At 69.7% G+C, this 55,871-nt stretch carries 56 protein-coding genes (1 of these 56 running past the window's edge); 38 read left to right on the forward strand and 18 right to left on the reverse strand.

Annotated elements, in window-relative coordinates; all coding sequences use genetic code 11:
• The 6 genes from ACWGSM_RS11850 to ACWGSM_RS11875 form a co-directional block, all read left to right on the forward strand.
• Positions 1-965, forward strand: a 965-nt coding sequence (locus tag ACWGSM_RS11850) for a carbohydrate ABC transporter permease (protein WP_452323121.1), incomplete at its 5' end; no start/stop codon positions are given.
• A gap of 8 nt (positions 966-973) precedes the next feature.
• Entirely contained in the window at positions 974-1,903 is a 930-nt protein-coding gene (locus ACWGSM_RS11855) for a carbohydrate ABC transporter permease (protein WP_452323122.1), read from the forward strand.
• Complete coding sequence (locus ACWGSM_RS11860; protein ID WP_452323123.1) at positions 1,903-3,570, forward strand: amylo-alpha-1,6-glucosidase; 1,668 nt, start codon at positions 1,903-1,905, stop codon at positions 3,568-3,570. Before ACWGSM_RS11855 ends, ACWGSM_RS11860 begins: the two co-directional genes overlap by 1 nt.
• A gap of 86 nt (positions 3,571-3,656) precedes the next feature.
• Positions 3,657-4,976 (forward strand): ABC transporter substrate-binding protein, encoded by a 1,320-nt coding sequence (locus ACWGSM_RS11865; protein WP_452323124.1) that lies wholly within the window; start codon positions 3,657-3,659, stop codon positions 4,974-4,976.
• On the forward strand, positions 4,976-5,920 hold the full coding sequence (locus ACWGSM_RS11870; RefSeq protein ID WP_452323125.1) for a carbohydrate ABC transporter permease: 945 nt from the start codon (positions 4,976-4,978) through the stop codon (positions 5,918-5,920). The genes ACWGSM_RS11865 and ACWGSM_RS11870 overlap by 1 nt, the downstream gene beginning before the upstream one ends.
• Positions 5,917-6,810, forward strand: coding sequence for a carbohydrate ABC transporter permease (locus ACWGSM_RS11875; protein WP_452323126.1), 894 nt, complete (start codon positions 5,917-5,919; stop codon positions 6,808-6,810). The genes ACWGSM_RS11870 and ACWGSM_RS11875 overlap by 4 nt, the downstream gene beginning before the upstream one ends.
• A gap of 52 nt (positions 6,811-6,862) precedes the next feature.
• On the opposite strand, the gene ACWGSM_RS11880 is transcribed toward ACWGSM_RS11875, so the two are convergent.
• Positions 6,863-7,519: a GntR family transcriptional regulator gene (locus ACWGSM_RS11880; protein ID WP_452323127.1), complete on the reverse strand. Its 657-nt coding sequence runs from the start codon at positions 7,517-7,519 to the stop codon at positions 6,863-6,865.
• Between the two features lie 117 nt (positions 7,520-7,636).
• On the opposite strand from ACWGSM_RS11880, the gene ACWGSM_RS11885 reads away from it, so the two are divergent.
• The 11 genes from ACWGSM_RS11885 (at position 7,637) to ACWGSM_RS11935 (ending at position 20,224) form a co-directional block, all read left to right on the forward strand.
• Positions 7,637-9,739 carry a beta-galactosidase gene (locus ACWGSM_RS11885; RefSeq protein WP_452323128.1) on the forward strand — a complete coding sequence of 701 codons (2,103 nt, stop codon included), beginning with the start codon at positions 7,637-7,639 and terminating at the stop codon, positions 9,737-9,739.
• Positions 9,736-11,115, forward strand: coding sequence for an aminomethyl-transferring glycine dehydrogenase subunit GcvPA (gcvPA, locus tag ACWGSM_RS11890; RefSeq protein ID WP_452323129.1), 1,380 nt, complete (start codon positions 9,736-9,738; stop codon positions 11,113-11,115). The genes ACWGSM_RS11885 and gcvPA overlap by 4 nt, the downstream gene beginning before the upstream one ends.
• Positions 11,112-12,713 (forward strand): aminomethyl-transferring glycine dehydrogenase subunit GcvPB, encoded by a 1,602-nt coding sequence (gene gcvPB, locus ACWGSM_RS11895; RefSeq protein WP_452323130.1) that lies wholly within the window; start codon positions 11,112-11,114, stop codon positions 12,711-12,713. Before gcvPA ends, gcvPB begins: the two co-directional genes overlap by 4 nt.
• 4 nt (positions 12,714-12,717) lie before the next feature.
• Positions 12,718-13,857, forward strand: a complete 1,140-nt coding sequence (locus tag ACWGSM_RS11900; protein ID WP_452323131.1) for an ATP-NAD kinase family protein — start codon at positions 12,718-12,720, stop codon at positions 13,855-13,857.
• A 40-nt stretch (positions 13,858-13,897) separates the two neighbouring features.
• Positions 13,898-14,656 carry an SDR family NAD(P)-dependent oxidoreductase gene (locus tag ACWGSM_RS11905; protein WP_452323132.1) on the forward strand — a complete coding sequence of 253 codons (759 nt, stop codon included), beginning with the start codon at positions 13,898-13,900 and terminating at the stop codon, positions 14,654-14,656.
• Positions 14,657-14,776: 120 nt separating this feature from the next.
• Positions 14,777-15,802 carry an iron-siderophore ABC transporter substrate-binding protein gene (locus ACWGSM_RS11910; RefSeq protein WP_452323133.1) on the forward strand — a complete coding sequence of 342 codons (1,026 nt, stop codon included), beginning with the start codon at positions 14,777-14,779 and terminating at the stop codon, positions 15,800-15,802.
• A gap of 30 nt (positions 15,803-15,832) precedes the next feature.
• Positions 15,833-16,876 carry a FecCD family ABC transporter permease gene (locus tag ACWGSM_RS11915; protein ID WP_452323134.1) on the forward strand — a complete coding sequence of 348 codons (1,044 nt, stop codon included), beginning with the start codon at positions 15,833-15,835 and terminating at the stop codon, positions 16,874-16,876.
• Between the two features lie 47 nt (positions 16,877-16,923).
• Complete coding sequence (locus ACWGSM_RS11920) at positions 16,924-17,994, forward strand: FecCD family ABC transporter permease (protein WP_452323196.1); 1,071 nt, start codon at positions 16,924-16,926, stop codon at positions 17,992-17,994.
• Entirely contained in the window at positions 17,991-18,791 is an 801-nt protein-coding gene (locus ACWGSM_RS11925) for an ABC transporter ATP-binding protein (protein WP_452323135.1), read from the forward strand. The genes ACWGSM_RS11920 and ACWGSM_RS11925 overlap by 4 nt, the downstream gene beginning before the upstream one ends.
• The gene (locus ACWGSM_RS11930) at positions 18,781-19,734 is read left to right on the forward strand and encodes a siderophore-interacting protein (protein ID WP_452323136.1); all 954 of its coding nucleotides are present in this window, start codon (positions 18,781-18,783) and stop codon (positions 19,732-19,734) included. Before ACWGSM_RS11925 ends, ACWGSM_RS11930 begins: the two co-directional genes overlap by 11 nt.
• A 58-nt stretch (positions 19,735-19,792) precedes the next feature.
• Complete coding sequence (locus tag ACWGSM_RS11935; protein WP_452323137.1) at positions 19,793-20,224, forward strand: DUF1761 domain-containing protein; 432 nt, start codon at positions 19,793-19,795, stop codon at positions 20,222-20,224.
• 26 nt (positions 20,225-20,250) lie between these two features.
• Here ACWGSM_RS11935 and purQ read toward each other — a convergent pair whose 3' ends face one another.
• Both purQ and purS read right to left on the reverse strand, forming a co-directional pair.
• Positions 20,251-20,958, reverse strand: coding sequence for a phosphoribosylformylglycinamidine synthase subunit PurQ (purQ, locus tag ACWGSM_RS11940; RefSeq protein WP_452323138.1), 708 nt, complete (start codon positions 20,956-20,958; stop codon positions 20,251-20,253).
• Complete coding sequence (purS, locus tag ACWGSM_RS11945; RefSeq protein WP_452323139.1) at positions 20,955-21,203, reverse strand: phosphoribosylformylglycinamidine synthase subunit PurS; 249 nt, start codon at positions 21,201-21,203, stop codon at positions 20,955-20,957. Before purS ends, purQ begins: the two co-directional genes overlap by 4 nt.
• Before the next feature lie 131 nt (positions 21,204-21,334).
• On the opposite strand from purS, the gene ACWGSM_RS11950 reads away from it, so the two are divergent.
• Together ACWGSM_RS11950 and ACWGSM_RS11955 are read left to right on the forward strand one after the other, a co-directional pair.
• Positions 21,335-21,811, forward strand: a complete 477-nt coding sequence (locus tag ACWGSM_RS11950) for a transporter substrate-binding domain-containing protein (protein WP_452323140.1) — start codon at positions 21,335-21,337, stop codon at positions 21,809-21,811.
• Positions 21,808-22,803, forward strand: coding sequence for a cation diffusion facilitator family transporter (locus tag ACWGSM_RS11955; RefSeq protein ID WP_452323141.1), 996 nt, complete (start codon positions 21,808-21,810; stop codon positions 22,801-22,803). The genes ACWGSM_RS11950 and ACWGSM_RS11955 overlap by 4 nt, the downstream gene beginning before the upstream one ends.
• A 52-nt stretch (positions 22,804-22,855) precedes the next feature.
• Here the strand turns inward: ACWGSM_RS11955 and ACWGSM_RS11960 are convergent, their stop codons facing one another.
• Complete coding sequence (locus tag ACWGSM_RS11960) at positions 22,856-23,374, reverse strand: adenine phosphoribosyltransferase (protein WP_452323142.1); 519 nt, start codon at positions 23,372-23,374, stop codon at positions 22,856-22,858.
• Between the two features lie 75 nt (positions 23,375-23,449).
• Here ACWGSM_RS11960 and ACWGSM_RS11965 point away from each other — a divergent pair, with 75 nt between their 5' ends.
• Positions 23,450-24,868 (forward strand): GH1 family beta-glucosidase, encoded by a 1,419-nt coding sequence (locus tag ACWGSM_RS11965; protein WP_452323143.1) that lies wholly within the window; start codon positions 23,450-23,452, stop codon positions 24,866-24,868.
• 39 nt (positions 24,869-24,907) lie between these two features.
• The gene (locus tag ACWGSM_RS11970; RefSeq protein WP_452323144.1) at positions 24,908-25,906 is read left to right on the forward strand and encodes a LacI family DNA-binding transcriptional regulator; all 999 of its coding nucleotides are present in this window, start codon (positions 24,908-24,910) and stop codon (positions 25,904-25,906) included.
• A 163-nt stretch (positions 25,907-26,069) separates the two neighbouring features.
• On the opposite strand, the gene ACWGSM_RS11975 is transcribed toward ACWGSM_RS11970, so the two are convergent.
• Positions 26,070-27,689, reverse strand: coding sequence for a hypothetical protein (locus ACWGSM_RS11975; protein WP_452323145.1), 1,620 nt, complete (start codon positions 27,687-27,689; stop codon positions 26,070-26,072).
• Positions 27,690-27,786: 97 nt separating this feature from the next.
• Positions 27,787-28,425, reverse strand: coding sequence for a GntR family transcriptional regulator (locus tag ACWGSM_RS11980; protein ID WP_452323146.1), 639 nt, complete (start codon positions 28,423-28,425; stop codon positions 27,787-27,789).
• A gap of 136 nt (positions 28,426-28,561) precedes the next feature.
• On the opposite strand from ACWGSM_RS11980, the gene ACWGSM_RS11985 reads away from it, so the two are divergent.
• From ACWGSM_RS11985 to ACWGSM_RS12005, 5 genes are read left to right on the forward strand one after another with little or no spacing between them, the layout of a single operon-like run.
• Complete coding sequence (locus tag ACWGSM_RS11985) at positions 28,562-29,836, forward strand: NRAMP family divalent metal transporter (RefSeq protein ID WP_452323197.1); 1,275 nt, start codon at positions 28,562-28,564, stop codon at positions 29,834-29,836.
• A 41-nt stretch (positions 29,837-29,877) separates the two neighbouring features.
• Positions 29,878-30,660, forward strand: coding sequence for a LamB/YcsF family protein (locus ACWGSM_RS11990; protein ID WP_452323147.1), 783 nt, complete (start codon positions 29,878-29,880; stop codon positions 30,658-30,660).
• Position 30,661: 1 nt separating this feature from the next.
• Positions 30,662-31,462 (forward strand): putative hydro-lyase, encoded by an 801-nt coding sequence (locus ACWGSM_RS11995; protein ID WP_452323148.1) that lies wholly within the window; start codon positions 30,662-30,664, stop codon positions 31,460-31,462.
• A complete protein-coding gene (locus ACWGSM_RS12000) occupies positions 31,462-33,105 on the forward strand; it encodes a 5-oxoprolinase subunit B/C family protein (protein WP_452323149.1) in 1,644 nt (547 codons plus the stop codon). Before ACWGSM_RS11995 ends, ACWGSM_RS12000 begins: the two co-directional genes overlap by 1 nt.
• Positions 33,102-34,823: an acetyl/propionyl/methylcrotonyl-CoA carboxylase subunit alpha gene (locus ACWGSM_RS12005; RefSeq protein ID WP_452323150.1), complete on the forward strand. Its 1,722-nt coding sequence runs from the start codon at positions 33,102-33,104 to the stop codon at positions 34,821-34,823. Before ACWGSM_RS12000 ends, ACWGSM_RS12005 begins: the two co-directional genes overlap by 4 nt.
• A gap of 106 nt (positions 34,824-34,929) precedes the next feature.
• Here ACWGSM_RS12005 and ACWGSM_RS12010 read toward each other — a convergent pair whose 3' ends face one another.
• From ACWGSM_RS12010 to ACWGSM_RS12020, 3 genes are all read right to left on the reverse strand, one after another.
• Positions 34,930-35,397 (reverse strand): CinA family protein, encoded by a 468-nt coding sequence (locus tag ACWGSM_RS12010; protein WP_452323151.1) that lies wholly within the window; start codon positions 35,395-35,397, stop codon positions 34,930-34,932.
• A 181-nt stretch (positions 35,398-35,578) separates the two neighbouring features.
• On the reverse strand, positions 35,579-36,907 hold the full coding sequence (locus ACWGSM_RS12015; RefSeq protein WP_452323152.1) for a uracil-xanthine permease family protein: 1,329 nt from the start codon (positions 36,905-36,907) through the stop codon (positions 35,579-35,581).
• 208 nt (positions 36,908-37,115) lie between these two features.
• Positions 37,116-37,979 (reverse strand): phosphoribosylaminoimidazolesuccinocarboxamide synthase, encoded by an 864-nt coding sequence (locus tag ACWGSM_RS12020; protein WP_452323153.1) that lies wholly within the window; start codon positions 37,977-37,979, stop codon positions 37,116-37,118.
• Between the two features lie 75 nt (positions 37,980-38,054).
• Here ACWGSM_RS12020 and ACWGSM_RS12025 point away from each other — a divergent pair, with 75 nt between their 5' ends.
• The gene (locus ACWGSM_RS12025) at positions 38,055-39,548 is read left to right on the forward strand and encodes a DHA2 family efflux MFS transporter permease subunit (protein ID WP_452323154.1); all 1,494 of its coding nucleotides are present in this window, start codon (positions 38,055-38,057) and stop codon (positions 39,546-39,548) included.
• A 21-nt stretch (positions 39,549-39,569) separates the two neighbouring features.
• Here the strand turns inward: ACWGSM_RS12025 and ACWGSM_RS12030 are convergent, their stop codons facing one another.
• Complete coding sequence (locus ACWGSM_RS12030) at positions 39,570-40,055, reverse strand: hypothetical protein (protein WP_452323155.1); 486 nt, start codon at positions 40,053-40,055, stop codon at positions 39,570-39,572.
• A 110-nt stretch (positions 40,056-40,165) separates the two neighbouring features.
• Between ACWGSM_RS12030 and ACWGSM_RS12035 the strand changes: the two genes are divergently transcribed.
• From ACWGSM_RS12035 to ACWGSM_RS12050, 4 genes are all read left to right on the forward strand, one after another.
• Positions 40,166-40,360, forward strand: a complete 195-nt coding sequence (locus ACWGSM_RS12035) for a helix-turn-helix transcriptional regulator (RefSeq protein WP_101187959.1) — start codon at positions 40,166-40,168, stop codon at positions 40,358-40,360.
• Positions 40,347-40,781 (forward strand): hypothetical protein, encoded by a 435-nt coding sequence (locus ACWGSM_RS12040; RefSeq protein WP_452323156.1) that lies wholly within the window; start codon positions 40,347-40,349, stop codon positions 40,779-40,781. Before ACWGSM_RS12035 ends, ACWGSM_RS12040 begins: the two co-directional genes overlap by 14 nt.
• A gap of 180 nt (positions 40,782-40,961) precedes the next feature.
• The gene (locus tag ACWGSM_RS12045) at positions 40,962-41,498 is read left to right on the forward strand and encodes a GNAT family N-acetyltransferase (protein ID WP_452323157.1); all 537 of its coding nucleotides are present in this window, start codon (positions 40,962-40,964) and stop codon (positions 41,496-41,498) included.
• Positions 41,499-41,690: 192 nt separating this feature from the next.
• Complete coding sequence (locus ACWGSM_RS12050) at positions 41,691-43,529, forward strand: heavy metal translocating P-type ATPase (RefSeq protein ID WP_452323158.1); 1,839 nt, start codon at positions 41,691-41,693, stop codon at positions 43,527-43,529.
• Positions 43,530-43,652: 123 nt separating this feature from the next.
• Here ACWGSM_RS12050 and purD read toward each other — a convergent pair whose 3' ends face one another.
• Together purD and ACWGSM_RS12060 are read right to left on the reverse strand one after the other, a co-directional pair.
• Positions 43,653-44,930, reverse strand: a complete 1,278-nt coding sequence (purD, locus tag ACWGSM_RS12055; RefSeq protein WP_452323159.1) for a phosphoribosylamine--glycine ligase — start codon at positions 44,928-44,930, stop codon at positions 43,653-43,655.
• A gap of 94 nt (positions 44,931-45,024) precedes the next feature.
• Positions 45,025-45,705: an NUDIX hydrolase gene (locus tag ACWGSM_RS12060; RefSeq protein WP_452323160.1), complete on the reverse strand. Its 681-nt coding sequence runs from the start codon at positions 45,703-45,705 to the stop codon at positions 45,025-45,027.
• Positions 45,706-45,743: 38 nt separating this feature from the next.
• Between ACWGSM_RS12060 and ACWGSM_RS12065 the strand changes: the two genes are divergently transcribed.
• Together ACWGSM_RS12065 and ACWGSM_RS12070 are read left to right on the forward strand one after the other, a co-directional pair.
• Positions 45,744-46,100: a sterol carrier family protein gene (locus ACWGSM_RS12065; protein WP_452323161.1), complete on the forward strand. Its 357-nt coding sequence runs from the start codon at positions 45,744-45,746 to the stop codon at positions 46,098-46,100.
• A gap of 51 nt (positions 46,101-46,151) precedes the next feature.
• Complete coding sequence (locus tag ACWGSM_RS12070; protein WP_452323162.1) at positions 46,152-46,475, forward strand: potassium transporter Trk; 324 nt, start codon at positions 46,152-46,154, stop codon at positions 46,473-46,475.
• Here ACWGSM_RS12070 and ACWGSM_RS12075 read toward each other — a convergent pair.
• Positions 46,472-47,071, reverse strand: a complete 600-nt coding sequence (locus ACWGSM_RS12075; RefSeq protein WP_452323163.1) for a zinc-binding alcohol dehydrogenase — start codon at positions 47,069-47,071, stop codon at positions 46,472-46,474. The genes ACWGSM_RS12070 and ACWGSM_RS12075 overlap by 4 nt on opposite strands.
• Before the next feature lie 112 nt (positions 47,072-47,183).
• Positions 47,184-47,489: a hypothetical protein gene (locus ACWGSM_RS12080; protein ID WP_452323164.1), complete on the reverse strand. Its 306-nt coding sequence runs from the start codon at positions 47,487-47,489 to the stop codon at positions 47,184-47,186.
• Between the two features lie 230 nt (positions 47,490-47,719).
• Here ACWGSM_RS12080 and purM point away from each other — a divergent pair, with 230 nt between their 5' ends.
• The 3 genes from purM to ACWGSM_RS12095 are packed head-to-tail and all read left to right on the forward strand — an operon-like array spanning position 47,720 to position 51,676.
• Complete coding sequence (gene purM, locus ACWGSM_RS12085; protein WP_452323165.1) at positions 47,720-48,835, forward strand: phosphoribosylformylglycinamidine cyclo-ligase; 1,116 nt, start codon at positions 47,720-47,722, stop codon at positions 48,833-48,835.
• Positions 48,836-48,840: 5 nt separating this feature from the next.
• Positions 48,841-50,355, forward strand: a complete 1,515-nt coding sequence (locus ACWGSM_RS12090) for an amidophosphoribosyltransferase (RefSeq protein WP_452323166.1) — start codon at positions 48,841-48,843, stop codon at positions 50,353-50,355.
• 4 nt (positions 50,356-50,359) lie between these two features.
• A complete protein-coding gene (locus ACWGSM_RS12095) occupies positions 50,360-51,676 on the forward strand; it encodes an MFS transporter (protein ID WP_452323167.1) in 1,317 nt (438 codons plus the stop codon).
• Between the two features lie 54 nt (positions 51,677-51,730).
• On the opposite strand, the gene ACWGSM_RS12100 is transcribed toward ACWGSM_RS12095, so the two are convergent.
• Positions 51,731-52,555, reverse strand: coding sequence for an MOSC domain-containing protein (locus ACWGSM_RS12100; protein WP_452323168.1), 825 nt, complete (start codon positions 52,553-52,555; stop codon positions 51,731-51,733).
• A gap of 125 nt (positions 52,556-52,680) precedes the next feature.
• The gene (locus tag ACWGSM_RS12105) at positions 52,681-52,866 is read right to left on the reverse strand and encodes a DUF3073 domain-containing protein (protein WP_313356787.1); all 186 of its coding nucleotides are present in this window, start codon (positions 52,864-52,866) and stop codon (positions 52,681-52,683) included.
• A 153-nt stretch (positions 52,867-53,019) separates the two neighbouring features.
• Between ACWGSM_RS12105 and ACWGSM_RS12110 the strand changes: the two genes are divergently transcribed.
• Together ACWGSM_RS12110 and ACWGSM_RS12115 are read left to right on the forward strand one after the other, a co-directional pair.
• Complete coding sequence (locus tag ACWGSM_RS12110) at positions 53,020-53,562, forward strand: universal stress protein (RefSeq protein WP_452323169.1); 543 nt, start codon at positions 53,020-53,022, stop codon at positions 53,560-53,562.
• 67 nt (positions 53,563-53,629) lie between these two features.
• The gene (locus ACWGSM_RS12115; RefSeq protein WP_452323170.1) at positions 53,630-54,811 is read left to right on the forward strand and encodes an MFS transporter; all 1,182 of its coding nucleotides are present in this window, start codon (positions 53,630-53,632) and stop codon (positions 54,809-54,811) included.
• 46 nt (positions 54,812-54,857) lie between these two features.
• On the opposite strand, the gene ACWGSM_RS12120 is transcribed toward ACWGSM_RS12115, so the two are convergent.
• A complete protein-coding gene (locus tag ACWGSM_RS12120; protein WP_452323171.1) occupies positions 54,858-55,493 on the reverse strand; it encodes a PadR family transcriptional regulator in 636 nt (211 codons plus the stop codon).
• Positions 55,490-55,871: the 3' end of a DUF4097 family beta strand repeat-containing protein gene (locus tag ACWGSM_RS12125; RefSeq protein ID WP_452323172.1), read on the reverse strand. It continues 458 nt past the right edge of the window; the window shows 382 of its 840 coding nt (coding positions 459-840); the start codon falls outside the window, past its right edge — the gene reads right to left on this strand; it ends in the stop codon at positions 55,490-55,492. Before ACWGSM_RS12125 ends, ACWGSM_RS12120 begins: the two co-directional genes overlap by 4 nt.

The raw sequence follows: 55,871 nt of genomic DNA on the forward strand, positions 1-55,871 counted from the left end.
CAGCAGTTGGGCCAGGGCGTCGGGTTCGGGGGCGCAGTCGTCGTGCTGCGGCACCCGCCCAGCCGATGCGCAAAGAGGCGGCGTGGCGGCGTCGCGACCGACTCTGGGGCTATGTGTTCGTCGGCCCGCAGCTGATCGGCATGGGGCTGTTCGTCGTCCTGCCGTTCGTCGCGAGCCTCGTGCTCGCGTTCGCGGACTGGGACGGCCTCGGTGAGCTGACGTGGGTCGGCGTCGACAACTTCGTCGACCAGCTGCAGGACCCGCTGCTGGGGCGCTCGATCCTCAACACCCTGATCATCGCGATCGTCACCGTGCCGATCGGCCTGGGCCTCGCCGTGGTCGTCGCCGTCGCCCTCGAACGGCTGAAGACGCGCGCCCTGTACCTCGTGCTGTTCTTCTCGCCGGTGGTCACGGCCACCGTCGCCATCGCCATGATCTGGCAGCAGATGTTCCGCGTCGACGGCGTGCTCTCGACCACCATCGCGAAGGTGTTCGGCGTCGACCCGCCGAACTGGCTGCAGGATCCCCGGCTGGCCCTGCTTGCGGTCTGCATCGTGACCATCTGGTCGTCGCTCGGCCTCAACGTCGTGATCTTCCTCGCGGGCCTGCAGAACATCTCGCCCTCGGTCATCGAGGCCGCCCGCATCGACGGCGCCGGCGCCGTGCGGCTGCTGCTCAGCATCCGCCTGCCGCTGCTCTCACCGATCGTCTTCTTCTCGTCGGTGATCGCGTTCATCTCCTCGCTGCAGACGTTCGACATCGTCTACGTGCTCGTCTCGGGTGGCGGACCCGACAACGCCACCAGGACCATCGTGTACCACATCTACGACCTCGGCTTCGCGCGGTTCGAGTTCGGCCCGTCGAGCGCGGCGAGCATCATCCTGCTCGTGCTCACGCTGGTCATCACGGCGATCCAGTTCGCCGCACAGAAGAAGTTCGTGCACTACGAGGACGATCCGGAATGAGCGGCATCATGACACCCCCGCTGACCGAGGGCCGCCAGAGCCCGTCCACCGACTCGACGGTCGCGATCGTCGCCCCCGGCACCAAGCGACGCCGTCCGGGCGGGACCGCGAGACGCCGCACCGGGCCGGTGCTGCTGCACATCGTGCTGATCCTCGCAGGCATCTCGATGGTCTTCCCGTTCATCTGGATGCTGCTGACCTCCCTCAAGACGCTGCCGCAGCTGCTGCAGAACCCGCTCGAGTTCCTGCCGGACCCGTGGACCGTCGACAACTACAGCGAGGCGTGGAACGCGGTGCCCTTCGGGCAGGCGTACCTGAACAGCCTCTACATCACGCTGCTCGTCGTCGCCGGCACGCTGGTCACGGCGTCGATGGCCGGCTACGCGTTCGCCCGCATCCGCTTCAAGGGCAGCAAGGTGCTGTTCATCGTCTTCCTCGCGACGCAGATGATCCCCGCGCAGGTGACGCTGATCCCCTTCTACCTCCTCATGTCCAACCTGGGCTGGGTCGACTCGCACCTCGCGCTGATCGTGCCCGGCATGATCGCCAACCCGTTCGCGGTGTTCCTCATGCGGCAGTTCGTGCTCTCGCTGCCGAAGGAGCTCGAGGAGGCGGCGCTCGTCGACGGGGCGGGACGGCTGCGCACGTTCTTCAGCATCGTGCTGCCCAACCTGCGTCCCGGCCTCGCGGCGCTCGCGATCATCACCGCGCTCGGCGTGTGGAATGCGTTCCTCTTCCCGCTCGTGCTGCTGAACTCGCCCGACCTGTTCACCGTGCCGCTGCTGCTCACCTCGTTCCAGGGCCAGCACGGATCGATCAACTACGGACTCGTGATGGCCGCCTCGGCGATCGCCACCGTGCCGATGCTCGTCGTCTTCGTCATCGGTCAGCGCAAGATCCTCAACAGCATGGCAGCGTCCGGACTGGGAGGGCGATGATGACGGATGCCGTGGCGGCCGACGCGGCGACGCTCTCGGCCCTCGCCGGGCGGCACCTCGACCTCGTCACCGCGCCGTTCACCCTGCCGCGCTCGCGTGTGCTGGTGTTCCGCGCCGACGAGGGTGGGGGAGTACGGGTGCACACCTCCGAATACGAGAAGCGGCTCAGTGACTGCCGGGTGCTCGACGCCGTGCGGGTGACGGATGCCGAGGGCCGGGTGCTTCCCGTCTCCGACGTGCAGCCCCATCGGATAGCGTTCGGCGCGGGCGCCGACACTGCGTCGCTCACCTTCGACGGACCGGGCGCGCTGAGCATCGCGGGCGGCGACGGCGCGCAGGCGACGCTCGTGCATCCCGACGGATGCGAAGAGCAGCATGCGCTCTCGCCCGCGGGCATCCGAATCCGCATCGCCGCGGATCGCGGCGTCGAGATTGAACCAGGCGACCACGCCGTCGCGCTCGCCGTGTGCGAGCGGCAGTGGCTCGACTGGTTCGCGAGGTGCCCGCGGGTGCGTGACGACCTGCAGGCGATGGCCGCCTTCTGCTGGTGGGTGCTCGGCGCGAACATCGTCGAGCTGCCCGCGCTCGGCGATGCGCGCGCCGTGGTGCCGTCGAAGATCGGCTACGTCGGGCTGTGGCAGTGGGACGCCTACTTCATCGCCGTCGGTCTGCGCCACGGCGACCCCGAGCTCGCCCGCGAGCAGCTCGACATCGCGTTCCGGTTCCCGGGCGACGACGGCCAGCTGCCCGATGTCGTGCACGAGCAGGGCATCCTCGCCAGCAGCGACGACCTGCCCGAGAGCGACCGCGCGACCCTACGTCGCGCGGGTTCGCAGATCGCCGACCCGTCGAAACCGGTGCCGCTGACCAAGCCGCCGCTTGCGGCGTGGGCGCTGCGCAAGGTGCTCGAGGTGCAGGACGACCCGGCGTGGGCGCGCGAGCAGCTCGGCCGGGTGATCCGATCGCAGGACTGGTGGTTCGCGAGCTCCGATCTCGACGGCGACCAGATGCCCGAGTACGGGCATCCGTACTCGTCGGGCCTCGACGACAGCCCGATCTTCGACGGTCCGATCCCCACCGCGGCGCCGGACCTGGGCGCGTACCTGGTCTGTCAGGACCGCGAGATCGCCGGTCTGCTCGGCCGATATCAGCCGGATGCCGAGACAGGGCGCTTCCTCGCGCGCGCGGAGCGCACGCAGACGCTGCTCGACGGGATGTGGGACGACGAGGCGGGACGCTTCCTCGCGCGCGGCGCGGGAGAGGGCATCCGCTCCGACACCGTCGTGGGCCTGATGCCGCTGCGCACCGGCTCGCTGCCGGACGGTATCCGCGACGCGCTACGCGCGGCGATCGACGACCCGGCGCGGTTCGCGCTCGAGTGGGGTCTGCCGACCGTGGCAGCCTCCGACCCGGACTTCGCGCCCGAGCGCATGTGGCGCGGACCGATCTGGATCAACACCAGCGCGCTCGTGGCCGAAGGCCTCGAAACCTCGGGATACCCCGAGCGGGCTCGGGAGCTGCGCGAGCAGACCGTGCGCCTCGTCGTGCACGGCGGCGGACCGCACGAGTACTACAACCCGCGCACCGGGCTGAAGGCCGAGCGCGCGACGACCGCGTTCGGCTGGTCGGCGGCGCTGTTCATCGACCTCGCCGTTGCGCTCAGCTGAGGTCCTCCTAGGGCCTCACCGCGAGTGGTGTGATCGTCACCCCGCGTGTACTGTATTCAATATCCAATAGACGTGACGAGGAGGTCATGATGAAACGAAGCGGCATGCTGGGGGTTGCACTCACCGCGACGGCGGCGATCGCCCTGACGGGATGCGCATTCGGAGGCGGAGCCCCCTCATCCGACGGTGCGGATCTCAAGAAGGGCGCCGCGGCCTCCGGAGAGATCACCATCTGGTCGTGGGATGTGGCCGCCACCGCACTCAAGCGCCTGGGCGGCGACTACGAGAAGAAGCACGACGGCGTGACGATCAACGTCGTCGACATCGGCTACGACAACGCCTACGACAAGATCTCCGTCGGCCTGCAGGCCGGCACCGGCCTGCCCGACATCATCACTCTCGAGACCGACAAGAACCAGAGCTACCTGAGTCAGTTCCCCAAGGGGTTCACCGATCTCAGCCCCGTGTTGGGCGATGCGAAGGACGACTTCGACCCGTTCAAGTGGGACACGGGGACCGATGCCGAGGGCAAGCTGCGGGTGGCCCCGTGGGACTCCGGCACCGTCGGCCTGTTCTACCGCACAGACTACTTCGATGCGGCCGGCATCGACCCGGCATCCATCGCCACCTGGGACGACCTCGTGACTGCCGGAGAGGCGATCAATGCGAAGACTGGCAAGACGCTGCTCACCGCCGACCTGTCGGATGGCGGGCCCTTCTTCATGATGCAGCAGCAGCAGGGTCAGGGCCTGTTCGACGAGAACGGCGACATCACCGTGAACAGCCCCGAGGCCGTGCAGACGCTCACCCTGCTGCAGTCCATGCAGCAGAAGGGGCTGATCAAGAACGCCAAGGGCTGGGACGCGAGCGTCACCAGCGCCAAGGACGGCGACTCCGCCGTCACCCCCGAGGCGGTCTGGTGGATCGGCACCCTCGAGGGCGAGGCGCCCGAGCTCTCGGGCGTGTACGGCGTGCGCGATCTTCCCGTCTTCAAGAAGGGAGGCGCGGCGACGTCGAACAACGGCGGCTCCGGGCTCGCCATCCCCACACAGGCGAAGAACCCGCAGCTTGCCGCCGATTTCATGGAGTTCGTGCTCGCCGACGCCGACAACCAGTCGAGCATGATGCAGCAGGAGGGTCTGTTCCCGTCGTACCTGCCGGCGCTGGAGTCGGACTACTTCCAGAAGCCCAGCGAGTACTTCGACGGCGAGAAGGTCTTCCAGATCTTCGGCGAGCTGACGAAGCAGATCCCCTCGATCACCTTCACCTCCGATCAGTCGGTGGCGGCCGATGCCGTCTCGAACGCCGTGGCGGCGGCGGTGCTCAACGGCGAGGACCCGAAGAAGGTGCTCGACGACGCCGCGTCGCAGATCGCCAACTCGACAGGCCGGAAGATCGCGGACTGATGTCTGTCATCAGTCCCACCCGGGGTGACGCCGCCACGCGGCGCACCCCGGGGGATGCCGACGAGCCGCGACGCAGGCGAGGGTTCGGGGCCCGGATGCAACGACCGGGAATGTGGTTCGTGCTGCCGGCCGCCGCCCTGCTGCTCGTCTTCTTCGCCTATCCGCTCGCGGTGTCGCTCATGCAGAGCTTCTTCCGCACCGAGGGAGGCGTGTCGACGTTCGTCGGGATCGACCAGTACGCCCGCATGCTGCGCGATCCGCTCATCGCGAAGAGCCTCGGCAACGCGCTGCTGATCCTCGTGGTGCAGGTGCCGCTGATGATCGCCCTCGCGGTCGGCCTGGCGTACCTGCTCAATCAGTCGTGGCTGCGCTTCCGCTCCGGCTTCCGGCTGATCACCTTTCTGCCCGCGATCACCACGCTCGTCGCCTACTCCGTGGTGTTCCGGGTGATCATGACGACTGACGGCGGCCTGCTGAACCAGGCGCTCGGGCTGCTGGGAGTCGCGCCGATCGATTGGCTGAACAACGAGTTCTGGGCCCGCGTCGCACTGATCGCGTCGATCACGTGGCGCTGGACCGGCTACAACATGGTGATCATCCTCGCCGGCCTTCAGGCCATTCCGCCGGAGCTGTACGAGGCTGCGCGGATCGACGGCGCAGGCCGCTGGCAGACCTTCTGGCATGTCGTCGTCCCGCAGCTTCGGCCGGTGCTGATCTTCACCAGCGTGACCTCCACCATCGGCGCGCTCCAGCTCTTCGATGAGAATTTCATCCTCACCGGCGGAGGGCCCAACAACGCCACACTCACACCGGTGCTGTACCTGTACAAGATCGGCTTCCAGCAGTTCGACTTCGGCTACGCCAGCGCCATCGCCTGGATGCTCGTCGTCCTCACCGCGATCATCGCGATCGTGCAGTTCCGCGTCATGAGGGAGAAGCCGTGACCACTCAGCTGATCACGACCGGAAGGTCCCGACGCACGGGCGTTCCGGAGCGCCGAGGAGAGCCGCTCGTGCGCAGACTGGTGCTCCGCGGGCCAATCTATGTGCTGCTGGTCTTCGCCGGCATCCTGGCGCTCGTGCCGTTCCTGTGGATGGTCATCGCTTCCACGCACCGCACATCCGATCTGTTCGTCACGCCCCTGCCGCTGCTGCCCGGTGGGGAGTTCTGGCAGAACCTGGGCAGGCTGCAGGAGAGCATCGGCTTCGGGCAGGTGATGCTCAACAGCGTGCTCGTGGCGGTGATCTACACCGCGTTCAGCGTCGTGGTCAGCGTGATGTGCGGCTACGGCCTCGCCACGTACCGGTTCCGCGGGCGCGGGGTGCTGCTGGGCGCGATCCTGGTGACGATGATGATCCCGATGCAGGTGCTGCTGGTGCCGCTGTTTCAGATGATGGCGAGCCTGGGCTGGATCGACAGCTATCAGGCGCTGATCGTGCCCTTTCTCGCCAACGCGTTCGGCATCTTCCTCATGCGCCAAGGATTTCTCGACTTCCCGGTCACCCTCATCGAGGCGGCGCGCATCGACGGGGCGTCCGAGCTGCGCACGTTCTACCGGATCGTGATCCCGGTGGCCAGGCCGCAGATCGCGGCGCTGATCATCTACACGTTCATCAGCCAATGGAACTCGTTCATCTGGCCGCTGCTCATGCTGAACACCGAGGCCAACTACACGATCCCCGTGGCGCTGAACACCATGATCGGGCTCAGCCGGGTCGACTATTCCGGGCTGATGCTCGGCTCGTTGCTCGCGACGCTACCGCTGTTCATCCTGTTCCTGGTGTTCCAGAAGCAGTTCGTCGCGGGACTTCTCGGCGGTGCGGTCAAGGGCTGACACCGGGCGCTCCGCCCCCGCCCCCGATGAGGAGGGCAGTGGGGTGGTTGCGTCAAGCGGTGAAGTAGGCGCTGGAGGCGTTGTCGAGGATGCGGCGCATGCCCTGCATCCAGTTGACCTTCAACGCCTCCACGGCCGCGGGCACATCACCGTCGGCCAGCGCGCGTGCGATTGCCGCATGCTCGGCGGCGACGCGCTCGACCTTGACGTCTTCGGCCACGAGCAGCGATTCGTACCGGTGGAACGAGCCGCGCACGCTCTCGATGACGTCGAGCAGGCGCTTGTTGGGGCACACCGAGAGCATGAGCGTGTGCCACTCGTCATCGCGGCTGATCACGAGCTTGTGCTCGACCAGTTCGTCGCTGAACGCATCTGCCAGTTCGACCAGGCGCGCCCCGACCGCCTTCAGCTCGTCGATGGGAGACAGCTCGAGGGCCAGGCTCTCGAGCGCGGCCATGACGGGGGCGAGGTCTTCGAACTCGCCCGCGCTGAGGGGCACGAACCGGAAGCCCTTGCCGTTCTCGCTGGTGATCTGCCCTTCGGACTCGAGGGCGATCAACGCCTCGCGCAGCGGCGTGCGGCTCACGCCGAGCTCGGCGGCGAGCTGCACCTCGTTGATGCTCTCTCCGGGCTTCGCCAGCCCGGTGCGCATGCGTTCGAGCAGTTCGCCGCGCACCTGCGAGCGGAGGTTCTTTCGTTCGATCGCCATGTGGTTGCCTCCCGAGCGTCAGCCTAGAGCTTGACCGGTTCCCGGATTCGCCATAGGGTGTTGTATACAGAATACATTGAACAGTGTGTTTCGTCCATCTCTCAGTGAGGAGCCTTCGTGACCGAGCACCGCGACGATGAGCGCATCCGGGAGGTCCGGATCGACGCTCTCGCCTACGGCGGCGACTACAACCCCGACCAGTGGTCGGAGGAGACCTGGCACGAGGACATCCGCCTCATGAAGGCGGCCGGCGTCACGATGGTGAGCCTGCCGATCTTCAGCTGGCCACAGCTCGAGCCGGAGCCGGGCGTGTACGACTGGGCCTGGCTCGACCGCATCCTGGACCTGCTGCACGAGGCCGGCATCCGCATCGACCTCGCCACCGCGACCGCCACCCCACCGTCATGGCTGCTGCGCGCGCACCCCGAGATGGCGCCCTGGGACTCCGAAGGGCACCGGCTCGAGTTCGGCTCGCGGCAGACCTACTGCCCGTCGTCGCCGATCTGGCGTGAGAACGTCGCGCGCATGGCGCGCGCGATGGCCGAGCGCTACGGCGATCATCCGGGTCTTGCGATGTGGCACATCTCGAACGAGTACGGCGATCACATCTCGCGCTGCTGGTGCCCCGAGTCGGCCCGGCACTTCCGCCGCTGGCTGCAGAATCGCTACGGCGACCTCGACGGCCTCAACGAGGCGTGGGGCGTGAACGTGTGGGGTCAGCGATACACCTCATGGGATCACATCGAGACGCCCAAGAAGGCGCCCGGTCCGATCAACCCCACGAAGCTGCTCGACTTCGAGCGGTTCTCGTCGGATGCGATGCTCGAGCTCTTCGAGGTCGAGATCGACGTGCTGCGCGAGGTCACGCCTGACATCGCGGTCACCACGAACTTCATGAGCATGTTCCGCGACCTCGACTACTGGGACTTCGCCGCCGTCGAGGACGTCGTCACCGACGACGCCTACCCCGAGCCCGCCGATCCGGCCTCGCACGTCGGCGCCGCACTGAACTACGGTCTGATGCGCTCGCTGAAGGGTGGTCGGCCCTGGCTGCTGCTGGAGTCGTCGGCCAGCGCGACCAGCTGGCGTGACATCAACGTGCCGAAGGTGCCGGGCAGGGTCCGGGTCGAGAGCCTGCAGGCCGTCGCGCACGGATCGGACGCGGTGATGTTCTTCCAGTGGCGTCAGGCCAAGTACGGGCAGGAGAAGTTCCACTCGTCGATGCTCGGCCACCGCGGCGAGAAGTCCCGCAGCTACCAGGAGACCAAGGCGCTCGGTCTCGAGCTCAGGAAACTCGAGCCGGTGCGCGGCACTCGGGTGCGCTCTCGCGTGGCGCTCGTCGTCGACTGGGACTCCTGGTGGGGATCGAGCGCCATCGAGTCGCTGCCCTCGCAGCGTCTGCAGTGGGCACAGCAGGCGCGCGCCTGGCATCGCGCGCTGCACACGCTCGGTCACCCCGTCGACACCGTCCGCGCCACGGGTCCGTTCGAGATGTACGACGTGGTGGTGGTGCCCAACCTCTACATCGCCGAGCAGCCGCAGGCCGACGCGCTGCGCGCCTTCGTCCAGCGGGGCGGACACCTGATCGTCGGACCGTTCTCGGGTGTGGTGGATGCCACCGAGAAGGTGCACGACGGCGGCGCCCCCGGGCCGCTGCGCCAGCTTCTCGGCATCGAGGTCGACGAGCAGTGGCCGATCGCCGACGCTCTTGTCGAGCGCATCGCCTACGGATCGGCCGATGCGGGCGCCGGCACCATCGACGTGCCCAGCTGGGCGGAATGGATCGAAGCGGACGCCGATGTCGAGGTCCGCGGTCGCTACGCGTCCGGCGTGCTCGACGGCCTGCCCGCCGTCACCCGTCGCAGCAGCGGTTTGGGCTCCGCGAGCTACCTGAGCGCCATGCTCACCGCGGACGGCATGCTGACCGTGTTCGCCGATCTTCTGCGTGCCGCCGCCCTTCCGGTGCGCGAGCATCTCGATGTGAACGCCGAGGCGGTCACCCGCTCAAACGATGACACCGATTACACGTTCCTGCTCAATCACGGCGCAGAGCCTCTGGCGTTCGAGGTGCCGGCACCCGGAGTCGACCTGATCACCGGTGACCACGTCGCCGGCGTCGTCGAGCTGCCCGGATACGGCGTCGCCGTCGTCGCCGCTCCTCGTGCGACCGAGATCCCGTTCATCACACTGGCCACACCCACTGCGAAGGAGCAGACATGACGCATCCGTTCGTGCATCCGTACATCCCCAACACCGCGCCCGAGTCGCGCGCCGCGATGCTCGCCGCCGTCGGCGCCGAATCGGTCGACGAGTTCTACGCCGACGTTCCCGAGTCGCTGCGTCTGGGCCGTCCGCTCGACCTGCCCGAGCCGTTCGTCGCCGAGCAGGACCTCGCCCGCCACGTGCGCGGCCTGCTCGCGAAGAATCACTCGACGCAGGAGCGCCTCAGCTTCCTCGGTGCGGGCACCTACAACCACTACGTGCCCGCCGTCGTCGACGAGGTCATCGAGCGCAGCGAGTTCCTCACCGCCTACGCGGGCGAGCCGTACGAGGACCACGGCCGCTTCCAGGCGCTGTTCCAGTACCAGTCGCTGATGGCCGAGCTGCTCGAGATGGACGTCGTGAACGTCCCCACCTACGACGGCTACCAGGCGACCGCCACGGGACTCACGATGTCGGGCCGGATCACCGGTCGCAGCCGCGTGCTCGTCGCGAGCGACGTGCTGCCCGCGAAGCTCGCCAAGGTGCACGACTACGTCCGCGCCCACCTGACTCTCGAGCACATCCCGACCGCCGGCGGCACGGCCGACGTCGCCACGGTCATCGCCGCGCTGGGCGACGAGGTCGCCGCCGTGTGGATCGAGACACCCAGCGCGACGGGAGCCGTCGAGGCCGCCCTGCAGCAGATCGCGGATGCCGCGCACGCGGCCGGCGCGGTCGTCGTGGTCGGCACCGACCCGATCGGCTACGGCGTGCTCACCCCGCCTGCCCTGCACGGTGCCGACATCGTCACCGGAGACATCCAGTCGCTCGGGCTGCACCAGTGGTTCGGCGGCGCGCACGGCGGCTTCATTGCCGTGCACGACGACACGCGCTTCGTCATGGAGATGCCCTCGCGCCTGTTCGGCCTCGAATCGACCGATGTGCCCGGCGAATACGGGTTCGGCGACGTGGCCTACGACCGCACCTCGTTCGCGCACCGCGAGGAAGGTAAGGAGTGGGTCGGCACGGCCGCGGCCCTCTGGGGCATCGCCGCCGGGGTCTACCTGTCGCTCATGGGGCCCGAGGGGATGGCCGAGCTCGGCGAGACCCTGCTCGCCCGCACGCGCTACGCACAGCAGGCGCTCGCGGCGATCGACGGCGTCACCCTCGACGACGAGGCCCTGCACCTGCGCGAGTTCACCGTCTCACTGCCGATCCCGGCATCAGATGTCGTCCGCGCCCTGCGTGAGAAGGGCATCGAGCCCGGCGTCGTCGTCGGCGAGCACCGCCTGCTGGTGTGCGTAACCGAGGTGACCACGCAATCCGACATCGACACCCTGGTCGCGGCGCTCGCCGCGGTCACCGCACCCGCTCTCGCAGAGGAGACGAAGTGACCCTCCCCGTCGCACCCAAGCCCGCACTGCGCCGCTTCCAGCAGGCACGCTGGGACGAGCCGATCATCTTCGAGCTGTCCACCCCCGGTGAGCGCGGGGTGCTCGTCTCGCAGGTCGAGCCGGGCATCCGCGAAACCGTGGGCGACGTCGTCGGCGACCTGCCCGAATCGCTGCGCCGCCCGGCGAAGGCGAAGCTGCCCGAGATGGGTCAGATGCGCGTGCTCAAGCACTACCTGCGCCTGTCGCAGGAGAACCTCGGCGCCGACTTCAACGTCGACATCGGCCAAGGCACCTGCACCATGAAGTACGCGCCGAAGATCAACGACCAGCTGGCTGGCTCCCCGCAGGTCACTGCCATGCACCCCTACCAGGATCCTGCCGACGCGCAGGGTGTGCTCGAGATCCTGTGGCAGCTCGAGCGGATGCTCGCCGAGATCTCCGGCATGGACGAGGTCTCGCTGCACACCCAGGGGGGCTCTGCCGCGATCTGGTCGAACATCGCCATGATCCGCAAGTACCACGAGGCGAACGGCGAGGCCGAGCAGCGCCGCGAGGTCATCACGACCATCTTCAGCCACCCGTCGAACGCGGCCGCCGCGAAAGCGGCTGGCTACGAGGTCATCACGGTGTACCCCGACGCCGACGGCTACCCCTCTCTCGACGCGCTGAAAGCCGCTCTCTCGCCGCGCACGGCCGCGATCATGGTCACGAACCCCGAAGACACCGGCATCTACAACCCGGCGATCCGAGAATGGGTCGATGCCGCACACGCGGTCGGCGCCCTCGCGTCGTACGACCAGGCCAACGCCAACGGCATCCTCGGCATCACCCGCGCCCGCGACGCGGGCTTCGACGTGTGCCACTTCAACCTGCACAAGACCTTCGGCACCCCGCACGGCTGCGGCGGCCCCGGCTCGGGGGCGAACGCGGTGAGCGCGGCGCTCGCTCCGTTCCTGCCCGGACCCCGCGTCGTGCGCGAAGACGACGGCACGTTCGCCGTCGCCGAGGCAGGGCCGCAGTCGATCGGCGCCGTCGGCCCGTTCTTCGGCGTCATCCCGGCGCTCGTCAAGGCCTACTCGTGGATCATGGCGCTCGGCGCACCCGGTCTGCTGGCAGCCGCCGAGACCGCGGTGCTCAACAACAACTACCTGATGTCGAGGGTGCTCGCGATCCCCGGCGCCTCCGCGCCGTACGCGACCGGCCGTCGCCGCATCGAGCAGGTGCGCTACTCGTGGGAGGAGCTGTACCAGGAGACGGGCATCTCGTCAGAGGAGATCGGCATCCGGATGTCGGACTTCGGCATGCACTACTGGACCAGCCACCACCCGTACGTCGTGCCGCAGCCGTTCACCCTCGAGCCGACCGAGTCGTACTCGATGGCCGAGCTGGACGAGTACGCCGACGCACTGGCCGAGGTGGCGCGTGAGGCGCGTGAGACCCCGGAGGTGGTGCGCACGGCGCCGCACAACCAGACGGTGCACCACACCCACCACGATGCGCTCGACGACCCCGAGCGCTGGGCGGTCACCTGGCGTGCGTACGAGCGCAAGTACCCGAGGACCGAGTCGGGGCGCTGCTTCGCCGCCGCCGAAGCCTGATCCCGTGATCGGACTGGTCGTCAACCCTGTCGCCGGAGTCGGCGGGCCCGCGGGCCTCGCCGGCTCCGACGGCGCGGAGGTGCAGCGCCTCGCGCTCGCGCGCGGCGCACACTCGCGCGCGCAGGAGCGGGCGACCGTCGCGCTCCGGGTGCTCGCCGCCCGGCATCCGGCTCTCGTCATCGCCACCGCCGCGGGGATGATGGGAGCGGATGCCGCGCGCGCCGCGGGCCTCGAGGCGTGGGTCGTGCGCGACCCGGCATTTGCCGTGCAGTCCACGACCACGGCATCCGACACCTCGGCCGCCGTCGCCGCGCTCGCCGAGGCCGGTGCGACGCTGATCCTCGTCGCCGGCGGCGACGGCACGCTTCGCGATGCCGCGGCGGGGCTGGCGGGTACGGCGCCGCAGCCTGCGGTCCTGGGCATCCCGTCGGGCGTGAAGATGTACTCCCCGGTTTTCGCGGTCAGCCCCCGGGCAGCGGGCTCGCTCGCGGCCGACTGGATCGATGGCGGCCTGCCCCTCACTGAGCGTGAGGTGCTCGACGTCGATGAGGCGGCGATGCGCCGCGCTCGCGTCGAGCCGCAGCTGTTCGGGATGCTCCGCGTGCCGTTCCGCGTCGGGCGCACCCAGGCGCGAAAGGCCGCGACACCGGCATCCGAATCCGACGCCGTCGCGGCCGCCGCACGCGGTGCGATCGCGCGGATGAGGCCGGGCGTGCGCTACCTGCTCGGCCCCGGCAGCACCACCGCCGAGATCGCCCGCCACCTTGGGGTCGATAAGTCGCCGCTGGGCGTCGACGTGATCCTCGATGGTCGGCAGCTGCTGTCGGCCGCGAGCGAGACCCAGCTGCTCGATCAGGTCGCCAGGGGGCCGGCGCAGGCCGTCGTCACGGTGATCGGCGGGCAGGGCTTCCTGCTCGGCCGTGGGAACCAGCAGCTCTCCGCGACGGTGATCAGCGCCCTCGGCGACGACCCGCTCATGGTCGTCGCCCCTGAGCAGAAGCTCATCGACCTGCGCGGCCGTCCGCTCATCGTCGAGACCGGCGATTCCCGCGTCGACGCGCGGCTGTCCGGCCACGTCCGCATCATCACGGGAGCCGTCACGACCAGCCTGTACCCTGTCGCGGCACCCGACCTCGTCCCCTGAACCGGTCGCCCAAGCGATCATCATCCCGAAAGGAACCCCCATGCGTCTCGAGAACAAGAAGGCCATCGTCACCGGCGGCGCCGGCGGCATCGGCCGCGCCACCTCGCTCGCCTTTGCCGCCGAGGGCGCCTCGGTCGCCGTCGTCGACCTGAACGCCGACGCCGCCGAGGCGGTGGCGGAGGAGATCCGCGCAGCCGGCGGGTCAGCAGTCGCGATCGCGGCCGATGTCTCGAGCGAAGACGACATCGTCCGTGTCGTCGAGACGGCGAACGAGTCGCTCGGCGGCATCGACGTCGTGTTCAACAACGCCGGCATCATCCGCCGCACCACAGCGGTCGAGACCACCGTCGAGGAGTGGGACCGCGTGTTCGGCGTGAACGTGCGCGCCATCTTCCTGATGTGCAAGCACGTCGTGCCGATCATGAAGGCGAACGGCGGGGGCTCGATCGTCAACACCGGCTCCGGTTGGGGGCTCAAGGGCGGCGGCCAGGCGATCTCGTACTGCGCGTCGAAGGGCGCGGTCGTGAACATGACCCGCGCGCTGGCGATCGACCACGGTCCCGACGGCATCCGGGTCAACTCGGTCAACCCGGGCGACGTCGACACCGGGATGCTGCGCGACGAGGCTCGTCAGCTGGGTCAGGACCAGATCGGATTCCTCGCCGAGGCGGCGGAGCGTCCGCTGAACCGGATGGGGCAGCCGCACGAGATCGCGGCGGCCGTGGTGTGGCTCGCCAGCGACGACGCGTCGTACGTCACCGGATCGGCACTGGTCGTCGACGGCGGCGGAATCGCGTGATCTGCTGATCACCCGCTGAGCGATTCCTCGGTTGGTAAGGCTCACCTAACCCGTGTTATGTTAGGCGAGCCTTACCGAACCGGTGCGACCCGCGCCGGCCACGAAACCGAAGGAACGCCAGTGCGATCTTCCCGCCTCCTCGCCATCGCCGCCGCCGCTGCCCTCGCCGTCGGTCTCGCCGGCTGCGCGTCCGCAGCCGATGACAGCACCGACTCGAACGCCTCCACCCGGTCGTCGGGCGAGTCGTTCCCCGTCACCATCGAGCACGCCTTCGGCGAGACCGTGATCGACGCCAGACCCGAGCGGGTCGCCACCGTCGCATGGGCGAACCACGAGGTCCCCCTGGCGCTCGGTATCGTCCCGGTAGGCATGAGCAAGGCCACCTGGGGAGACGACGACAACGACGGCATCCTGCCCTGGGTCGAGGAGAAGCTCGACGAGCTCGGTGGCGAGAAGCCCGTTCTGTTCGACGAGACCGACGGCATCGACTACGAGGCCGTCGCCGACACCGCCCCCGACGTGATCCTCGCCGCGTACTCCGGCCTCACGCAGGAGGAGTACGACACCCTGTCGAAGATCGCCCCCGTCGTCGCCTACCCCGACGTCGCGTGGGGCACCTCGGTGGAGGACATGATCGAGATGAACTCCGAGGCGCTCGGTCTCGAGAAGGAGGGCGAGGCCCTCATCGAGCAGCTCGAGGCCGACGCGGATGCTGCGCTCGCGCAGCATCCGGCGCTGAAGGACGCGAAGGCGCTGTTCGGATACTTCGACATGAGCGACCTGTCGAAGATCGGCTACTACACCGCCGCCGACACCCGCCCCGGCTACCTGCACGAGCTCGGCCTGCCGCTGCCGAAGATCGTCGAGGACAGCGCCGACAGCGACCAGTTCTACCTCGAGGTGTCCGCCGAGGAGGCGCAGAGGTTCGACGATGTCGACCTGTTCGTCACCTATGGCGACGACTCGACTGTGGCGACCCTGCAGGCCGACCCGCTGCTGTCGAAGATCCCCGCGATCGCCGAGGGCCGCATCGCGATCCTGCCCGATGCGACGCCGATCGCCGCATCCGCGAACCCGTCGCCGCTGTCGATCCCGTGGGGCCTGAACGACTACTTCGGCATCCTCGCCGCTCCGCTGGCCCAGTAAGACCCCGGCCGCTTCCGGAGACTCCCGCTCGTGACCTCCACCGCCGCAGCCGCACCGGCCGTCGCGCATCTGCGCCGGCCGGCGCTGGCGCGCACCGCGTGGCTGATGGCGGGTGTCGCGGCGCTGGTCGTGCTCAGCATCCCGTCCATCTCGTTCGGGGTGCGCACGGTGACGATCGACGACGTGCTGGCCGCGCTGGCGGGGCAGAACGAGACGATCGAGCAGGCCGCGATCATCAAGCGGATGCCGCGCACGGTGCTCGCCCTGCTCGTCGGCGCTGCGCTGGCGATGGCAGGAGCGGTCATGCAGGCAGTCACCCGCAATCCGATCGCCGAGCCGGGCATCCTCGGTGTCTCCAACGGCGCCTCGCTCGCCGTGGTCGTCGGCATCGCCTCGTTCGGCCTGAGCGACCCGTTCGGGCAGATGGCCTTCGCCATCTCGGGAGCAGCAGTGGCGGCGGTCTTCGTGTACGCGGTCGGCTCACTGGGCCGCGGCGGTGCCACTCCGCTCAAGCTCGCGCTCGCGGGTGCGGCCACATCGGCGGCCTTCGCCTCGCTGATCAGCGCCATCATGCTGCCGCGCGTCGACCTGCTGCAGACGTTCCAGTCGTGGCAGGTGGGCGGCGTCGGCGGTGCGGAGTGGCCGCGCCTCGCGGTCACCGCTCCCGTGCTCGCGCTCGGCGCCCTCGTCTGCCTGCTGTGCGCGCGGGGGATGAACTCCCTCGCGCTCGGCGACGACATGGCCAGGGGCCTGGGGGAGAACGTCGCCCGCACAAGGATGCTCGCAGCCCTCGGCGCCGTGATCCTCGCCGGCGCCGCCACCGCCATCGCCGGTCCGATCGGCTTCGTCGGGCTGATCGTGCCGCACGTGTGCCGGATGCTGATCGGCACCGATCACCGCTGGCTGCTGCCGTTCTCGGCGATGGTCGGAGCGGTGCTGCTGACGGCGAGCGACATCGTCGGCCGGGTGATCGCCCCGTCGGGCCAGGAGATCCAGGTCGGCATCATCACGGCGATCCTCGGGGCGCCCTTCTTCATCTGGATCGTGCGCAGGCAGAAGGTGCGTGAGCTGTGAGCACTCGCGAGCGCACGGCAGGCGCACACGCCCCGGACGAGACCCGCATCCCGACCGGGCACACGCTCGAGCGCCCGGCCGACACCGGCGCGCAGCGCGTCGTCGGCATCATCGCCGGCCGCCGCGCCCGCCACCGCCGCCACGCGGCCGCCACGATCACGCTGGGTGCGCTGGTGTGCCTGCTCTTCGCCGTCGCGCTCATGGTCGGCGACCGGTTCTACAGCCCCGAGCAGATCGTGCGGGTCATGCTGGGCGAGACGGTGCCCGGAGCCTCGTTCACCGTGGGTGAGCTGCGCCTGCCACGGGCCGTACTGGCGGTGCTCACCGGGCTCGGTTTCGGGATGGCCGGCGTGACGTTCCAGACCCTGCTGCGCAACCCGCTCGCCTCGCCCGACATCATCGGCATCTCGCACGGCGCCGGTGCCGCGGCGGTGGTCGGCATCATCGTGCTCTCGCTCGACGGGCCCGCCGTGTCGCTGCTCGCGCTGGGCGGCGCGATCGCCACGGCCGCGCTGATCTACGCCCTCTCGATCCGGGGCGGCTTCGCCGGTACCCGGCTGATCCTCATCGGCATCGGGGTCGCGGCGATGCTGCAGAGCGTGACCTCGTACCTGCTCTCGCGGGCGGCGAGCTGGGACATCCAGGCCGCGATGCAGTGGCTGAGCGGCAGCGTCAACAACGCCTCGTGGGAGCGCGTGCTTCCGATGGCCGTCGCGGCGGCGGTCGTGATGCCGCTGATGCTGTCGCAGGGGCGCGCGCTCGGGGCGATGCAGCTCGGCGACGACTCCGCCGCCGGCCTCGGCGTGCGGGTGAACGCGACGCGCATGCTGTTCATCCTCGGGGCGGTCGCTCTGCTCGCCTTCGCCACGGCCGCCGCCGGACCCATCGCCTTCGTGGCGTTCATGGCCGGCCCCATCGCCGCGCGCATCACCGGACCCGGAGCGAACCTGCTGCTGCCCAGCGCGCTCGTCGGCGCGACGCTCGTGCTCGGCAGCGACCTGCTCGCCCAGTTCGCCCTCGGCGCCCGCTATCCGGTCGGCGTCGTCACCGGGGTGCTCGGCGCCCCCTTCCTCATCTACCTGCTCATCCGCACCAACCGCTCGGGAGGCTCCCTGTGACCGCGGCGCACACTCTCGCGGCCGAGTCCGTCACGCTCGCGTACGGCGACCGCACGGTGATCGAAGGGCTCGATCTGACGATCGCGCCCGGCCGGATCACCTCGATCGTCGGGGCGAACGGATGCGGCAAATCCACGCTGCTTCGTGCGCTGGCGCGCCTGCTCACGCCGGCTGCGGGCCGGATCGTGCTCGACGGCGCCTCGGTGCACGCTCGCCCGTCCAAGGAAGTCGCGCGCGTTCTCGGGCTGCTGCCGCAGTCTCCCGTCGCGCCCGAGGGGATCGCGGTCGCCGATCTCGTGGGCCGGGGGCGGCACCCGCACCAGCGGATGCTCGCGCGCTGGAGCGCCAATGATTACGCCGTGGTGGCCGATGCGCTCCACGCCACCGGCATCAGCGATCTCGCCGATCGCAGCGTGGACGAGCTGTCGGGCGGTCAGCGCCAGCGGGTCTGGATCGCGATGGCGCTTGCGCAGCAGACCGACATCCTGCTGCTCGACGAGCCGACCACGTTCCTCGACGTCGCCCACCAGGTCGAGGTTCTCGATCTGCTCACCGACCTCAGCGTCTCACGCGGCACCACCATCGTGATGGTGCTGCACGACCTCAACCTCGCCGCCCGGTACAGCGACGAGCTGGTCGCCATGAAGGACGGCCGGGTGCGCGCGGTCGGGGCGCCCGGTGAGATCCTCACCGCCGAACTCGTTCACGAGGTCTTCGGCCTCGCCAACCAGATCACCGTCGACCCCGTCTCGGGCAAGCCGATGGTCACGCCCATCGGGAGGCATCATGTCCACTGACACCACGACGAAGACCCGGCCCACCTACCTGCTGGCGCTCGCCGAGGTGCGCGCGGTCGAGCGGGTCTCGCCGAACTTCGTGCGGATCACGTTCGGCGGTGACGAGCTCGACGAGCTCGGCACCCCCGGCGACACGTTCGATTCGCGCATCAAGATGATCTTCCCGCCCCGACCGGATGCCGTGCCGCCGATCGACCGCGACGGCGACGACTGGTGGGGATCGTACCTCGCCGTTCCCGAACACGAACGCGGCTCGATGCGCACCTACTCGGTGCGCGAGCTGACCGTGACGGATGCCGGCACCGAGATCGTCGTCGACTTCGTGCTGCACCTGCGACCGGGCCTCACCGGCCCGGCCTCCCGGTGGGCTGCAGGCGCACAGGTGGGGCAGCCGATGTTCATCGTCGGCCCGCGCCGCGGGGTCTCCGCACGCGAGCACGGCGGCGCGGAGTTCGCGCCCGGCGAGGCGCGCTCGGTGCTGCTCGCCGGCGATGAGACCGCGGCACCGGCGATCGCCCGCATCCTCGAAGACGCCCCTCGCGACCTGCGAGGCACCGCGTTCATCGAGGTGCCCGGGCCGGCCGACGCGCTCGAGATCTCCGCGCCCGCCGGTGTACAGGTGACCTGGCTGCCGCGCGTCGACGGCGACGCGCACGGGGCGTCTCTCATCCCGGCGGTGCTCGGTCATCTCGGCGACGCGCACACGCACGTCGACGTGCGCGACGTCGAGACCGAGGAGCTGCTCTGGGAGACCCCGGTGCACTCGAACCTGGGTGAGCGGATCGCCGCGGCGCACGCCCCCGCCGACCGGTACTTCTGGATCGCCGGCGAGAGCGGCGTGGTGACGACCCTGCGCCGTCACCTGGTCAAGGACCTCGGCGTCGACCGCGCGCAGGTCGCCTTCATGGGCTACTGGCGCCACGGCGTCGCCATGCGCGGCTGAACGACCTCGAAAGCCGCACCCCGGGAGTAGTGTGAGCGCATCCGGTGAAGGAGGCGTCATGACGGTTCCCGAGATCAACTACTGGGCTGTGCTGGTCGCAACCGCGGCGAGCATGGTGGTCGGCGCGGTGTGGTACGCCCGAGGTGTGATGGGTGAGCGATGGGCGCGCCTTGCGGGCGTCGACCTGGAGCGTCCGTCGCGCAGGCCGCTCTGGCCGATGATCACCACGGTGCTGATGAGCTTCATCACGGCATGGGTGCTCGCCGGCGCCGCGACGATCGCGTGGCACTTCTACGAGGGCTCCTACTTCTGGGCATCCGTCGTCACCGCCGTGACGCTGTGGGCCGGCTTCACCGCCGCCCGCTTCATCACGCACGACGCGTTCGAGGGCCGCTCGACACGGCTCACGACCCTCAACATCGGACATGAGCTGCTGACGGTGCTCGTGATGGCGCTGATCGTCGGCGTCTGGCCGCCCGCCGGACTCTGAGCCGGTCGCGACGGGCGGGGCGGATGCTACGCCGCGGCGCGCGCGACGGCGGCGATGGCGCTCTCGAAGAAGCCGAGCCCGTCGACGCCCGAGCGCATCGCGGCGCGGGTGTCGGGACCGAAGCCCGCCTCGGTGGCGTGCTCGGGGTGCGGCATGAGGCCGACCACGTTGCCGCGCTCGTTGGTGATGCCGGCGATGTCGCGCAGCGATCCGTTCGGGTTGACCCCGGCGTACCGGAAGGCGACGAGGCCCTCGCCCTCGAGGCGGTCGAGGGTGTCGTCGGCGGCGATGTAGCCGCCCTCGCCGTTCTTGAGCGGGATGACGATCTCCTGGCCCTTCGCGAACACGTTCGTCCAGGCGGTGTCGTTGTTCTCCACCGTCAGTCGCTGGTCGCGGCGCACGAAGTGCTGGTGGTCGTTGCGGATGAGGCCGCCGGGCAGCAGGTGCGCCTCGACGAGCATCTGGAAGCCGTTGCAGATGCCGAGGATCGGCATCCCGCTCGCGGCAGCGTCCCTGACCTCGGCCATGATCGGCGACAGGGCCGCGATCGCCCCCGAGCGCAGGTAGTCGCCGTAGCTGAATCCGCCGGGCAGCACCAGCGCGTCGACGCCCTCGAGGTCGTGCGAGCCGTGCCACAGGGCGACGGGCTCAGCGCCGGCGAGGCGCACCGCGCGCTGCGCGTCGCGATCGTCGAGCGAGCCGGGGAAGGTGATGACGCCGATGCGCACGCTCACTGCGCGACCTCGACTCCCACGACATCCTCGATGACGGAGTTCGACAGCACTTCCTCGGCGAGACGGCGCGCCTCGGCCAGCACCTCGTCGGTGACCTCGCCGTCCACGGTGAGCTCGAAGCGCTTCCCGATGCGGACCTGGCTGAAGTTCTCGACGCCCAGGCGGGCGAAGGCACCGGAGACGGCCTTCCCCTGCGGGTCGAGCAGTTCGGCCTTGGGCATGACGTCGACGACGATGGTGGGCATACCCCTGATTCTAGGCGATCCGGTCGGCTCTCATGCCGCGTGCGTCGAGGCGGCGGCGCGCGGATGCCGGGATTGTCAAGGGGTGCGCAAGAGGGTGGTCGCCGTTCAGGCGCCTCGCTAAAGTCGGCGCCATGAGAAGACGTCGGATGATGGGCGCAGGCGGGCTCGCGGTGGTGCTCGCGCTGACCGGCTGCGGTCTGCGTATTCCTGCCGATCCACATGGCAGTCTCGACCGGATCGAGGGCGGCACACTGCGCGCGGGAGCGACCGAGCAGCCGCCATGGGTCGACGTGCACGACGCCGGGGAGCCGACCGGCTCGGAGCCGGAGCTGGTGCAGGAGTTCGCCGAGCAGCTGGACGCTCGGGTGGAGTGGACCACCGGCAGCGAGGCCGACCTGCTCACGGCCCTCGAGCGCGGCGAGCTCGATCTGGTCGTCGGTGGATTCCTCGACGACACGCCCTGGACGGATCGCGGCGCGGTGACTCGGCCGTACACCGAGCGAAGCACGAAGCACGGCACGCAGAAGCACGTCATGATCGTGCGGATGGGCGAGAACGGCCTGCTCACCGAGCTCGAGACGTTCCTGCACGAGGAGGTGGGATCATGACCACGCGATTCGGGCGCACCGAGCTGCCCGAGCAGCAGGAGAACGCGCTGCGCAAGGCGATCCGCTTCGAGTGGTACACCCTGGTCTTCCTCACCGTGGCCATCACGATGGTCTACCTGGTGATGGGCAACTCCCAGGCGATGAAGGCCGCCTGGATAGAGGACCTGCTCTCGCTCGCCCCGCCGATCGCCTTCCTCGTCGCCGTGCGCATCGTGAACAGGACCCCGAACTCCCGCTACCCCTACGGGTACCACCGCGCTGTGGGTGTCGCGCACCTCGTCGCGGGTGTCGCACTGTTCGCGATGGGTGCCTTCCTGATCGTCGACTCGGCGACGGGGCTGATCGGCGGCGAGCATCCGCCCATCGGCACCGTCGTCCTGTTCGGCCATCCGATCTGGCTCGGCTGGCTGATGATCGGTGTGCTGGCGCTCACGATCCCGCTGCCGGTCTATTTCGGTCGAGTGAAGATGCGCCTCGCCAAGCAGCTGCATGACAAGGTGCTCTACGCCGACGCCGACATGAACAAGGCCGACTGGATGACCGCGGTCGGCTCGATCGTCGGCGTGCTGGGCATCGGGATCGGATGGTGGTGGGCGGATGCCGCCGCCGCGATCTTCATCGCAGGAAGCATCCTCTGGGACGGAGTGAAGAACATGCGCGCCGCCATCACCGACCTCATGGACACTGCGGCGACCACGTTCGACGACGGCAAGGTGCATCCGCTCACCGGCGAGATCGACGAGCTGCTCCGCGAACTCGACTGGGTCGAACGTGCCGGGTCGCGCGTGCGCGATCAGGGTCATGTGCTGCACGTGGAGTCGTTCGTGGTACCTCGCGACGGGCGCATGCCCGCTCTCGAGCAGCTCACCGCCGCGCGCGACGCGTGCATCGACCTCGACTGGAAGGTGCAGGACATCGTGATCGTGCCGATCGATCAGCTGCCGGAAGAGGTCGGCGGGCACCGGGAACACCAGTCCGAGCGCAACAGGTGAGAGGGGCGCGCCGGAGAACCCCCGAGCGCAGCACCTCTGAGGGGCGAACCTCTCAGGCCGAGCGGAAGACGGTGTGCAGGTCGCCGATGACGTCGCGACCGCCGAGACCGTCGATCTCGAACAGCACGCTGATGCCCGCGACGGTGTAGCCGAGGCTCTGCACGATCTCGCGTCCGGCGGCGAGGGTGCCGCCCGTGGCGAGCACATCATCGATGAGCAGGATGCGCGTGCCGGCCGGCAGGTCGTCGTGCATCTCGACCGTGGCGGTGCCGTACTCGAGGGCGTAGTCGACGGCTGCCGCGGGGCGCGGCAGCTTGCCCGCCTTGCGGATCGGGGCGAACCCCACCCCGGCGGCGATCGCGGCGGCTCCGGCGAGGATGAATCCGCGGGCCTCGATGCCCGCGACGACGTCGAACGAGCCGGCGAAGGGCTCGATCAGCGCCTCGGACGTGGCGCGCAGCGCCCGGGCATCCGCCAGCAGAGGCATGATGTCGCGGAACAGGATGCCCTGTTGCGGGTAGTCGGGGATCGAAGCGATCAGGGACTCGGCGCGCGCCAGTTCGGGACTCACCTGCCAAGGGTACCCAAACGAGCCCGATGGCGACGTCGTGGGAGCGCTCCCAGCAAGTCGTGGCATCATGAGTGCATGACGCGAACCTTTCCCGACGGCTTCCTCTTCGGCGCGGCCACCGCGGCCTACCAGATCGAAGGAGCGGCCTTCGAAGACGGACGCACAGCATCGATCTGGGATGCCTTCGCGCGCGTGCCCGGCGCCGTCGTCGGCGCGGAGAACGGCGACGTCGCCTGCGATCACTATCACCGCTATGCCGACGACGTCGCGCTGATGAGAAGGCTCGGCCTGCAGACCTACCGGTTCTCGACCTCGTGGTCGCGCGTGCGTCCGGACGGCGGGCCGGTCAACCCCGCGGGCCTGGACTTCTACAGCCGTCTGGTCGACGAGCTGCTCGGGGCCGACATCGTCCCGTGGCTCACGCTGCACCACTGGGACATGCCGCAGGCACTCGAAGAGCACGGCGGCTGGACGAGCCGCGACATCGTCGAGCGGTTCACCGACTACGCGGTCAGCGTGCACGACGCGCTCGGCGACCGTGTGCAGCACTGGACCACCATGAACGAGCCGTGGTGCTCGTCGTTCCTCTCGTACACCGCAGGCGTGCACGCGCCGGGGCGCACGAGCATCCGCGACGGGCTTCTCGCCTCGCACCACCTGCTGCTCTCGCACGGCAGCGCCGTGCAGGCGCTGCGCGAGCGCGACTCCTCGCTCGACCTCGGCATCACGCTCAACCTCACCGTCGCCGACCCCGCCGACCCCCACGACCCGGTCGACGTCGACGCCGCGCGCCGCATCGACGGGCAGTTCAACGGCTGGTTCCTCGGCCCGATCTTCCACGGCGAGTACCCGGCCGACATCGTCCGCGACATCCGCGAGGTCGACCCCGCCGCGGTCGCGGAGTGGCAGGCCGCCGTGCAGCCGGGCGACCTCGAGATCATCTCCACGCCGATCGATGCGCTCGGCGTCAACTACTACCACGGTGAGCTGCTGTCGGGGCATCCGCAGCCCGGCGGAGGCGACCCGCACCAGACCGAGGGGCAGCAGCGCGAGACGCGCTCGCCGTTCCCCTCGAAGGAGGGCATCCACTGGGTCGAGCGCGGGCTGCCCCGCACCGGGATGGGCTGGGAGGTGCAGCCCGAGGGCCTCACCCGCCTGCTCGCGCACGTCGCGCGCGACTACGCGGTCGATGTGCCGTTGTACGTGACCGAGAACGGCGCCGCGTACGACGACGTGGTCGGTGTCGACGGCGAGGTGGACGACGTCGAGCGCACCGAGTTCCTGCGCGCTCACGTCGCCGCCACGCTCGACGCCGTCGAACAGGGCGTCGACGTGCGCGGGTACTTCTACTGGTCGCTGATGGACAACTACGAGTGGGCCTGGGGGTACGCCAAGCGGTTCGGGATCGTGCGCGTCGACTACGAGACGCAGCAGCGCACGATCAAGCAGAGCGGCGCGGAGTACGCTCGGATCATCGCCGCCCGAGCCGTCTGACTCCGGGCCGGCGCGCACACCGCCCGAGGGAGGACAGCCATGCCCCGAGCCACGATCGAAGAGGTCGCCGCACTCGCCGGTGTATCCCGCTCGACGGTGTCGCGCGTGGTCAACGGCTCGACCTCGGTCAGCGCTGAGGCGCTCGCCGCCGTACAGGACGCCATCGCCCAGCTCGGCTACGCCCCGAATCGCGCGGCCCGCTCGCTTGCCAGCCGGCAGACCCATGCGATTGGACTCGTCGTCCCCGAGGACACCACCCGGTTCTTCGGCGACCCGTTCCTGGCATCCGTCGTCGCGGGGATCAGCTCGCGCCTGGCCGAGTCGGAGTACATCCTCAACCTGCTCATCGCGAGCGACGACCCCGACGGCAAGATGACGCGCTTCGTGCGCAACGGCGGGGTGGACGCCGCGATCATCGTGTCGCACCACGCCAGCGACTCGTTCATCGAGCGCATCGCGGAGGCCGTGCCGGTCGTCTTCGGCGGTCGGCCGGCAGTGACGCGCGAGAGCGACATCATCGTCGACGTCGACAACGCGGCCGCGGCGCGCGCCGCGACCGAGCACCTCATCGCGCTCGGGCGCCGGCGGATCGCGACCATCACGGGCACGATGACGATGGCGGTGAGCGCAGATCGCCGCGACGGGTTCCTCGCGGCGCTGGCGGATGCCGGCCTGCAGCCGGCCGGCGAGATCGACGGCGACTTCAGCGAGCACGGCGGCGCCGAGGCGGCACGCCTGCTGCTGCAGCGCGACGAGCGCCCGGACGCCATCTTCGTGGCGAGCGATCTGATGGCCCGCGGCGCGATCGGCGTGCTGCGCTCCGCCGGCCTGGACGTGCCCGACGACGTCGCGATCATCGGCTTCGACGACTCGAGGGTCGCCGAGTCGTCGGATCTGACCAGCGTGCGGCAGCCGATGTTCGCGCAGGGGGAGATGCTCGCCGGCATGGTGATCGACCTGCTTGCGGGCAGGCGGCCCGAATCGCTGACCCTCCTGCCGACCGAGCTGGTCGTGCGCGCGTCGGCACCGGCCGTCTGAGGGCGGACACGGGGCATCCGGGCGTCAACCCGGAGATCTCGAGCCACGGGCATCCGGTCCGGAATGTCCGACGCAGCCGCCCGACCGAGCGCGCAGAAGCGCCGGAGCGATCGGGTGTCCCGATGCGCTCCGGCGCTTCACGCCGTTCGCGAGCGATCTTGTGTCAGCTGCTCTCGCCGACGACGTGGATCAGTTCACGGGTCTGACCGGCGATCGCGTTGCGCCAGGCGTCGAACGTCGCGTCGCTGACGGCGAAGTCCGACTCGAAGTGCTGCATGCCGGGCGTGTGGATGTGACCAGCCGGGATCGACAGTCCCATCCGGTCGCGCAACAGGGTGTTGCGATAGGCCGATTCGTTCGACAGGTACGAACCGCCCGCTCCGCTGCGCGCACACGAGTCGGCGGGCGGAGGCGTCGGCGCGGCCGACGGCGGATACGACATCTCCCGCTGGTCGACGTTCGTCACCTGGGGCGAGGAGCAGTCGGCGAAGTAGGAGTAGTTCGTGTTCCACACGGTACCGAAGGCGACGGACTCATCGGGCCAGGTGTCGCCAGGAGGGCGCGGGATGTTCGAACCCGTGCGAGCGGCGATCATCTGCTCGATCGGCAGCGTCGCGGAGGTCCACTGCGGCGGGTCCGTGAGCGTGTCTCCACCGCCCCATCGATCGACCACCTGAGTGTTGCAGCCGATGTTGTCCACCGCCAGTTCGGGCACCCCGCCGACCGTCTTGCACGGGGTGAAGCGATCGTTGCCGAGAGACGGACCGTGATAGCGCCCGTTCCACTGCTCGAGGTTGAACTGCGACCCGCCGGCCTGACTGACCGTGATCGATGCATCGAGCTGCCGCTTGCCAGGGCGCATGAACGGGCCGACGGTGTCTTCGAGGTAACCTCGCTCGAACTCGGGGTAGCTCACGGGAAGCATGTAGGCCTGGTAGAAGATGACGGATCCGTCGGGATCCTTCGTCTTCGTGCCGTCGATGGACAGCGCTGCCGCCCCGGACGGGTTGCCGTGGCGGATGTTGTTGCCGACCGTTCCCGCCGCCGGCCCCGTCTTGCCGCCGTCGAGCGTGAACGGGTCGAAGCCGCTCACCAGCACGCGCTTGACGTTGCCGGCGGGGAACGAGATGTCGTCCATGCCGCGCGCCGCTCGGTCGAACGCGTCGGCCAGGTCGGCGCGCTGCTCGGTCGTCATGCGGAAGCTCGACTTCCACTGGTGCAGCACGCCCATCGCCTCGACGCGGGTCCAGTACAGTGGCCGGTCGTCACTGGCCGGAAGCACGCCCTCGACCGGACCAGTCGACTGTGCCCGCGCGACCGCGTCACGCCACAGCTGCGTCCCGAGTCGCTGCACCGTCCGAGTCGCCTTGGCTAGCGTCTTCTGACCGCACAGACTGCGCGCGAAAGACTTCGTCCAGTCTCCGAAGCCCGCACCCTCGACCATCGTGCGGGCGAAGGTGCGGTCAGCCGGCCGGGTCGGATCCTGAGCATCCGGCAGCACGGCTGTCAACCGCGACTCCTCCACGGTGATCGGCAGGGAGGCATCCGTGCAGCCGGGAGGGGCGAAGGCCGCGATGGTCGCGCTGACCTCGGGAGACGCCGGTCCGAGAGCGGTGACCGAGCGAGGTCCGGCGGTGTCGGCAGGGGATGCCGTCGCCGCCGATGTGCCCGCGAGAGCGAGCGTCGAGCCGACCGCGAGTGCCACCAGGGCGACTTCGGTCGAGCGTCGCCTGAACTTCCATGTCGCCGAACTGCGCGTGATGCGAGCTGGGGAGAGGCGCATGATCATCCTTCCGCGTTGAAGAAACGTTGTTCTTCGACACGGTAGGGATTGTTGAACAAGAAAGCAATGATTGTTCAGCGGAGACCGATGGCCGCTGTCACCGCCTCCCCATCCGGGTGAAGGCGCCGAGCACCGTGCGCTCGGAGGCGAGCAGGTAGCGCTCGAGTTCGTCGGCCGCCGGGGCGGAACCCTGGTCGAGCAGGGTGTTCAGTACCGCCCGATTTCTGCGCACGAAAGGCTCGTGCAATGCACGCGGGTCGTCGATCTCGAGGAAGACGAGACGCAGCTCGGCGGCGACATCGCGGTAGGTGCGCGCGAGCCGCGGGCTGTCGGCGAGCGCGACGATCGCGTCGTGGAAGGCCATGTTCGCGCTGCCCACCCGCAGCCAGTCCTCGTCGGGGAGGTGTCTCTCGGCATCGTCGAGCGAATCCCTCATCAGCTGCACCGCAGGGTGCTCGGGCTCGGCGTTGCGCAGCGCCGTGCACTCGATGACGCGCCGGGCGCGGTAGATGTCGATGACATCGGCGATGCCGGGCGACGCCACCGAGACGCCGCGATGCGGCACATGCTCGATCAGGCCCTGCTCTGCGAGCACGCGGAACGCCTCGCGGAGCGTGTTGCGCGACACGTCCATCTGCTCGGCCAGTCCCGACTCCGACAGGCGCGACCCCGGGGCGAAGTCGCCCTCGATGATGCGCTCTCGCAGCAGGTCGGCGAGCGGAGTGTGGGATGACATGGATCCAGGGTAGGGCTGCCGTCGACGTCATCGGGCCTTCGAGACTCTGCCGCCGAAGATTGTTGAACAATCGTGCTGGAAATGTTCTACACTCGATGTCACTCCCCACCCACCAACGATGATGGGACGTCCCCTCTTGTCCGAGCAGACACCGGCCCTCTCCGACCAGGACGAAGCGCGCCTGGCAGCCACGAAGAAGCGCGTGGGCCGCAGCGCCGTCATCGGCGCCATCTTCCTCATGGCGACCTCCGCCATCGGTCCCGGCTTCATCACGCAGACGGCGACCTTCACCCAGACGATGGGCGCCTCGTTCGCGTTCGCGATCCTCCTCTCGGTGCTCATCGACATCGCTGTGCAGCTGAACATCTGGCGCATGATCACCTCATCGGGCAAGCGCGCCGGAGAGCTCGCGAACAGCGCGATCCCGTTCTCGGGCCACGTCATCGCCGTGCTCGTGATCATCGGCGGCCTGGCCTTCAACATCGGCAACATCGCCGGTGGCGGACTCGGCCTGAACGCGCTGTTCGGCATCGACCCGAAGCTCGGCGGCTTGATCACCGCAGCGCTCGCCATCATCATCTTCCTGGTCAAGAAGGCCGGTCCGGTGATGGACGTGGTGCTCGTGATCCTCGGCCTCGGCATGATCGTGATGACCGTGATCGTGGCCGTCGTGGCGCAGCCCCCGGTCGGCGACGCCCTGCGGCAGACATTCGTCCCCGATTCGATCAACTTCGCGACCATCACGACGATCGTCGGCGGCACGGTCGGCGGATACATCACGTACTCGGGCGCACACCGCTACCTCGACTCGGGCCAGGTCGGACCCGAGCATGCGAGCCCCGTCATGCGCGCGGCCGCCAACGGCATCCTCGTCACCGGCATCATGCGGTACGTGCTCTTCCTCGCGATCCTGGGTGTCGTGGCATCCGGCGTCACCCTCGACCTGACCACGACCGCGGCCAACCCCGCCGGCCAGGCGTTCGGGGCAGTGCTCGGCACCGCAGGGATCCGGATCTTCGGCGCGATCTTCTGGGCGGCCGCGATCAGCTCGGTGATCGGCGCCGCGTACACCTCGGCATCGTTCCTGTCGTCGTTCCACAAGCGCTTCCTCGGCGGCTGGTCGCTGCAGTGGGCGACCGTGATCTTCATCGTCGTCTCGCTGATCGTGTACCTGAGCATCGGCACCGCACCGGCCGCGATCCTCGTGTTCGTCGGCGGGTTCAACGGACTGATCCTGCCGATCGGCCTGACCGTGTTCATGTACATCGGCTGGTTCCGCCGCGACCTGCTCGGCACCAGGAAGTATCCGATCGTGCTGCTCATCGCGGGCACCCTGGTGACCGCCCTGACCTGGTACATGGGCGTCGTCTCGGTCGGCCCGATCTTCGCCTTCCTCGGCATCGGAGCCTGAGCACGGCATCCTGATGGCGTACACGTGGAACGGAGAATGACATGGCATCCATCGACCTGAACTCTGACCTCGGCGAGAACACCCCCGATCGCATCGTCGGCGACGACGCGGCGATGCTCGAGATCGTCACCAGTGCGAACGTGGCGTGCGGGTTCCACGCGGGCAGCCCGGAGGGCATCCGCTCGACGCTGGATGCTGCCGTGCGCAACGGCGTGGCGATCGGCGCCCATCCCGGCTACCGCGACTACGAGAATTTCGGCCGCACGAACGTCGAGATCGACTCGAAGACCCTTCAGGCGCACGTCGAGTACCAGCTGGGGGCGCTCGAGGGGCTGGCGCGAGCGGCTGGAGGAGCTGTCGCGTATGTCAAGCCGCACGGCGCGCTCTACAACACCATCGCCCGCGACGAGCGGCAGGCCGCCGTCGTCGTCGCCGCGATCCGGGCGATCGATCCGAGTCTGGTGCTGCTGGGGCTGGCCGGCGGAGTCGTGCTCGAGGTCGCGTCCCGTGCCGGACTTCAGGTCGCCGCCGAGGCCTTCGCCGATCGCGCCTACCTGCCCGACGGACAGCTCGTCTCGCGAACCCAGGAGGGCGCGGTGCTGCACGACGCGGCAGCCGTCGCGGAGCGCATGGTGCGATTCGCCGAGACTGGAGTGATCCGCGCGATCGACGACACCGATGTGCGCGTCGACGCGCAGTCGATCTGCGTGCACGGCGACAGCGCCGGCGCCATCGCGATGGCGACGGAGACGAAGCGGATGCTGCAGCAGGCCGGCGTCACGATCGTCCCCTTCACCGCACGCGGTGCCGGCGGGGGAGCCTGAGATGAGCGTCGTCGCCACCCCGCAGCAGCTCGAGGCGTCGCGCGCCGCTCGGCGGGCGTATCGCGCCGGTCACGCCCAGCCCACCAGCGGCGTGGCGCCCGGCCTCACGCAGGCCAACCTCATCGCGGTGCCGGCGGATTGGGCGTTCGAGACGCTGCTCTACGCGCAGCGCAACCCGAAGCCGTGTCCGGTGCTCGAGGTGATTGAGCAGGGGCAAGTCGAGTCGATGCTCGCGCCCGGCAGCGACATCCGTCGCGACATCGGCCGGTACCGCATCTGGCGTGATGGCGAGCTGACCGAAGAGGTGGCGGATGCCACGGATGCCTGGTCAGAGCATCCCGACCTCGTCGCATTCCTGATCGGCTGCAGCTTCACCTTCGAGACGGGTCTGGCGGAGGCCGGCATCCCGATCCGTCACCAGGAGCTGGGCCGAAACGTGCCGATGTACCGCACGAGCATCGACTGCACCCCGGCCGGAAGGCTGCGGGGCGAGATGGTGGTCTCGATGCGGCCGATCCCCGCGTCCCGCGTGGCGGACGCCGTGCAGATCTCCGGCCGCACTCCGGCCGTGCACGGGGCACCGGTGCACATCGGCGATCCGCAATCCCTCGGCATCACCGACCTGAGTCGACCCGACTTCGGAGACGCCCCTGAGGTGCGCGATGGCGAGATCCCGGTCTTCTGGGCCTGCGGGGTGACTCCGCAGGCGGCGATCATGGAATCCAGACCGCCGTTCGCAGTGACGCACGCCCCGGGCTACATGTTCATCACCGACGTGCCCGACGCAGAATACCTGGTCTGATGCGCATCCTCACCGCTTCCGATCGGGCTCTGCTCGTCGAGGCCGCCGACCTCGACGAGGCCATGCGGCTGAATCTCGCCTGGGACGGAGTGCCCGGTGTCGTCGAGCGCGTGCCCGGCGCGCGCACGGTGCTCGTGCGATTCGACCCGGTGCGGGTCTCGGCCGCCGAGCTGTCGGCAGCGCTCGAGTCGACCCGCGTCGACGCGGAGCACGTGCCGCACACCCGCGAGGTGACGATTCCGGTGCGCTATGACGGCGAGGATCTGGACGAGGTCGCGAGCCTGCTCGGCGTCTCTGCCGAGGAAGTCGTGAACCGGCACCTGGCGGCGCAATGGCAGGTCGCGTTCTCGGGTTTCGCGCCCGGCTTCGGATACACCGTCGGCAGCGACCCGCTGTTCGACGTGCCGCGCCGCTCGTCGCCGCGCACCCGCGTGCCGGCCGGCTCGGTCGCGCTCGCCGGGCAGTTCACGGGGGTGTACCCGCGCGAGAGCCCGGGCGGCTGGCAGCTGATCGGGCGCACGGACGCCGTGATGTGGGACATCGACCGTGACCCGCCGGCGCTGCTGTCGCCGGGAACGCTGGTGAGGTTCGAGAGCGTTCGCGCTGCTGCATCGGCGGCGGGCGGCTCCGCGATGGAGCCCACCGGTCGAGGCATGCCCACACGCTCCTCCGCCGCGCTCCTGCCAGACCCGGTGTCAGCTCGCCCGGGGGAATCCGTCGCTGCGCCTGGCGGGGCGGATTCCAGCGCGAAGGGAAGGAGCATCGAGGTCATCCGTCCTGCCCTGCAGCTTCTGGTGCAGGACCTCGGCCGGTTCGGGCACGCGGCGCTCGGCGTCTCGGCGTCCGGAATCGCCGACCGCACCGCGATGCGCGACGCCAATCGCGCCGTCGGTAATGAGCCCGACGCCGGCGTTCTCGAGAGCGTCGGCGGGTGCGTGCTGCGCTTCCGCGGCAACGGCGTCGCGGCGGTCGCGGGGGCGATCGGCGAGCTGATGCTGACGGATGCCGAGGGCGTGGCGCGCAGGGTCGAGCACAGCGCCCCTTTCGCGACGGTCGACGGCGACGAGCTCGCCCTCGGGCACCCGACCCACGGTCTCCGCTACGTCGTGGCGGTGCGGGGCGGGATCATCGCCCCCGAGGCGCTCGGCAGCGTGGCATCCGACACTCTCGCCGGCCTCGGTCCGGCGCCGCTTGCCGCCGGCGACGTGCTCGGCATCGGCAGCGCTGAACAGTGGGCCGTCGACCCTGTGCCGCTCCCGCGCGAGCTGCCTGCATCCGGCGACCTCGTCACCCTCGACATCACCCTGGGCCCGCGCGACGACTGGTTCACGGCCGCAGCCGTGGAGACCCTCACCGCGCAGGAGTGGACGGTCACTCCTCGTTCAGATCGTGTCGGCATCCGGCTGCTCGGGGAGACACCGCTCGAGCGCGCGATCCCGGGTGAGCTGCCCAGCGAAGGCGCGGTCAACGGCGCGATCCAGGTGCCGCCTGACGGCCAGCCCGTGCTGTTCCTGCCCGATCATCCGCTGACCGGCGGCTACCCGATCATCGGTGCACTCTCCGATCACAGCCTCGACCTCGCCGGGCAGCTGCCGCCCGACGTGCGCATCCGCTTCCACGTCCTCGAAGAGAGCCCGTCATGACCAGGATCCTGATCGCCAACCGCGGCGAGATCGCCGTGCGCGTGGTGCGCGCGTGCGCCGAAGCCGGCTACGAGTCGATCGCGGTGTACGCCGATCAGGACGTCGATGCGCTGCACGTCCGTATGGCCGACGAGGCGGTGGGCCTCGGCGGCACGACCGCGACCGACACCTACCTCTCGATCGATGCGCTGCTCGACGCCGCTCGTCGCAGTGAAGCGGATGCCGTGCATCCTGGCTACGGGTTTCTCTCCGAGAGCGCGGCCTTCGCGCGCGCCGTCGACGACGCCGGCTTGATCTGGATCGGGCCGACGCCCGAGAGCATCGAAGTGCTCGGTGACAAGATGACCGCTCGTCGCATCGCGCAGCGGGTCGGCGCACCGCTGGCCGCGGGCACCGACCAGCCGTTGTCGGGACCGGCCGACGCGGTCGCATTCGCCGACGAGCACGGCGTGCCCATCGCGATCAAGGCCGCGTTCGGCGGTGGCGGCCGCGGGATCAAGGTCGTGCGGGAGCTGTCGGAGGTGGCCGAGGCGTTCGACGCGGCGACCCGCGAGGCGATCGTCGCGTTCGGCCGCGGCGAGTGCTTCGTCGAGCGGTTCCTCGAGAGCCCGCGCCACATCGAGGTGCAGGTGCTCGGCGACGGCCGCGGCGGCGTCGTCGTCGTCGGAGACCGCGACTGCTCGATGCAGCGCCGAAATCAGAAACTCATCGAAGAGGCCCCGGCGCCCGGTCTGGCCGACGAACAGCGCGAGCGCATTCACGAGGCCGCTCGTGGCATCTGCGCCGAGGTCGACTACCGAAGCGCCGGCACGGTCGAGTTCCTGCTCGCCGCCGACGGCACCCTGTCGTTCCTCGAGGTGAACACACGCCTTCAGGTCGAGCATCCGGTCACCGAAGAGGTCACCGGCGTCGACCTGGTGCGAGAGCAGTTCAACATCGCGTTCGGCGAGGGGCCCTCGATCACCGCCACCCCCGAACCGCGCGGTCACGCGTTCGAGTTCCGCATCAACGCCGAAGACCCGGGGCGCGGGTTCCTGCCCAGCCCCGCCGTCGTCACCGGCCTGCGGGTGTCCGGTGGCCCGGGCGTGAGGTGGGATAGCGGTATCGAAGCCGGAGACGCCGTGCAACCGGCGTTCGACTCGATGATCGCCAAGCTCATCGTGCACGCGGATTCGCGTGACGCCGCACTGGTGCGGGCTCGCCGTGCGCTGCGCGAGCTCGAGATCGACGGACCCGCGACCGTGATCGGCTTCGATCGCCTGGCCGTCGAGCAGCCGGAGTTCACCACCGAGGGGTTCGCCGTGCACACGCAGTGGATCGAGAGCGCCCTGCTGCCGCGTCTCGATCCGCAGCTGCGCCCCGAGCCGTTCGCGCAGGCGGAGCTCGCCCGCTTCCCCGTCGAGATCGACGGTCGGCGCGTGATGCTGGGTCTGCCCACCGCGCTGCTGGCCGGATTCGCCGGCGCGACGCCGGGGCCCTCGGCCTCGGCGGATGGTGCTTCCGCAGATCCTGCGGACGTGAGCGCACCGGTGCCCGGTACCCTCGTGCGATGGCTCGTCGATGACGGTTCGACTGTCGCCGAGGGCGACGTCATCGCCGTGCTCGACGCGATGAAGATGGAGACTCAGGTGCGCGCGCACCGCGCCGGCCCCCTCGCGCAGTCGGCATCGGTGGGGGACTCGGTCGCGGTGGATGCGGTGATCGGCCGCATCGGCTGATCGGGCGAGTCGGCTCGCTCTGGTCGCCCGCTGTACCGGAAGTCTCAGGCCGTTCGACAAGCGCGGGGCGTGTCAGCGTCTGACACGCCGCGCTGCAGCAGTTCGGTCAGAGTTTCCCGACGTCGGCGGCGTGGAATGTGAGCAGCTGCACCGCCGCGTCGACGGTCGAGGAGAGCACGTCCTCGGGCGCGCCGTCGAGCGCCAGCTGTCGATGCCCGGCCCCGTCGCGCGTCGCCCATCCGAGGAACACGGTTCCCGCGGGATGTCCGTCTTCGGCATCCGGACCCCCGACGCCCGTCGTCGATACGCACAGATCCGCGTCGAAGAGCTCGCGAGCCCCGCGCGCGAGCTGCTCGGCGCATTCCGCCGACGTCGGGTCGCGATCGGCCGGAAAACCGAGCACCCGCTCCTTCACCTCGGGCAGATAGGCGACCACGCCGCCGCCGAACCAGGTGCTCGCACCCTCGCCGGCGCCGATGGCGCTGGCGAGAGCCCCCGAGGTCAGTGATTCGGCGACCGCGACGCGCAGCTCGCGGTCTCGGGCGAGGTCGGCGAGAGGTGTGACGTCGGGCATGCGCCGACGGTACCGCCAGACCGGATGCCGAGCGGGGGGCTTGACAGACCCGGATGAGAAAGCGATCAGTTGCCGTGACGGATGCCCCAGAACAGGAGAACACGTGGGAACAGGATGGATTGCGGTGAGATCCACCTGTGCTCGCGTGTTCTCCTGCGCTGGATGAGGGCCGATGCCTGCGTCAGGCCGGGTCGCCTCCGGGAGCACCCACCCCGGTGAGCGGCTTCGGGTCGTCGGCACCCGAACCGCGTAGCCGCGCGATGAGGTTGCCGAGGTGGTAGATGAGGATCGCACCGACCGTCGCGAGCACGATGCCGCCGAGCTCGAAGCCCGACTCCGGGTCCTTGATCATGAAGCCGCCGACCGCGACGATCAGGCCGACAGCGGCGGTGTACTGGTTGACCGGGCGCGAGAAGTCGACGCGGTTGTCGACCCAGATCTTGATGCCGATGACGCCGATCAGGCCGTACAGGGCGGTGGTGATGCCGCCGAGCACGCCCGCGGGCACCGAGTTGATGACCGCGCCGAACTTGGGCGACATGCTGAGCAGGATGGCGGTGATGCCGGCGACCCAGTAGGCGGCGGTCGAGTAGACGCGGGTGGATGCCATGACGCCGATGTTCTCGCCGTAGGTCGTCGTTCCCGAGCCGCCGAAGAAGCCGGCGAGCGAGGTCGAGATGCCGTCGGCGATGAGCGCCTTGCCGGTCTGCTTGTTGATCGCGGGGTCCTCGACCATGGTCGCCACTCCCCGCACGTGCCCGACGTTCTCGGCGATGAGTACGAGCACCACCGGAAGGAACATCGCCATGGCCGACCAGGTTCCTGCGTCTGCGAAATCGGGCGCGTGGAAGGTGGGGAAGCCGATCCAGTCGGCCGCCTCGACCTTGCTGAAGTCGAGCTCGCCTCTGATGCCCGCGAAGACGTATCCCGCGATCACGCCGAGGAAGATCGAGATGCGGCCCAGGAACCCGCGGAACACGACCGCGAACAGGATCGTGATCGCGAGGGTGAAGGTCGCTGTGATCGGCGCCTGCTCGTAGTTGCCGCGCGCAGCGCCCGCGAGATTGAACCCGATCAGCGCGACGATCGTGCCGGCGAGCACGGGCGGCAGGAACCGGTCGACCCAGTGCACGCCCACCGTGTGCACGACCACGCCGATGATCGCGAGCAGCACGCCGACCGCGACGATGCCGGCCAGCGCCGAGCCCATTCCCGCCGACGCCGTCGCGGCGGTGACCGGCGCGATGAACGCGAAGGACGACCCGAGGTAGCTGGGCAGCTTGTTGCGTGTGACCAGCAGGAACAGGATCGTCCCGATACCGCTGAACAGCAGCGTCGTCGGCACGGGGAAGCCCGTGAGGATCGGCACGAGGAACGTCGCACCGAACATCGCGACGACGTGCTGCACGCCGATCGCGATCGTCGCCGGCCAGTTCAGGCGCTCTTCGGGGCGAACAACGGCGCCGGGCGCGACAGTGCGACCGTTGCCGTGGATGGTCCACAGCGGCATGGGGGCTCCTCGGGGAGTCGGGATCAGGGCCGAGGAAACACTACCGCCCCGGATGCCCGGCATCCGGCGTGCGACGAACCGGGGGCCGACACTCCAGATGACGGACGGTTTCCGCGAATCGGTCCGACATCTGGAGTGTCGGCCCCCGAAGTGGTGGCGGGCCCCCAAGTGGTGGCGCGTGCCGGCGGGCACGGCGGGTGCCGGCGGCTCAGGCCGTCAGTCGGCCGATGAGCGCGCGGTACCGGTCGGCGGTCTGCTCGACGATCTCGGCGGGCAGCGCCGGCGGCTCGCCCTGCCTGTCCCAATTCGTCGCGAGCCAGTCGCGCACGATCTGCTTGTCGAAGCTCGCCATGCGCTCCTCCGGTGTCGTGCCGGATGCCCACGCGGCGGCGTCCCAGTACCGCGACGAGTCGCTGGTGAGCACCTCGTCGGCCAGGCGCAGGATGCCGTCGGCATCCACCCCGAACTCGAACTTCGTGTCGGCGAGGATCAGCCCCTTCGCCTCTGCGATCTCGGCAGCGCGGCGGTACAGCGACAGCGAGGCGTCGCGCAGCTGGTCGGCGCGCTCCGCGCCGACCAGCTCGACCACGCGCTCGAACGTGATGTTCTCGTCGTGCTCGCCGAGCGGGGCCTTATACGCGGGGGTGAACAGCGGCTCCGGAAGGCGGTCGCCGTTCTGCAGGCCGGCGGGCAGTGGGATGCCGCACACGGTGCCGTGCGCGGCGTATTCGGCCCACCCGGTGCCGGTGATGTATCCGCGCACGACGCATTCGATCGGCAGGATCTCGAGCGCCATCGCGAGCATGGCGCGCCCGGACACGGCATCCGGGATCTCGCCCTCGGCGAGATGGTTCGGCACGTCGGACAGCTGCTCGAACCACCAGTCGCTCAGCTGCGTGAGCAGCTCGCCCTTCTGCGGGATGCCGGGGGAGAGCACGAAGTCGAAGGCGCTCACCCGGTCGCTGGCGACGACGAGAATGCGCGTGTCGGCCGGGTCTTCCGAGGCGTACAGGTCACGGACCTTGCCCGAGTAGAGGTGCCGCCAGCCGGGGATGCTCTGTGGTTCGCTCACGCACCCATCTTCCCACCACGCCGATCCCGATGACGGGCGTGCGTCGATGTCGGCGGGGAGGAGTAGCGTTGCCGGGTGACTTCGACCGCAACTCCTCGCACCGAGACCCGCAGCCCCTGGCCGGCGCTGTGGGCACTGGTCATCGGCTTCTTCATGCTGCTGGTCGACACGACGATCGTGTCGGTCGCGAACCCCGCCATCAAGGCGGCCCTCGACCCTGACACGAACAACCTCGACAACGTCGTGTGGGTGACGAGCGCGTACCTGCTCGCCTACGCCGTGCCGCTGCTCATCACGGGGCGTCTCGGCGACCGGTTCGGGCCGAAGAACATCTATCTGATCGGCCTCGCGGTCTTCACCCTGGCATCCCTCTGGTGTGGTCTGTCGACGACGCTCGAAGGGCTCATCGCCGCCCGCGCCGTGCAGGGCCTCGGGGCGGCGTTCATGACGCCGCAGACCATGGCCGTCATCACCCGCACCTTCCCGCCCCAGCGACGGGGAGCGGCGATGGGGCTGTGGGGTGCGACCGCCGGCGTCGCCACGCTGGTCGGCCCACTGCTGGGCGGGGTGCTCGTCGACGCCTTCGGATGGGAGGCGATCTTCTTCATCAACATCCCCGTCGGAGTCGTCGGATTCGTGCTCGCCTGGATGCTCGTGCCGACGCTCGAGACCCACCCGCACCGCTTCGACATGCTGGGCGTCGTGCTCAGCGCGCTCGCCCTGTTCCTCATCGTCTTCGGTCTGCAGGAGGGTGAGGCGTACGACTGGGGCACGATCGTGGGGCCCATCTCGGTGTGGGGCCTGATCATCTCCGGCGCGGTCGTGCTGGTGCTGTTCATCGTGCAGCAGGCGCGGACCAGGTCCGAGCCGCTCGTGCCGCTGGAGCTGTTCCGCGACCGGAACTTCTCGGGCGCGAACGCGGCGATCGCCGTCGTCGGGTTCGCCGTGACCGGCATGTCGTTGCCCTTCATGTTCTACCTGCAGCTCGCCCGCGGCCTGTCGCCCACCGAGGCGGCGCTGCTGATGATCCCGATGGCGGTGCTCTCGGGCGTTCTCGCACCGGCGGCCGGCAAGCTGCTCGACCGCGTCGACCCGCGATGGATCCTCATCCCCGGGCTGCTGTGCGTCGCGGGAGGACAGCTCTGGAACGCCTCGCTGATGAACATGGACACCCCGACCTGGATGTTCCTGCTGCCCTCGGCCGTGCTCGGCATCGGCAACGCCGGCATGTGGGGCCCGCTGGCCACCACGGCGACCCGCAATCTGCCGCCGCGTCAGGCCGGTGCCGGCGCCGGCATCTACAACACCACCCGCACGATCGGCTCGGTGGTCGGCTCGGCCGCGATCGCCGCATTCATGCAGTCCCGACTCGAGGCGAACCTGCCGGGTCTGTCCGACGCCCCGGCCGGTCTCGCCGGTGGCGGCGCGATGCCTCCGCAGGTCGCCGAGGGCTTCTCCGCAGGCATGGCGCAGGCGATGCTGCTGCCGGCCTGCGTGCTGGGCATCGCGCTGGTCGCCGCCCTGTTCCTCGGGCGCCACCGGGCGGACGAGGCGCAGCCGCAGCACTGATGTGGCGGCCGCGCCCCCGGGTCAGCGGAACAGGGCGATGCCGGCCTGACCGATGAGGGCGAAGATGACCGCCCAGATGATGATCGAGATGATCTGCCAGAGGATCACGGCGTTGCGGCTCGCGCCGAACGACACCATCATCCCCGAGGTGATCTGACTCGGCAGCACGGTCTGGCCGAGCAGGCTCACGCCGGGCACGCCGAAGCGGTCGAACATGCGCTTCACCTTCTGACGACGCGGCGAGGGGGCATCCGCCTCGGCATCCGTCCCCCGACGGGCCAGCACCTTCCGACGTGCCGCGGCGGCGAGGAACACGAAGATCAGCATCGAGATCACGTTGCCGACGACGGCGGCGAGCACGGCGATCGGAAGCGGAACCCCGGCGATCGCACCGATGAGTGTGCCGAAGTACGACTCGATGAACGGGATCGCCGCGGCGAGCATCACCCCTGCCCACTGCAGCCAGAGCGGAAGGGACTGGGTGAAGTCGACGAGTGCGTCCTGCATGATTTCCTCCGAAGGTGTAAAGCGTATTTGACATGACAAGCATGCTTGACATGCATCAGCGCTGTCAAGTCGGCTTTACATGCGATCGCATGTCGCCTACCTTTGGAGACGTGCAGAGCAGGGTCAAAGAGCTGAGAACCGAGCGCGGTCTCTCACAGCAGGCGCTCGCGACCGCCGTCGGCGTCTCCCGCCAGACGATCAATGCGATCGAGACCGGCCGCTACGATCCCTCGCTCGCGCTGGCCGTGCATCTGGCCCGGCACTTCGGCTCGACCGTTGAGGAGGTCTTCGATGTCGACGCATGACCGTGACGGCACAGGGTCCGCGCGCCGCTCGTGGCCCATGTCGCGCATGAACACCGCTCTCGTGGCAGTGTGCGCCGTGGGTGCGCTGCTCTGCTTCGTGCTCGGGCAGACCATCGCCGCCGTCGCGCTGCTGGTGGGGGCGCTCGGGGGAGCGGTGGGCGCGGTCTTCGCCCGCCGCGGCAGCTCGGGCGACCTCGAGCGCGTAAACGCCCTCGAGTACGCCGACGAGCGCGACCGCGCGGCGGGCATGAAAGGTCTCGCCGCTGTCGGCGTCACCGCGCTGGTGCTGAGCGCGGTGCAGCTGGTCGTGCATGCCGTTGCTGACACCGACCCGCTGTCGCGCTGGATGGCGATCGCACTGTACTTCGCGCTCGTGGTCAGCTGGTTCGCGGCGAACTGGTACTTCGTCCGCCGCGGCTGATCCCGGATCCCCGCGCGCCCGCCTCACCCGGACGGATGTCGCCCGCCTCACCCTGACCGATGTCGGCGCAAGGGACGGATGTCGGCGCAGACCGCCTTTCTGAGCCGACATCCGGTCATCTGACCGACCGGTGTGCACACGGGTGCCGGATGCCCCGCGCACGCATGGTGTGATGAGGGGATGACCATCGCACTGGCTCGCCCGTCTCTCGCTCACTTCGACTCCTGGTCCGACACCGTCGCAGAGTTCGGTGACGCGCACATCGACGGGGCCGGTCTCGAGCGCGGCCAGGCAGCGGATCGGGCCGCGTGCGAGGCGTTCATCGCGAAGGCCGAGCTGTACGCAGACCGGCGGGCGACGCTGCCCGACGGTCACGTCGCCTGCGACTACTTCTGGATCGTCGATGAGGGCGACGTCGTCGGCTTCATCGCGTTCCGTCGCGAGCTGAACGAGTGGCTGCGGCAGCATGGCGGGCACATCGGGTACGCGGTGCGCCCGACGCGCCGGCGAGAGGGCATCGCCCGCGCCGCGCTCGGCCTCGTGCTCGAACGAGCCCGCACGGCCGGGTACGACCGCGTCATGCTCACCTGCGACGACACGAACATCGGCTCCTCCCGCACGATCGAGGGCGCCGGCGGCGAGCTCGAGGACGTCATCGACGAACCGGGTGCCGAGGCATCCGGCAGTCGCTTGCGCCGGTACTGGATCTCCCTCTGACCCACTGCACGAACGGATGTCGGCGAGAATCACGGATGCCGGTCGGATCGGGACGTTCCCGCCGACATCCGTGCAATCGACCGACATCCGTCCGAGGCCCAGTCTGCTGACCCGCGTACACCCCTGCCGACATCGTCCGAGGCCAGTCCGCTGACCCACGTACACCCCTGCAACATCGGGCAGAGTGAGTCCATGAGAATCCTGCGACTCGCACGGCGCTACCCCGTGCTGACCGGAGGCCTGCTCGCCACCGTCGCCGTGGCGGTGCTCTCGATCGCCGGCCTGCACGACGCCGCCCGCTGGATCGCGATCCTCACCGTGGGCGTGGTGATCGCTCTCACCGCGTGGGACATGGTGCGAGACATCCTGCGTGGCCACTTCGGCCTCGACATCCTCGCGCTCGTCGCCATGGTCGCGACCCTGCTGGTGGGCGAGTACATCGCGTCACTGGTGATCGTGCTGATGCTGACCGGCGGAGAGGCCCTCGAAGACTACGCATCGCGCCGGGCGGCCCGCGACCTGACGGCACTCCTCGACCGTTCTCCCCAGACCGCGCATGTGCTCGAGCACGGGGCCGACGAGACGACGCGAGACGTTCCCGTCGACGAGGTCGTGCCCGGTATGGAGCTGCTGGTGCGTCCGTCTGAGATCGTCCCGGTCGACGCCGTGCTGCTCAGCGACCGAGCGAGCTTCGACGAGTCCTCGCTGACCGGGGAGAGCCTGCCGGTTTCGCGTGCGGCCGGTGACGAGGTGTTCTCCGGAGCGGTGAACGGCTCGAACGCGGTGCACATCCGCGCGCTGCGCCGCAGCGCCGACAGTCAGTATCAGCAGATCGTCTCGCTGGTGCACGAGGCGCAGCAGAGCAAGGCGCCGACGGTGCGCCTCGCCGACCGCTTCGCGGTGCCGTTCACCCTGGTGTCGCTGCTGATCGCCGGCATCGCGTGGTGGATCGCCGGTGACCCGCTGCGCTTCGCGCAGGTGCTCGTGCTGGCGACGCCGTGTCCCCTGCTGATCGCCGCGCCGGTCGCCTTCCTCGGCGGCCTGTCGCGCACGGCGAAGGAGGGCGTCATCGTCAAGGGCGGGGGCGTGATCGAACAGCTCGCCCGGGTGCGCTCAGCCGCCTTCGACAAGACCGGCACGCTGACCCAGGGGCGGCCCGAGCTCGTCGAGGTGCGCGCGGCGGAGGGGATGGATGCGGGTGAGGTGCTGCGCCTCTCGGCATCCGCAGAACAGTACTCCAGTCACGTCCTCGCGGAGGGCGTGCGCCGCGCGGCGATCGAGCGCGGACTGCGCCTCGCGCCGGCCTCGCACGCCGAGGAGGTCGCCACGAACGGCGTCACTGCCACGATCGAGGGGCGGGTCGTCGTGGTCGGCAAGCCCGCCTACGTCGCCTCCGCCGCCCCCGACACGAGGCGCACAGAGCTCGTGTCGGGTCAGCTGGCGGCGTACGTGGCCATCGACGGGCGCTTCGCGGGTGCGCTGGTGCTGGCGGATGCCGTGCGTCCGGAGGCAGCCGAGGTCGTCGCCGGACTGCGCGCGCGAGGCGTCGAGCGGATCGCCATGCTCACCGGCGACGCCGAGGCGACGGCCGCGGCGATCGCCGCGCCATTGGGCGTGACCGAGGTGCATGCCGAGCTGCTGCCGACGCAGAAGGTGTCGCTCGCCGCTGAGATGACGCCGCGCCCGCTGCTGATGGTGGGGGACGGCGTGAACGACGCGCCTGTGCTGGCGGCGGCCGACGTCGGCGTGGCGATGGGCGCCCGGGGATCGACGGCGGCCGGCGAGGCAGCGGATGCCGTCGTGCTGAAGGACTCGCTGCTGCCGGTGCTGCGTGCTGCCGAGATCGGGAGGCACACGCTGCAGGTCGCCTACACGGCGATCTGGATCGGCATCGTGCTCAGCGTCGGGCTCATGCTCATCGCCACGACCGGCGTGATCCCGGCAGTGGCAGGCGCGTTCATCCAGGAGCTCGTCGATCTCGCCACGATCCTGTACGCGCTGCGCGCGCTCACCGGCCCCAAGCCGCGCTGAGACTACTCCGCGACGCGCGCGGTTCGCACGGATGTCGGCGAGAACCACGGATGTCGGCAGGAATCAGCTGATTCCGCCGACATCCGTTCATGTCGCCGACAGGTGTGCGACGGGGGGAGTCTGCTACTCCGCGACGCGCGCCGCGATGTCGTGGCGGTAGTGCGCGCCGTCGAGCGAGATGCGGCCGATCGCCTCGTACGCGCGGGCGCGGGCGTCCGCGAAGTCCGACCCGGTGGCCACGATGTTCAGCACCCGCCCGCCGGTCGCGACGAGCGACCCGCCCGGGGCGTCTGCAGCGCCGGTCGCGGCATGCACGACCGAGACTCCGTCGACGGATGCCGCATCAGCCAGCCCCTCGATCATGCGACCGGTCTGCGGTGCCTCGGGGTACCCCTCGCTGGCGAGCACGACGGTGATCGCGACGTCGGACGAGAACTCGGGCTGCGGCTCGTCTTCGAGGTGACCGGATGCCGCCGACAGCAGCAGCCGCGACAGCGGTGTGCGCAGCCGGGGCAGCACGACCTGCGTCTCGGGGTCGCCGAAGCGCGCATTGAACTCGATCACGCGCACGCCGGCGGGGGTGAGGATGAGCCCCGCATACAGCAGGCCGATGAACGGAGTGCCCTCGGCGTCGAGCTGACGCACCACAGGCAAGGCGACGGTCTCGGTCACCTCGGCGACGAACGCGTCGACGCTGCCGAAGTCGTCGGCCAGCCAGGGCAGCGGCGAGTACGCGCCCATGCCGCCCGTGTTCGGCCCGCCGTCTCCGTCGAGCGCCCGCTTGAAGTCCTGCGCGGGGCTCAGCGCGCGCACGGTGTCGCCGTCGCTGAGGAAGAACAGCGACACCTCGGGGCCGCTGAGGAACTCCTCGACCAGCACGGGGCCGACGGGCAGGTAGTGCTCGGCGTGGGCTAGGGCTTCGGCGCGGTCGGCGGTGACGACGACGCCCTTGCCCGCAGCCAGGCCATCGGCCTTCACGACGTGCGGGGCGCCGAGCTCGTCGAATGCGGCCTCGACCTCTGCGGTCGTCGCCGCGCGCACCGCGCGCCCGGTGGGTACGCCCGCGGCATCCATGATCCGCTTCGCGAACGCCTTCGAGCCCTCGAGCTGGGCAGCGGCGCGACCGGGGCCGAACACCGGGATGCCGCGCTCGCGCAGCACATCGGCGACCCCGGCGACGAGCGGCGCCTCGGGACCGACGATGACGAGGTCGACGCCCCGCTCGTTGGCGAACGCCGCGATCGCGGCGCCGTCCAGCTGATCGAGGTCGACGATCGTGGCGTCCTGGGCGATTCCGGCGTTGCCGGGGGCGGCGAAGATCTCATGGTCGGCCTGTTCGGACCGCAGGGAGAGGATGATCGCGTGCTCGCGCGCGCCCGAGCCGAGGACGAGGATCTTCATGCGGCCAGCCTACCGGCGCCGCATCGCCCGGCTCAGATGATGACGGCTCAGATGATGACGGCTCAGATGATGACGGCTCAGATGATGACGAGGCTCAGACCGTGACGGGACGCTCGACCGTCCGATCCCAGGGCAGTGCCCAGCCGGTCGCGTCGAACAGCGCATCGAGGATGCCGGCCGTGAAGCCCCACACGATCGTGCCGTCGATGTCGAACGCCGGACCCCGGTACGTGAAGCCGTCGCGGTGCAGCACCGCGGTGAACCGGTTGGCCGGATCGACGAGCTGCGCGACCGGTGCGCGGAAGACCTCGACCGTCTCGGCGTGATCCACGGCGGCGACGCGCGACGGCTCACGCCACCAGCCGAGCACTGGGGTGACCAGGAAGCTGCTCACCGCGAGCGGGATCTCGGGCAGCGCCGCGAGCACTTCCACGCCCTGCGGATCGAGCCCGGTCTCCTCCTGCGCTTCGCGCAGCGCGGTGGCGACGGCATCGGCATCCTGCTCCTCGTACCCGCCGCCCGGAAACGACACCTGCCCCGGGTGCGACGACAGCGTCGCCGCGCGACGCTGCAGCAGCACATCGAGATCGGCCGAGACCGTCTCGTCGTCGGCCCGGGCCGAGATGCTGTCGAGCCGGCCGAACAGGATCAGAACGGATGCCGGCCACGCATCGTCGACCGACAGCGGGAACCGAGGTGTCCATTCGCCGGCACGCGCGGCTGCGGCGAGCAGCTCGGCGCGCGCGCCGCGCATCTCTTCAGCAGAACCGGTCATCGAGGTCGAGCCTACGCGCGGCGGCGTAGCCTGGGGGAATGCCCGCCCGCAGGATCGACATCGCCGCCGGCCGAGACGCGCTCGCCGCGGTCGCCGCGGGAGGTGCCGCGCGTACCGCGACGGCGACCGCCGTGCGCTATCTGCTGCAGCTGCTCGACGAGAAGGCGCCGGGCAACAGCGTCGAGGTGCGCGTGCCGCCGTTCGGCGCCGTGCAGGTGGTGCAGGGGCCCCGGCACACCCGCGGCACTCCGCCGAACGTCGTCGAGATGGACGCGAGCACGTGGATCGCCCTCGCGACCGGGGCGGAGCACTGGACGGATGCCGTGGCCGCCGGCCGCGTCACGGCATCCGGAACCCGCGCTGATCTCAGCGACCTGCTGCCGCTGCGCCCCTGAACCGAGCCCGATTCCGGTCCGCGCACAGCGTGCGCGTGGGACAATAGGAGCATGTCCGGAACAGCCAGCCACTCGACCGTCGAAGCGACGATCCGCCCCGTGCCGCGCTACGGCGTCTTCATGGTGACGGGGGCCGTTGTGGGGATCATCGTCGCGGGCATCCTGACTCTGCTCGGCTCGTACGAACCGTCAGACGTGCTGCGCGTGGTCTACCCACCCGGACAGGTTTTCGGGTTCGCCCTGCTGTGGACCGTGCCGATCGGCGTCGGGCTCGGCGGCATCATCGCCGTCGGCCTCGACCGCGCCGCCCGCAAGCACGCCCGTGTCGTCACGGTCGAGCACGAGCGAGTTGTCGCAGACGACGAGCAGCCCTAGGCCAGTTCGGCGATCACCGGGCGCATCGCCGCGTCGAAGGCCACGACGTCGCGGCGCAGGCCGTCGGTGACGGCGACGCTCAACGAGCCGATCCACCAGATGCCGCGCTGCGTGAACGGCAGCACCTGCACGTTCAGCTCGAATGAGTGCGCGCGCCGGCCGATATCGCGCTCGAATTCGGCGATCGCGCTGGCATACGCGCGGTACGAGCCGCCCGACGAGCTGACCGACTCGACATACCTGTTGTGTGCGCGCTGCGCGTAATGCAGCACGGTCTGCGCGTGGGGGACGATCGCGTCACGCAGCTCTTCCGCGCCGGTGGTGGGCAGGGCGACGAGCGTGTCGAAGCCGTCGACGAGGTCGAGCGGCACCTCCGAACGGTGGGCACGCGGCTCGACGGTCATGTCCCAGTACTCACGCCACTGCTTCTCGAGAGCGTCATCGACCTCCATCGCGTCGGGGCGACGCACCTCGAGCCCGCGCAGTGCGGGTAGATCCTCGGGGGCCCGGATGCCGAGCAGCTGTCGCACCGCGAGCGCGACCAGCACCGAGGTGCCGGCGTCTTCGCGGATCAGCCACTGCGGCTTGTCGACCATGGCCCCCATCGTAGGGTCCTTCAGGGTCTTGCGCGCAGGGCTTGCGGCACGCTTCGCTGCTCCCCTCGCAGCGACGAGCATGGGCGCAGCGAAGGGTCCCGAGAGGGGGATGTCAACGACGACGCGACAGGATGCGGCGGCGCAGACGCTCGCGGCCGCGTGAGGGCGGACGGGTGGCATCCACCAGCGCCTGCCGGGCCGCGGCGAGATTCGGGTAGCTGCCGATGCGGCGACTGTGGCGGTCGTGCACGACGTGTGCGGCGTCGTCGACGGTCACGAAGCCGGCGAACTCGCCGCGGCTCGTCGCCACGTAGACGTCGTGGTCGGCCTGGCTCCAGGCGAGTTCGGCAGATGTGGTGGTGATGTTCTGGTCGTGGGTGGGCGCGCCGGAGCGCGCGGAATCAGTGGTACTGCTCATGATCTCTGGTCTGTCTGCGGGCAGCATGCTGCCGGCTGTGGTGCGGTCGGGGCGCCGAGATCCGCATCGGTGCGGATCGGCCACTCATGCCCGGCCTGGATGTGTGCGCTGCGCCGGTGAGATACGGCGGAACTTCGCGCAACCATTCATAGTAGCAGACGGAGCTGCCGGATGCTCTGGCCGCTGGTCACGGGCGACGGGCGCTCTCGCAGGCCGGGTACGCTGTACAGGTGGCAGACTCTCCCACCAATCCCTATGCTCAGGCCGGTGTCGACACCGCCGCCGGTGATCTCGCCGTCGAACTCATGAAGGCTTCCGTGCGCGCGACGCACGGGCCCGAGGTGCTCGGGGGCGTCGGCGGCTTCGCGGGCATGTTCGACGCCAGTGCGCTGCTCGGCTACCGGCGCCCGCTGCTGGCCAGCAGCACCGACGGCGTCGGCACCAAGGTCGCCATCGCGCAGGCGATCGACAAGCACGACACGATCGGGCAGGACCTCGTCGGCATGGTGGTCGACGACATCGTCGTGGTCGGCGCGAAGCCGCTGTTCATGACCGACTACATCGCCTGCGGCAAGGTCGTGCCCGAGCGCATCGCCGACATCGTGCGCGGTATCGCCGAGGCATGCTCCGCGACCGGCGCCGCCCTCGTCGGCGGCGAGACCGCCGAGCACCCCGGGCTGCTCGGCCCGCGGGACTACGACGTCGCGGGAGCGGCGACCGGAGTGGTCGAGGCGGATGCCCTGCTCGGCGCGCACCTCGTGCAGGACGGCGATGCCGTGATCGCACTCGGCTCGAGCGGTCTGCACTCCAACGGCTACTCGCTCGTGCGGCACATCGTCGCGAACGCGGGCATCGGCTACGGCGACAACTCCGCCGATCTCGGCGGTACCTGGGGTGAGGCTCTGCTCGAGCCGACCCGCCTGTACACCACCCCCCTGCTGAAGCTCATCGAGACCCTCCCCGGTGCGGTGCACTCGCTGAGTCACGTGACCGGCGGCGGCATCGCCGCCAACCTCGCCCGGGTTCTGCCGCAGGACAGCTGGGCCGAGGTCGACCGTTCGACCTGGGCGCCCAGCCCGGTGTTCCAGGTGCTGGCCGACATCGCCGGCACCCCGATCGTCGACACCGAGGGCACCTGGAACCTCGGCATCGGATTCCTCGCGGTCGTCGCGGCGGAGCAGAAGGATGCCGCGATCGCCGCCATCGGCGCGCAGGGCATCGCCGCCTGGCAGGTCGCGACCGTGCACACCGGTGCGCGCCCCGAGGGCGATTTCGAACAGGGCGCCAAGGGCGTCGACGGCGGAGCGGTGCGGCTGGTCGGCGCATACGCGGACGGAGCGAAGTAACACCCATGTGCGGCATCGTCGGAATGGTCGGCACCGGCCCGGTCAACCAGGACATCTACGACGCGCTGCTGCTGCTGCAGCATCGCGGACAGGATGCCACCGGAATCGCGACCGCAGAGCCGAGCGGCGTCATGCACATGGCGAAGGCTGAGGGAATGGTGCGCGAGGCGTTCCGCACCCGCGACATGCGATCGCTGCTGGGCAGCATCGGCCTGGGGCACGTGCGCTACGCGACCAAGGGCACCGCCTCGAGCGAAGAGGAGATGCAGCCCTTCTACGTGAACGCGCCGTACGGGATCGTGCTCATCCACAACGGCAACCTCACCAACACGCGCGAGCTCGCTGCGGAGATGGCTGATCGGTACCGCCGCCACCTGAACTCGTCCAGCGACACGGAGCTGCTGCTGAACGTGCTCGCGGGCGAGCTGCAGACGACGACATCGTCGGTCGACCTCGACGCCGATCGCATCTTCGACGCCGTCGAGCGCACCCACGCGCGGATCGAGGGCGCCTACGCCGTCATCGCGATCATCGCCGGCTACGGTCTGCTCGCCTTCCGCGACCCGTTCGGCATCCGTCCCCTCATCCTCGGCCGTCGTGCTTCGACAAGCTCAGCAGCCCAGGAGGGGACAGCCGCCGCCGACCGGTCCCTGAGCCCGTCGAAGGGCCGAGACGAGTGGGTCGTGACCAGCGAGTCCCTCGTGCTCGAGAACGCCGACTATGAGATCGTGCGCGAGGTCGCGCCCGGTGAGGCCATCTTCATCTCCAACGACGGCGAGCTGTTCACCCGGCAGTGCGCCGAGAACTCGCAGCTCGTGCCGTGCGCGTTCGAATACGTCTACCTCGCACGCCCCGATTCGGTGATGAACGGCGTCTCGGTGTACGAGTCGCGCTTGCGCATGGGCGACCGGCTCGCCGACACCATCGCCCGACACGTGCCGCTCGACGAGATCGACGTGGTCATGCCGATCCCCGACTCGTCGCGACCGTCGGCGATGGAGGTCGCGCGCAAGCTCGGCAAGGAGTACCGCGAGGGCTTCTACAAGAACCGGTACGTCGGACGCACGTTCATCATGCCCGGGCAGGCGGTGCGCAAGAAGAGCGTGCGGCAGAAGCTGAACGCGATGTCGACCGAGTTCCGCGGCAAGAACGTGCTGCTCATCGACGACTCGATCGTGCGGGGCACGACCAGCAAGCAGATCATCCAGATGGCCAGGGATGCCGGTGCGAAGTCGGTCATCTTCGCCTCGGCCGCACCGCCGGTCCGATACCCGCACGTGTACGGCATCAACATGCCCTCCAAGCACGAGCTGATCGCCCACGGTCGCACGATTCCCGAGATCGCGGAGGAGCTGGGCTGCGACCGGATCGTGTACCAGGAAGTCGACGACCTCAAGGCGGCGATCATCGAGGGGACGGACCTCACCGACCTCGACATGAGCTGCTTCGACGGACGCTACGTCACCGGAACCGTCACGCCCGAGTACCTCGCATGGGTAGAGCAGTCGCAGACCTCGTGATGTCATGACCGGGTCCCTCAGCTCGTCGAAGGGGCCGCTCTGGCGCGGCAGGGTGCTCGCCGTACTCGGCATCCTGCTCTGCGCATTCTCGCTGCGCTCGGCCGTCGCCTCGCTCTCACCCGTCGTCGATCTGATCGGCGAGGACTTCGAGGTCTCGGCGGCCGTACTCGGCGTGATCGGCACGCTGCCACCGGCATGCTTCGCGGTGTTCGGCATCCTCACCCCCGACCTCGAGCGTCGGCTGGGCATCGAGCGGCTGACCGTCATCGCTCTGACCGCGATCACCGTGGGACTCATCGGGCGCAGCCTCGCGACCGACTCGATCGGTCTTCTCGTGGGCACAGCCGTGGTCTTCGCGGGAGTCGGCATGGCGAACATCCTGCTGCCGCCGCTGGTGAAGAAGTACTTCGCCGACCGCATCGGGCTGATGATGACGGTCCACACGGCCACGATGGCGTTCTCGACCTTCGTGCCGCCGCTGGTCGCCGTTCCCCTGGCGGACGCCGCGGGCTGGCGCTTCTCGCTGGGGATCTGGGCGGCCTTCGCGTTCGCCGGCCTCATCCCGTGGCTGGTGATGCTGTTCCGGCCGGGAGCGCCGGCCGCGACGCCGGATGGGGCCGACGACGCCACCTTCGACGCCGAGGACGGCACTGACGACGCCGTCCTCGCCGCAACCGGTCCGATCGCCACGGCTCCCACGAACCGGCGTCTCGTCGCACGGCTCGCGCGCATCCCGCTGGTGTGGGCCCTCGCGTTCACCTTCGGCACCTCGTCGACCATGGCCTACGTCTCGTTCGCGTGGCTGCCGTCGATCATGATCGACACGGCGGGCGTCGATGCGGCGACCGCCGGCTTCATGCTGTCACTGTGGGCGTTCATCGGTCTGCCCGCCGGGCTCGTCGTGCCGGTGCTCGTGGTGCGGTTCCAGGCCACCCGGCCGCTGTTCGTGATCGGATCGGTCGGCGCGCTCGTGGGCCTGCTCGGCCTGTTGCTCTTCCCCCGGCCCGAGCTGCTGTGGCTGTGGATGACGCTGTTCGGCCTCGTCGGGGTGTCGTTCCCGCTGGCGCTCGTGCTGATCAGCATCCGCACCCGCACCCCCGACAGTGCCGTGCTGCTGTCGAGCTTCGTGCAGAGCGCCGGCTACGTGCTCGCCGCGATCTTCCCCGTGCTCGTCGGCGTCCTGCACGACGTGACCGGCGGGTGGACGATCCCGATCCTCGCCGTCATCGCGGTGCTGGTGCTGACCTTCCCCGCGGGGATCGCCGCCGGACGCCGCGTCACGATCGAAGACGAGTGGGAGCGCCGGCACGGGAGGTGGTGAGGCGCGCCGCGTCTCACGCAGTGGTGCGGATGACCCGCGGCACCACCTGCGCCATCAGGCGAACGTCACGTCGTCGCCGACGCGGATGACCCCACCGATGCCCGCCGCGTCGCCGACGGCGCCGCTGACGCCGTCGAGCAGGAGCAGGCGGCCCAGCGACGGCTCGGTCAGGCCCACGCCTCGCGTGAGGGTGGTGAGCACCCTGGCATCGCGGATGCCCGTGTCGGGGTTGGCGTGGGTGGCCAGGCAGCGCACGATCGGACCCTCGGCGGTGAAGCGCACATCGCCGATGCGGACCTCGCCCTGCCACGACAGCTCGTCCCAGGCATCCACCCCGTCGATCACCACGTTCGAACGGAACCGGCGGTCATCGATCTGCTTTCCCAGCGCGCCGATCAGCGCATCGACGCTCGCGCGGCTGTGCACACTGACGAACCCGCGCGAGCGATCCTGAAAACGCGAGTGCTCGCCGTCGCCGACCAGCACCAGGGGGAGCCGCCCCTCGCGCTGCAGCAGCTTGCACTCGGGGGAGTCGAGCACGAACGCCGTCATGATCTCGGTGAGCTCAGCGCGGCCCTCGGCATCCAGCACCACCTCGACCAGCAGCTCGTCGTCGTAGGCGACCCGCACCCGGCGCGCGTCGTGGTCGTACGCCACCTGGAGTGCGGCGAGAGTCGGGAACGACTCCAGCGCGAGGCCCCTCGACTTCGGCCAGTAGTCCAGGCCGTCCCGGGTCTCGGGCCCCGCAGCATCCGCGAAGCGGAACGCGAGCACCCGGTCGCCGGCGATGCGCCCGTCGGGCTGCACCACGAGCTCATCGCAGCGTTCGGGCGTGAACCCCTTGATCGGGTGACGGTACAGGGCGGCGACGTGGGGCATCCGCCCATTCTCCCCTGGCGGCTCAGAAGTCGTGCTGCCGGGGATACGACGAAACCCTGGTCGACACGGCAGATGCCGGTCGCCAGGGTTTCTTCGACGAGTTCAGGGACCCGGATCGAGAGAGGTCAGGCTCGCTCGAGTTCGTCTTCGTCTTCGTCCGCGTACATGTCAGCCCACTTGTCGACGTACTGGTCGTCTGACGTCGGGTGGCCGAGTTCATTCTCCAGCGCAGAGAAGTTCACGTCGGGACTGTACGACTTGAGTTCGCGGGCGATCTTGGTGTGCTTCGCCTTCTGACGGCCACGGCCCATGCGCGAGACCCCCTTTTACGAGTTCAGCAGCGGGCACGTGATGGGCCCGATGATATTCACGGCACCGGCGTGAAGCCGGTAAGAGTAGCATTCAGGATAGCACGCACGCCAGAGCATCCGGCCGTCCTGCGGCCGCACCGCGGAAGGATCGACATGACGGATTCCACGCCCAGAGCTGCTGAGGAAGCGGCACAGAACGCGGCCCTGCAGAAGGCGGTGATCGTCGGCATCCAGCCCGGCCAGCCGCCGCACGTCCTCGACGAGGCGCTGCGCTACGCGCGGCTGCTGAGCGCGCCGCTCGTCGTCGTGCACGTCGATGTGACGCGCTTCGTCACGTACGAGGATCCCGACGGCTACGTGCACTCCGCGCCGATCGACCTGAACCTCGACGCGGGCATCGCCGAGTTCGAAGACGTGCAGCGCGCTGCCGAGCAGACCCTCGCGGATGCCGATGTGCCCTGGACCGCCCGTCAGCTCGTGGGTGATCCTGCTCTGGCGATCAAGCAGCTGGCCGAGAAGCTCGATGCCCAGCTGATCGTTGTCGGCACGCGCAAGCGCGGTCTCGGGGAGTCGATCCGCGAGTTCTTCACGGGCTCGGTCGCGGCTCGCCTCGCGCACCGTCAGCACCGTTCGGTGCTCGTCGTCCCGCAGGGTGAGACGGTTCCCGACGATCAGAAGGACATCTGGGTGGAGTAGCCCCGAACCGGGCTCCGCTCGCCGGAGCGGAGTGGCGGCTTCGGCCGTCGCGCATTTCAATGGACATGTGACCCCGTCCTCTCGTCGCGACTTCGCGCTCATGCTGACCGCGCTGCTGCTGCTCGCCGTCACCCTGCGCCTCGCCGTGACGACGGCGTCGGTGCTGCTGCCACTGCTCACCGACGAGGGCGCGCTGACGCCGCAGGCCGCCATCGTCATCCCGGCCGTGCCGACCGCCCTGTTCGCCGTCGGCGGGGTGCTGACCCCGTGGCTGAGTCGGCGCATCGGCGCCGTCGCGGCGGTCACCGGGGCGATGTCGGCCGTGGCGATCGGGATGCTGGTGCGCTTCGTCCCCCACTCGGGGGTGATCGTCGGCGGCACGGTGCTGGCGATGGCTGGCATCGCCGTGGTCAACGTGATGCTCCCCGCCCTCGTGCGTGCGACCAGCGGCACTCGGATGCGCGCGGTGACGACGGCGTACACGACCGTGCTCTCCGCGTCGAGCGCGATCGGCGCCGCCGCCGCCGTGCCGGTCGCGCACGCGTTCGGGTCGGCGACGCTCAGCCTCGGCGCCTGGTCGGTGTTCGCCGTGCTGGCGCTGGGCGTCTGGATCGTCGCCGCGCGCGGTCATGACGTCGACGGCGCGCTGACCCCACCCGCGTCTCACTCCCGCTCGGCCCTGCCGCGCGGCACCTGGCCGCTCACCGGCTTCTTCGCCCTGCAGGCACTGCTCGCCTTCGTCGTGATGGGGTGGCTGCCGACCATCGCCGTGGATGCCGGGATCAGTCCCGCCCGCGCCGGCGTGCTGCTCGGCATCGTCATCATGGTCAGCATCCCGGCCGGCATGATCGCCGTGAGCCTGGCGCACACACTGCGCGGGATCCGCGCCGGCGTGGTCGGGGTGTCGGCCGCCGCCGCCGCCGGCATGCTGGGGCTGTGGCTGGCACCGACCGCCGCTCCCGAGCTGTGGAGCGTGCTGATCGGCGCGGGCATGGCGGCCTTCCCGCTGGCCCTCGCGCTCATCGCCCGCTCGGGCTCCGGCGCCGCCGAGGCCACCCGCGTCTCGGGCGTCGCGCAGGGACTGGGCTACGCCGTCTCGACGATCGGCCCGCTGGGCGCGGGCGCCTGGTACGCCGCCGGCGGCGAATGGGGGCCGGTTCTGGTCGCCATGATCGTCGCGGCGGTGCTGCAGGCGCTGATCGGCCTGGTCCTGGCATCCGCGCCGAAGCCGTCCTCCCGCCCCGCGTGACGCGACGGTGCCCCGCCCGCCGAAGCGGGAGGGGCACCGAGGGTGGCTACTTCTCGGTCGGCAGCGAGCTCAGCGCGCGCGTGACGGCGCGAGACGCCTCCTCCATCGCGTGCTCGAGCTCGGTGACGACGGACGCCGGAAGCGAGCCCCCGCGAGCGACGTGTGTGCGCAGGTCGGTGCGCAGCTGGGCCCGGAACGCGTTGATCGAGGCATCCGCCCGCTGCAGGTGCTCGCGGCTGGTGGCCCGCTCGTCGCTCATCCCGTCGAACCGAGGGCGCGACTTCGCCGCACGATGCTCGTCGTGCGCGGCGGTGGCGAGGTCGGCGCGCAGGCTGCGCATGGCGTCCTGCACGCTCCGGCGCACCTCGTTCGCGATCAGCCGCACCGAGTCGGCCAGGCCCTCCTCGATGCCGGCGAGGTCGCCCTCGCGGGCGGTCAGCTCGGCGCGGCCGGCATCGGTGATGGCGTAGATCGTGGTGCGGCCGTCGACGGTCTTGGTGACCAGGCCCTCCTCCTCGAGCTTCGCCAGGCGCGGGTAGATCGTTCCGGCACTGGGGGTGTATGTGCCGCCGGTGCGGTCGGTGAGCGCCTGGATGATGCCGTAGCCGTGCTGCGGCGCCTCGGCGAGCAGCGACAGCAGGTACAGGCGCAGGTCGCCGTGCGAGAAGACCGCGGGGCTCATGATTCCCACTCCGCGTCGTCTGCCACCGACACCTGCGGGCGGCGCAGCACGGTGACTCCGCCCGACACCGAGTTCGCCCGCACGTCGACGAAGCTGCCGGACAGCTCGCCCACCTGGCCGGTGTAGCTGCCGGGGCCGCCGCTCGAGCGCTCGACGCCATCGACCGTGATCCGGCCGGTCATGCTGCGCAGCACGTAGTTCGCGGGCAGAGTCTCGTCGAGTCGCACGGTCGAGCCGCCCGAGACGGTGTTGAGGTTGATGGTGTTCATGTCGCCGACGGCGTCGACGAGGATCGAACCCGACACGGTGTCGACGGTCGCCTTGCGCAGGCTGCCGGTCACGGCGACGTCGCCCGAAACGCTGTTGGCGTTGATCGAC

The organism is Microbacterium sp. NPDC055521, assembly GCF_053619695.1.

What these genes read in the sequence shown, in the direction of transcription:
- ACWGSM_RS11855 (WP_452323122.1), top strand. Translation starts at nt 974, where the DNA reads ATGACACCCCCGCTGACCGAGGGCCGCCAGAGCCCGTCCACCGACTCG.
- ACWGSM_RS11860 (WP_452323123.1), top strand. Translation starts at nt 1,903, where the DNA reads ATGACGGATGCCGTGGCGGCCGACGCGGCGACGCTCTCGGCCCTCGCC.
- ACWGSM_RS11865 (WP_452323124.1), top strand. Translation starts at nt 3,657, where the DNA reads ATGATGAAACGAAGCGGCATGCTGGGGGTTGCACTCACCGCGACGGCG.
- ACWGSM_RS11870 (WP_452323125.1), top strand. Translation starts at nt 4,976, where the DNA reads ATGTCTGTCATCAGTCCCACCCGGGGTGACGCCGCCACGCGGCGCACC.
- ACWGSM_RS11880 (WP_452323127.1), bottom strand. Translation starts at nt 7,519, where the DNA reads ATGGCGATCGAACGAAAGAACCTCCGCTCGCAGGTGCGCGGCGAACTG.
- gcvPA (WP_452323129.1), top strand. Translation starts at nt 9,736, where the DNA reads ATGACGCATCCGTTCGTGCATCCGTACATCCCCAACACCGCGCCCGAG.
- ACWGSM_RS11905 (WP_452323132.1), top strand. Translation starts at nt 13,898, where the DNA reads ATGCGTCTCGAGAACAAGAAGGCCATCGTCACCGGCGGCGCCGGCGGC.
- ACWGSM_RS11930 (WP_452323136.1), top strand. Translation starts at nt 18,781, where the DNA reads ATGTCCACTGACACCACGACGAAGACCCGGCCCACCTACCTGCTGGCG.
- ACWGSM_RS11935 (WP_452323137.1), top strand. Translation starts at nt 19,793, where the DNA reads ATGACGGTTCCCGAGATCAACTACTGGGCTGTGCTGGTCGCAACCGCG.
- purS (WP_452323139.1), bottom strand. Translation starts at nt 21,203, where the DNA reads ATGCCCACCATCGTCGTCGACGTCATGCCCAAGGCCGAACTGCTCGAC.
- ACWGSM_RS11950 (WP_452323140.1), top strand. Translation starts at nt 21,335, where the DNA reads ATGAGAAGACGTCGGATGATGGGCGCAGGCGGGCTCGCGGTGGTGCTC.
- ACWGSM_RS11955 (WP_452323141.1), top strand. Translation starts at nt 21,808, where the DNA reads ATGACCACGCGATTCGGGCGCACCGAGCTGCCCGAGCAGCAGGAGAAC.
- ACWGSM_RS11965 (WP_452323143.1), top strand. Translation starts at nt 23,450, where the DNA reads ATGACGCGAACCTTTCCCGACGGCTTCCTCTTCGGCGCGGCCACCGCG.
- ACWGSM_RS11970 (WP_452323144.1), top strand. Translation starts at nt 24,908, where the DNA reads ATGCCCCGAGCCACGATCGAAGAGGTCGCCGCACTCGCCGGTGTATCC.
- ACWGSM_RS11975 (WP_452323145.1), bottom strand. Translation starts at nt 27,689, where the DNA reads ATGCGCCTCTCCCCAGCTCGCATCACGCGCAGTTCGGCGACATGGAAG.
- ACWGSM_RS11980 (WP_452323146.1), bottom strand. Translation starts at nt 28,425, where the DNA reads ATGTCATCCCACACTCCGCTCGCCGACCTGCTGCGAGAGCGCATCATC.
- ACWGSM_RS11990 (WP_452323147.1), top strand. Translation starts at nt 29,878, where the DNA reads ATGGCATCCATCGACCTGAACTCTGACCTCGGCGAGAACACCCCCGAT.
- ACWGSM_RS11995 (WP_452323148.1), top strand. Translation starts at nt 30,662, where the DNA reads ATGAGCGTCGTCGCCACCCCGCAGCAGCTCGAGGCGTCGCGCGCCGCT.
- ACWGSM_RS12000 (WP_452323149.1), top strand. Translation starts at nt 31,462, where the DNA reads ATGCGCATCCTCACCGCTTCCGATCGGGCTCTGCTCGTCGAGGCCGCC.
- ACWGSM_RS12005 (WP_452323150.1), top strand. Translation starts at nt 33,102, where the DNA reads ATGACCAGGATCCTGATCGCCAACCGCGGCGAGATCGCCGTGCGCGTG.
- ACWGSM_RS12010 (WP_452323151.1), bottom strand. Translation starts at nt 35,397, where the DNA reads ATGCCCGACGTCACACCTCTCGCCGACCTCGCCCGAGACCGCGAGCTG.
- ACWGSM_RS12015 (WP_452323152.1), bottom strand. Translation starts at nt 36,907, where the DNA reads ATGCCGCTGTGGACCATCCACGGCAACGGTCGCACTGTCGCGCCCGGC.
- ACWGSM_RS12030 (WP_452323155.1), bottom strand. Translation starts at nt 40,055, where the DNA reads ATGCAGGACGCACTCGTCGACTTCACCCAGTCCCTTCCGCTCTGGCTG.
- ACWGSM_RS12040 (WP_452323156.1), top strand. Translation starts at nt 40,347, where the DNA reads ATGTCGACGCATGACCGTGACGGCACAGGGTCCGCGCGCCGCTCGTGG.
- ACWGSM_RS12045 (WP_452323157.1), top strand. Translation starts at nt 40,962, where the DNA reads ATGACCATCGCACTGGCTCGCCCGTCTCTCGCTCACTTCGACTCCTGG.
- ACWGSM_RS12050 (WP_452323158.1), top strand. Translation starts at nt 41,691, where the DNA reads ATGAGAATCCTGCGACTCGCACGGCGCTACCCCGTGCTGACCGGAGGC.
- purD (WP_452323159.1), bottom strand. Translation starts at nt 44,930, where the DNA reads ATGAAGATCCTCGTCCTCGGCTCGGGCGCGCGCGAGCACGCGATCATC.
- ACWGSM_RS12060 (WP_452323160.1), bottom strand. Translation starts at nt 45,705, where the DNA reads ATGACCGGTTCTGCTGAAGAGATGCGCGGCGCGCGCGCCGAGCTGCTC.
- ACWGSM_RS12065 (WP_452323161.1), top strand. Translation starts at nt 45,744, where the DNA reads ATGCCCGCCCGCAGGATCGACATCGCCGCCGGCCGAGACGCGCTCGCC.
- ACWGSM_RS12070 (WP_452323162.1), top strand. Translation starts at nt 46,152, where the DNA reads ATGTCCGGAACAGCCAGCCACTCGACCGTCGAAGCGACGATCCGCCCC.
- ACWGSM_RS12075 (WP_452323163.1), bottom strand. Translation starts at nt 47,071, where the DNA reads ATGGTCGACAAGCCGCAGTGGCTGATCCGCGAAGACGCCGGCACCTCG.
- ACWGSM_RS12080 (WP_452323164.1), bottom strand. Translation starts at nt 47,489, where the DNA reads ATGAGCAGTACCACTGATTCCGCGCGCTCCGGCGCGCCCACCCACGAC.
- ACWGSM_RS12090 (WP_452323166.1), top strand. Translation starts at nt 48,841, where the DNA reads ATGTGCGGCATCGTCGGAATGGTCGGCACCGGCCCGGTCAACCAGGAC.
- ACWGSM_RS12095 (WP_452323167.1), top strand. Translation starts at nt 50,360, where the DNA reads ATGACCGGGTCCCTCAGCTCGTCGAAGGGGCCGCTCTGGCGCGGCAGG.
- ACWGSM_RS12100 (WP_452323168.1), bottom strand. Translation starts at nt 52,555, where the DNA reads ATGCCCCACGTCGCCGCCCTGTACCGTCACCCGATCAAGGGGTTCACG.
- ACWGSM_RS12105 (WP_313356787.1), bottom strand. Translation starts at nt 52,866, where the DNA reads ATGGGCCGTGGCCGTCAGAAGGCGAAGCACACCAAGATCGCCCGCGAA.
- ACWGSM_RS12110 (WP_452323169.1), top strand. Translation starts at nt 53,020, where the DNA reads ATGACGGATTCCACGCCCAGAGCTGCTGAGGAAGCGGCACAGAACGCG.
- ACWGSM_RS12120 (WP_452323171.1), bottom strand. Translation starts at nt 55,493, where the DNA reads ATGAGCCCCGCGGTCTTCTCGCACGGCGACCTGCGCCTGTACCTGCTG.